This is a genomic window from Tamlana crocina (assembly GCF_012037625.1).
This window is the reverse complement of record NZ_JAAVJS010000006.1, coordinates 57,672-115,342: the sequence shown is the minus strand read 5'-3', so window position 1 is coordinate 115,342 and position 57,671 is coordinate 57,672. Positions and strand designations below refer to the sequence as shown.

At 38.7% G+C, this 57,671-nt stretch carries 54 protein-coding genes (2 of these 54 cut by a window edge); 28 read left to right on the top strand and 26 right to left on the bottom strand.

Features of this window, described 5'->3' with window-relative positions; all coding sequences use genetic code 11:
* Positions 1 to 411, bottom strand: the 5' portion of a protein-coding gene (locus HC176_RS05875; RefSeq protein WP_209309673.1) for an AAA family ATPase. Its footprint begins 321 nt before the window's first position; only the first 411 of its 732 coding nucleotides appear in the window; its start codon is at positions 409 to 411; its stop codon lies off the left edge, out of view.
* Between the two features lie 231 nt (positions 412 to 642).
* Entirely contained in the window at positions 643 to 1,230 is a 588-nt protein-coding gene (gene folE, locus HC176_RS05870; RefSeq protein WP_167917255.1) for a GTP cyclohydrolase I FolE, read from the bottom strand.
* Positions 1,231 to 1,351: 121 nt separating this feature from the next.
* Here folE and HC176_RS05865 point away from each other — a divergent pair, with 121 nt between their 5' ends.
* A complete protein-coding gene (locus HC176_RS05865) occupies positions 1,352 to 2,026 on the top strand; it encodes an ABC transporter ATP-binding protein (RefSeq protein ID WP_167917254.1) in 675 nt (224 codons plus the stop codon).
* Positions 2,027 to 2,086: 60 nt separating this feature from the next.
* On the opposite strand, the gene HC176_RS05860 is transcribed toward HC176_RS05865, so the two are convergent.
* A complete protein-coding gene (locus HC176_RS05860; RefSeq protein ID WP_167917253.1) occupies positions 2,087 to 2,896 on the bottom strand; it encodes a hypothetical protein in 810 nt (269 codons plus the stop codon).
* A 218-nt stretch (positions 2,897 to 3,114) separates the two neighbouring features.
* On the opposite strand from HC176_RS05860, the gene HC176_RS05855 reads away from it, so the two are divergent.
* From HC176_RS05855 to HC176_RS05845, 3 genes are all read left to right on the top strand, one after another.
* Positions 3,115 to 3,885 (top strand): TIGR02757 family protein, encoded by a 771-nt coding sequence (locus HC176_RS05855; protein ID WP_167917252.1) that lies wholly within the window; start codon positions 3,115 to 3,117, stop codon positions 3,883 to 3,885.
* 153 nt (positions 3,886 to 4,038) lie between these two features.
* Positions 4,039 to 5,478, top strand: coding sequence for a PhoX family protein (locus HC176_RS05850; protein WP_167917251.1), 1,440 nt, complete (start codon positions 4,039 to 4,041; stop codon positions 5,476 to 5,478).
* A 6-nt stretch (positions 5,479 to 5,484) separates the two neighbouring features.
* Positions 5,485 to 7,287 (top strand): cytochrome-c peroxidase, encoded by a 1,803-nt coding sequence (locus tag HC176_RS05845; protein WP_167917250.1) that lies wholly within the window; start codon positions 5,485 to 5,487, stop codon positions 7,285 to 7,287.
* A 175-nt stretch (positions 7,288 to 7,462) separates the two neighbouring features.
* Here the strand turns inward: HC176_RS05845 and HC176_RS05840 are convergent, their stop codons facing one another.
* Positions 7,463 to 9,355, bottom strand: a complete 1,893-nt coding sequence (locus tag HC176_RS05840; RefSeq protein ID WP_167917249.1) for a M61 family metallopeptidase — start codon at positions 9,353 to 9,355, stop codon at positions 7,463 to 7,465.
* A gap of 143 nt (positions 9,356 to 9,498) precedes the next feature.
* Here HC176_RS05840 and HC176_RS05835 point away from each other — a divergent pair, with 143 nt between their 5' ends.
* The 8 genes from HC176_RS05835 to HC176_RS05805 all read left to right on the top strand — a co-directional run bounded on the left by HC176_RS05835 (position 9,499) and on the right by HC176_RS05805 (position 16,957).
* Positions 9,499 to 10,506 (top strand): glycosyltransferase family 2 protein, encoded by a 1,008-nt coding sequence (locus HC176_RS05835; protein WP_167917248.1) that lies wholly within the window; start codon positions 9,499 to 9,501, stop codon positions 10,504 to 10,506.
* A gap of 215 nt (positions 10,507 to 10,721) precedes the next feature.
* On the top strand, positions 10,722 to 12,647 hold the full coding sequence (locus tag HC176_RS05830; protein ID WP_167917247.1) for a BatA domain-containing protein: 1,926 nt from the start codon (positions 10,722 to 10,724) through the stop codon (positions 12,645 to 12,647).
* Positions 12,644 to 13,900: a dihydroorotase gene (locus HC176_RS05825; protein WP_167917246.1), complete on the top strand. Its 1,257-nt coding sequence runs from the start codon at positions 12,644 to 12,646 to the stop codon at positions 13,898 to 13,900. Before HC176_RS05830 ends, HC176_RS05825 begins: the two co-directional genes overlap by 4 nt.
* Positions 13,901 to 13,905: 5 nt before the next feature.
* Entirely contained in the window at positions 13,906 to 14,244 is a 339-nt protein-coding gene (locus tag HC176_RS05820; RefSeq protein ID WP_167917245.1) for a hypothetical protein, read from the top strand.
* Between the two features lies 1 nt (position 14,245).
* Positions 14,246 to 14,902 (top strand): alpha/beta hydrolase, encoded by a 657-nt coding sequence (locus HC176_RS05815; RefSeq protein WP_167917244.1) that lies wholly within the window; start codon positions 14,246 to 14,248, stop codon positions 14,900 to 14,902.
* A gap of 358 nt (positions 14,903 to 15,260) precedes the next feature.
* Complete coding sequence (locus HC176_RS05810; RefSeq protein ID WP_167917243.1) at positions 15,261 to 15,614, top strand: hypothetical protein; 354 nt, start codon at positions 15,261 to 15,263, stop codon at positions 15,612 to 15,614.
* A 28-nt stretch (positions 15,615 to 15,642) separates the two neighbouring features.
* On the top strand, positions 15,643 to 15,768 hold the full coding sequence (locus HC176_RS20265) for a hypothetical protein (RefSeq protein WP_280818679.1): 126 nt from the start codon (positions 15,643 to 15,645) through the stop codon (positions 15,766 to 15,768).
* Positions 15,769 to 15,877: 109 nt separating this feature from the next.
* Entirely contained in the window at positions 15,878 to 16,957 is a 1,080-nt protein-coding gene (locus tag HC176_RS05805; protein WP_167917242.1) for a hypothetical protein, read from the top strand.
* Between the two features lie 161 nt (positions 16,958 to 17,118).
* Here HC176_RS05805 and HC176_RS05800 read toward each other — a convergent pair whose 3' ends face one another.
* From HC176_RS05800 to HC176_RS05740, 13 genes are all read right to left on the bottom strand, one after another.
* Entirely contained in the window at positions 17,119 to 17,823 is a 705-nt protein-coding gene (locus HC176_RS05800; RefSeq protein ID WP_167917241.1) for a response regulator transcription factor, read from the bottom strand.
* A gap of 3 nt (positions 17,824 to 17,826) precedes the next feature.
* The gene (locus tag HC176_RS05795; RefSeq protein ID WP_245234844.1) at positions 17,827 to 19,395 is read right to left on the bottom strand and encodes a sensor histidine kinase; all 1,569 of its coding nucleotides are present in this window, start codon (positions 19,393 to 19,395) and stop codon (positions 17,827 to 17,829) included.
* 70 nt (positions 19,396 to 19,465) lie between these two features.
* Complete coding sequence (gene coaE / locus HC176_RS05790) at positions 19,466 to 20,050, bottom strand: dephospho-CoA kinase (protein WP_167917311.1); 585 nt, start codon at positions 20,048 to 20,050, stop codon at positions 19,466 to 19,468.
* A complete protein-coding gene (locus tag HC176_RS05785; RefSeq protein WP_209309671.1) occupies positions 20,047 to 21,003 on the bottom strand; it encodes a CdaR family protein in 957 nt (318 codons plus the stop codon). The genes coaE and HC176_RS05785 overlap by 4 nt, the downstream gene beginning before the upstream one ends.
* A complete protein-coding gene (locus HC176_RS05780; RefSeq protein ID WP_167917240.1) occupies positions 21,000 to 22,007 on the bottom strand; it encodes a glycosyltransferase family 2 protein in 1,008 nt (335 codons plus the stop codon). The genes HC176_RS05785 and HC176_RS05780 overlap by 4 nt, the downstream gene beginning before the upstream one ends.
* A gap of 64 nt (positions 22,008 to 22,071) precedes the next feature.
* Positions 22,072 to 22,890, bottom strand: a complete 819-nt coding sequence (locus HC176_RS05775; RefSeq protein WP_167917239.1) for an enoyl-ACP reductase FabI — start codon at positions 22,888 to 22,890, stop codon at positions 22,072 to 22,074.
* A gap of 348 nt (positions 22,891 to 23,238) precedes the next feature.
* The gene (recN, locus tag HC176_RS05770) at positions 23,239 to 24,891 is read right to left on the bottom strand and encodes a DNA repair protein RecN (protein ID WP_167917238.1); all 1,653 of its coding nucleotides are present in this window, start codon (positions 24,889 to 24,891) and stop codon (positions 23,239 to 23,241) included.
* A 56-nt stretch (positions 24,892 to 24,947) separates the two neighbouring features.
* Positions 24,948 to 25,835, bottom strand: a complete 888-nt coding sequence (gene porD / locus HC176_RS05765; RefSeq protein WP_167917237.1) for a type IX secretion system protein PorD — start codon at positions 25,833 to 25,835, stop codon at positions 24,948 to 24,950.
* Entirely contained in the window at positions 25,828 to 27,039 is a 1,212-nt protein-coding gene (gene coaBC, locus HC176_RS05760) for a bifunctional phosphopantothenoylcysteine decarboxylase/phosphopantothenate--cysteine ligase CoaBC (protein WP_167917236.1), read from the bottom strand. Before coaBC ends, porD begins: the two co-directional genes overlap by 8 nt.
* Before the next feature lie 165 nt (positions 27,040 to 27,204).
* Positions 27,205 to 27,531, bottom strand: coding sequence for a DNA-directed RNA polymerase subunit omega (locus HC176_RS05755; RefSeq protein WP_167917235.1), 327 nt, complete (start codon positions 27,529 to 27,531; stop codon positions 27,205 to 27,207).
* Between the two features lie 11 nt (positions 27,532 to 27,542).
* Positions 27,543 to 28,373, bottom strand: coding sequence for an outer membrane protein assembly factor BamD (locus tag HC176_RS05750; protein WP_167917234.1), 831 nt, complete (start codon positions 28,371 to 28,373; stop codon positions 27,543 to 27,545).
* 163 nt (positions 28,374 to 28,536) lie between these two features.
* Complete coding sequence (gene dapA, locus HC176_RS05745) at positions 28,537 to 29,415, bottom strand: 4-hydroxy-tetrahydrodipicolinate synthase (RefSeq protein WP_167917233.1); 879 nt, start codon at positions 29,413 to 29,415, stop codon at positions 28,537 to 28,539.
* 6 nt (positions 29,416 to 29,421) lie between these two features.
* On the bottom strand, positions 29,422 to 29,940 hold the full coding sequence (locus HC176_RS05740; RefSeq protein ID WP_167917232.1) for a DUF6913 domain-containing protein: 519 nt from the start codon (positions 29,938 to 29,940) through the stop codon (positions 29,422 to 29,424).
* 81 nt (positions 29,941 to 30,021) lie between these two features.
* Between HC176_RS05740 and HC176_RS05735 the strand changes: the two genes are divergently transcribed.
* Positions 30,022 to 30,756, top strand: a complete 735-nt coding sequence (locus HC176_RS05735) for a 5'-nucleotidase C-terminal domain-containing protein (RefSeq protein ID WP_245234843.1) — start codon at positions 30,022 to 30,024, stop codon at positions 30,754 to 30,756.
* Positions 30,757 to 30,761: 5 nt separating this feature from the next.
* Positions 30,762 to 31,673 carry a bifunctional metallophosphatase/5'-nucleotidase gene (locus HC176_RS05730; protein ID WP_167917230.1) on the top strand — a complete coding sequence of 304 codons (912 nt, stop codon included), beginning with the start codon at positions 30,762 to 30,764 and terminating at the stop codon, positions 31,671 to 31,673.
* On the opposite strand, the gene HC176_RS05725 is transcribed toward HC176_RS05730, so the two are convergent.
* The 5 genes from HC176_RS05725 to HC176_RS05705 form a co-directional block, all read right to left on the bottom strand.
* Positions 31,670 to 32,272 (bottom strand): hypothetical protein, encoded by a 603-nt coding sequence (locus tag HC176_RS05725; protein WP_167917229.1) that lies wholly within the window; start codon positions 32,270 to 32,272, stop codon positions 31,670 to 31,672. The genes HC176_RS05730 and HC176_RS05725 overlap by 4 nt on opposite strands.
* 280 nt (positions 32,273 to 32,552) lie before the next feature.
* Positions 32,553 to 33,131 carry a hypothetical protein gene (locus HC176_RS05720; protein WP_167917228.1) on the bottom strand — a complete coding sequence of 193 codons (579 nt, stop codon included), beginning with the start codon at positions 33,129 to 33,131 and terminating at the stop codon, positions 32,553 to 32,555.
* 244 nt (positions 33,132 to 33,375) lie between these two features.
* Complete coding sequence (gene ligA, locus HC176_RS05715; protein WP_167917227.1) at positions 33,376 to 35,379, bottom strand: NAD-dependent DNA ligase LigA; 2,004 nt, start codon at positions 35,377 to 35,379, stop codon at positions 33,376 to 33,378.
* The gene (gene prmC / locus HC176_RS05710) at positions 35,372 to 36,226 is read right to left on the bottom strand and encodes a peptide chain release factor N(5)-glutamine methyltransferase (protein WP_167917226.1); all 855 of its coding nucleotides are present in this window, start codon (positions 36,224 to 36,226) and stop codon (positions 35,372 to 35,374) included. Before prmC ends, ligA begins: the two co-directional genes overlap by 8 nt.
* 4 nt (positions 36,227 to 36,230) lie before the next feature.
* Positions 36,231 to 36,722, bottom strand: a complete 492-nt coding sequence (locus tag HC176_RS05705) for a GNAT family N-acetyltransferase (RefSeq protein ID WP_167917225.1) — start codon at positions 36,720 to 36,722, stop codon at positions 36,231 to 36,233.
* Between the two features lie 48 nt (positions 36,723 to 36,770).
* Here HC176_RS05705 and HC176_RS05700 point away from each other — a divergent pair, with 48 nt between their 5' ends.
* Genes HC176_RS05700 through HC176_RS05685 form a run of 4 tightly spaced genes read left to right on the top strand, consistent with a single transcriptional unit; the run spans position 36,771 to position 39,435 of the window.
* On the top strand, positions 36,771 to 37,232 hold the full coding sequence (locus HC176_RS05700) for an LEA/WHy family protein (RefSeq protein ID WP_167917224.1): 462 nt from the start codon (positions 36,771 to 36,773) through the stop codon (positions 37,230 to 37,232).
* Positions 37,232 to 38,218: a bifunctional diaminohydroxyphosphoribosylaminopyrimidine deaminase/5-amino-6-(5-phosphoribosylamino)uracil reductase RibD gene (ribD, locus tag HC176_RS05695; RefSeq protein ID WP_167917223.1), complete on the top strand. Its 987-nt coding sequence runs from the start codon at positions 37,232 to 37,234 to the stop codon at positions 38,216 to 38,218. Before HC176_RS05700 ends, ribD begins: the two co-directional genes overlap by 1 nt.
* On the top strand, positions 38,211 to 38,822 hold the full coding sequence (locus HC176_RS05690) for an HAD family hydrolase (protein ID WP_167917222.1): 612 nt from the start codon (positions 38,211 to 38,213) through the stop codon (positions 38,820 to 38,822). The genes ribD and HC176_RS05690 overlap by 8 nt, the downstream gene beginning before the upstream one ends.
* A gap of 1 nt (position 38,823) precedes the next feature.
* Positions 38,824 to 39,435: an IMPACT family protein gene (locus HC176_RS05685; protein ID WP_167917309.1), complete on the top strand. Its 612-nt coding sequence runs from the start codon at positions 38,824 to 38,826 to the stop codon at positions 39,433 to 39,435.
* A gap of 98 nt (positions 39,436 to 39,533) precedes the next feature.
* Here HC176_RS05685 and HC176_RS05680 read toward each other — a convergent pair whose 3' ends face one another.
* The 3 genes from HC176_RS05680 to pflB all read right to left on the bottom strand — a co-directional run bounded on the left by HC176_RS05680 (position 39,534) and on the right by pflB (position 44,129).
* On the bottom strand, positions 39,534 to 41,036 hold the full coding sequence (locus HC176_RS05680) for a DUF3360 family protein (protein ID WP_167917221.1): 1,503 nt from the start codon (positions 41,034 to 41,036) through the stop codon (positions 39,534 to 39,536).
* Positions 41,037 to 41,071: 35 nt separating this feature from the next.
* Positions 41,072 to 41,830 (bottom strand): pyruvate formate-lyase-activating protein, encoded by a 759-nt coding sequence (gene pflA / locus HC176_RS05675; protein WP_209309670.1) that lies wholly within the window; start codon positions 41,828 to 41,830, stop codon positions 41,072 to 41,074.
* 73 nt (positions 41,831 to 41,903) lie between these two features.
* Positions 41,904 to 44,129, bottom strand: coding sequence for a formate C-acetyltransferase (gene pflB, locus HC176_RS05670; RefSeq protein ID WP_167917220.1), 2,226 nt, complete (start codon positions 44,127 to 44,129; stop codon positions 41,904 to 41,906).
* 383 nt (positions 44,130 to 44,512) lie between these two features.
* Between pflB and HC176_RS05665 the strand changes: the two genes are divergently transcribed.
* The 10 genes from HC176_RS05665 (at position 44,513) to HC176_RS05620 (ending at position 56,847) form a co-directional block, all read left to right on the top strand.
* Positions 44,513 to 46,282, top strand: coding sequence for an AMP-dependent synthetase/ligase (locus HC176_RS05665; RefSeq protein WP_167917219.1), 1,770 nt, complete (start codon positions 44,513 to 44,515; stop codon positions 46,280 to 46,282).
* 154 nt (positions 46,283 to 46,436) lie between these two features.
* A complete protein-coding gene (locus tag HC176_RS05660; protein ID WP_167917218.1) occupies positions 46,437 to 46,880 on the top strand; it encodes a MarR family winged helix-turn-helix transcriptional regulator in 444 nt (147 codons plus the stop codon).
* A 9-nt stretch (positions 46,881 to 46,889) separates the two neighbouring features.
* A complete protein-coding gene (locus HC176_RS05655) occupies positions 46,890 to 49,298 on the top strand; it encodes a 3-hydroxyacyl-CoA dehydrogenase/enoyl-CoA hydratase family protein (protein WP_167917217.1) in 2,409 nt (802 codons plus the stop codon).
* Between the two features lie 42 nt (positions 49,299 to 49,340).
* Entirely contained in the window at positions 49,341 to 49,697 is a 357-nt protein-coding gene (locus HC176_RS05650; RefSeq protein WP_167917216.1) for a four helix bundle protein, read from the top strand.
* A gap of 31 nt (positions 49,698 to 49,728) precedes the next feature.
* Positions 49,729 to 50,919 carry an acetyl-CoA C-acyltransferase gene (locus HC176_RS05645; protein ID WP_167917215.1) on the top strand — a complete coding sequence of 397 codons (1,191 nt, stop codon included), beginning with the start codon at positions 49,729 to 49,731 and terminating at the stop codon, positions 50,917 to 50,919.
* A 46-nt stretch (positions 50,920 to 50,965) separates the two neighbouring features.
* Entirely contained in the window at positions 50,966 to 51,331 is a 366-nt protein-coding gene (locus tag HC176_RS05640; protein WP_167917214.1) for a four helix bundle protein, read from the top strand.
* 48 nt (positions 51,332 to 51,379) lie between these two features.
* Positions 51,380 to 53,197 carry an acyl-CoA dehydrogenase family protein gene (locus tag HC176_RS05635; protein ID WP_167917213.1) on the top strand — a complete coding sequence of 606 codons (1,818 nt, stop codon included), beginning with the start codon at positions 51,380 to 51,382 and terminating at the stop codon, positions 53,195 to 53,197.
* Between the two features lie 92 nt (positions 53,198 to 53,289).
* Positions 53,290 to 54,624, top strand: a complete 1,335-nt coding sequence (locus tag HC176_RS05630) for a M28 family peptidase (RefSeq protein ID WP_167917212.1) — start codon at positions 53,290 to 53,292, stop codon at positions 54,622 to 54,624.
* Positions 54,625 to 54,634: 10 nt separating this feature from the next.
* Positions 54,635 to 56,272 carry a M1 family metallopeptidase gene (locus tag HC176_RS05625; protein WP_167917211.1) on the top strand — a complete coding sequence of 546 codons (1,638 nt, stop codon included), beginning with the start codon at positions 54,635 to 54,637 and terminating at the stop codon, positions 56,270 to 56,272.
* Positions 56,273 to 56,274: 2 nt separating this feature from the next.
* Positions 56,275 to 56,847 (top strand): YdeI/OmpD-associated family protein, encoded by a 573-nt coding sequence (locus tag HC176_RS05620; RefSeq protein WP_167917210.1) that lies wholly within the window; start codon positions 56,275 to 56,277, stop codon positions 56,845 to 56,847.
* Between the two features lie 9 nt (positions 56,848 to 56,856).
* Here HC176_RS05620 and HC176_RS05615 read toward each other — a convergent pair whose 3' ends face one another.
* On the bottom strand, positions 56,857 to 57,671 hold the 3' portion of the coding sequence (locus HC176_RS05615; RefSeq protein WP_167917209.1) for a glycosyltransferase. Its footprint extends 463 nt past the window's final position; 815 of the gene's 1,278 nt are visible here — the last part of the coding sequence; its start codon lies beyond the right edge, outside the window — the gene reads right to left on this strand; its stop codon occupies positions 56,857 to 56,859.

Below are 57,671 nucleotides of genomic sequence, written 5' to 3'. Positions count from 1 at the left end.
GAATAGAGACATAAACGACTCTCCGTGACTTTGTTCGTGAAGTGACTTTCCTCCATAATTGTTTTTCAAGAACACTTTATCGGCTATTTCATCAATATTAGTAGCGAGGTTATAAAACGATTCTGCCCTTAAAAAAAATTCACTATTGGGCCTATTTACACCTCTTGTGTAGCGAATATATTCAGATAAAACTGAATGTGTTTGTTTGGTTCTGAATCTGTGGTTTTTTGAGCCTCCTTCTGGGTTAAATCCATAAGCAGTTGCCAAAGATTCCAAAAGCGTAGATTTTCCCGTGCCATTTTCACCAATTAAAAAAGTGACGTTTTTGTGTAGTTCAATTTTCTCAAAAAACTTTACTATTTGTAAAGAGAACGGGTAGTTGTTAAAATCTTTTATTTCATCTTTTAACAATTCAAACGATATTAAAAATTGGCTTGACAAAACTTCTACTGGCTTGTGAATTTAATTAATGATTCTCCTTTTTCACATAGACTTCGACAGGCTCAGTCTGACAATGTTAAAAGATAGATATTTAGCAATCGAGATGTCATGCTGAGCTTGTCGAAGCATTGTGATAATACACTGTATTTTAAGGCTAATACATTTTTTTGGCATCTTTGCTTGTATTCAAATTTAACTTTACTACTTCCCAATAAGCTTTAAAAACTCATTACGGGTTTCAATTTTTTCAAACTGCCCTCGGAATCCGGAAGTGGTAGTTACCGAGTTTTGCTTTTGCACGCCCCGCATCATCATGCACATGTGCGACGCTTCAATCACCACGGCCACACCCTGTGGTTTTAATGTATCGTTTATGCAATCGAGAATCTGCTCGGTTAAGCGTTCCTGTACCTGTAACCTTCTGGCAAATACATCAACAATACGAGGCAGTTTGCTCAGCCCCACTATTTGTCCGTTTGGAATATAAGCTATATGAGCTTTTCCAAAGAAGGGCAAAATGTGGTGCTCGCAAAGCGAATACAATTCGATGTCTTTTACAATGACCATTTCGTTATACGATTCCGCAAACATAGCCCCTTTTAGAATTTCTACTGGGTCTTGATGGTAACCTTGGGTTAAAAACTGTATGGCCTTGGCGGCGCGTTCGGGCGTTTTTACTAAGCCTTCACGATTGGCATCCTCACCCAAATCCTTTATAATATTTTCGTATCTCGTTTTTACGTCGTCGGTAACCTTGATATTATATTCTTCAAAATGCTTGTACGGCATGCCTCGATAATTTTAATTTTCAACTAAATATAGCCCTTAAAACGCATACCGCAATAAAAAGCCATTTGAAATTGTACAGAACGCCATAAAATAGTAATTTCCCCACTAATATTTTCTACAAATGATCCAAGCGAAAAACATTCATAAATATTACGGTGATTTACAGGTTTTAAAAGGCGTTGACCTGCATATTGAAAAAGGGCAAGTAGTATCTATTGTTGGGGCTTCAGGTGCTGGAAAAACCACTTTGCTGCAAATTTTGGGTACGTTGGATAAGGCTTCGTCCAAAGCACCTTTTAATCTTGAAATCAATGGTACCGATGTGAGTTCACTTAAGGACAAAGCCTTGGCTAAATTTAGAAATGAACATATTGGGTTCATCTTTCAGTTTCATCAATTATTACCAGAGTTTACCGCGATTGAAAACGTATGCCTCCCCGCTTTTATAAAAGGTACCAACAAACTGGATGCTGAAAAACGCGCCAAAGAATTGTTGGATTTTTTAGGATTATCGCACCGCTATAATCACAAGCCCAACGAACTTTCGGGCGGCGAACAGCAACGTGTGGCCGTGGCACGGGCATTGATTAATAATCCCGATTTAATTTTTGCCGATGAACCTTCGGGAAATTTAGATAGTGAAAGTGCCGAAAACCTGCATAACTTGTTTTTTAAACTTCGGGATGAATTTGGGCAAACCTTTGTTATTGTAACCCATAACGAAGAACTTGCCGATATGGCCGATAGAAAACTCACTATGGTGGATGGCAAAATAATAAACGACCAACCAAGATAAACAAAAAAGCTCGCTGAATTCCCAACAAGCTTTTTCTAATTTATTTTAATCGTTCTTTAATTACTCACCAAAAGGAAAAGTTTGGCCAAAAATAGTAATGGTAGAATTGGTATAGTTAATTTTAATATCGTCGATATTACCAACGCTCACATCCAAAATACCAGATTCAATACCGCGAGGCAATAGTACAAAATGAAGTTCCTCTTCTACGGTTAAAGTATATTCCACACCTTTAGAGCTTACCCCAGATTGCGAACCATCTAAAGTATATTCGTCATCCCAAATATTGAAAGGCGTATCGGCACCGGCCACCCAAGTTCGGGTAGAATTTTCGGTGTAATTGATGCTTGCGCCTGTTAAAGTTGTGATTTTTCCGTTATTGATAACCACACTGTATTCTGGGTTTTCATCTTCATTTGTTCCTAAGTTCGTTACTACATGCGTACCCTCTACTTTAAAATCTTCGTGATAATAATTGCTGAACGTTGAAGTATGCACACTACCTTCTTCTCTGTACCAACCCGTAGATACTACAGTAATAATACCTTTTCGGGTAACACCATCTTTACACAAAACACCGTCGCCATAATCAATAGTTATGGTTTTAGGAAAAGTAGTGAAATCCATAGGGTCAACAGTAATTGTGGGGCCATCGGTTTCAGATTTACCTGTTTTAGCTTCGTTAGAGTTTTCGGCAGTTAACACAGCGTCACCACTGTTGTTTCCAACATCCTGAAACACCTTGTTTACAGTGGCATACTCAGTTAAAGCTTCGCGGGCTGCTACCGCATCAATACTATCTTTTGCTTTTTCTGTTTCTTCGCAAGCCATAAAAACCATGGCTAAAATAGGGACAATAAGTTTTCTCATAACATTAAAATTTAGTTCCTCAAATAACGTAATAAATGTTAATTTTAGTGTACTTCTTATTAATAATTACACATGAATATCGGGTTTTAGTGTATTTCATCGGAGTTTTTATGAGTTTTTCAGCAGAAGTATTGGCTTAACATTTTCAATTTCCATCGGTTAAAACACCTAAAAATTGTATTTTTGAACCTGATTTTTAACCCAAAACCACTCTTTTTTTGAGCTTAAATCCATCTGAATTAAAAGAATTTCTCGACGCCAAAGTCGAAACCTACAACAACCCTAATTTTATTGAAAGCGACCCCATTCAAATTCCGCATCAATTTTCAAAAAAAGAGGATATTGAAATTTCCGGATTCCTAACATCGACCATTGCCTGGGGCAACCGAAAAAGCATTATTAATAACGCACAGAAATTGATGGGTTTACTGGATAATGCCCCACACGATTTTGTGATGAACCACAAAGAAACCGATTTAGAAAAGTTACTGCCCTTTGTGCACCGAACGTTTAACGGTGCCGACTGCATTCAATTTATAGCTTCATTGAAACACATTTACACGAACCACAAAGGTTTGGAACAGGTATTTGCCCAACATGCTGAAACTGATTCGCTGCAGCCTGCCATTTCAAAATTCAAATCTGTATTTTTTGAAATTGAACATTTGGCACGAACACAAAAACACGTGAGCGACCCATTGAAAAATTCGGCTGCAAAACGCATTAACATGTTTTTACGATGGATGGTGCGCCCCAACAATACTGGTGTAGACTTTGGTATTTGGGAGAACCTTTCGCCCAGCCAGCTCTCCTGCCCTTTGGATGTCCATTCTGGTAATGTGGCCCGAAAACTGGGATTACTAAACCGAAAGCAAAACGACGCTAAAGCCCTATTGGAACTGGACACTGCATTAAGGCAACTCGACTCCAAAGACCCCGTAAAATACGATTTCGCGCTTTTCGGATTGGGAGTTTTTGAAAAGTTTTAATTAGATTCATTTTAAATATTAAGCTTAACTTTACATAAGTAACATTGCATTCACAAATTCTTCACTTAAAGCCAAACTTAAGCTAACATTTTTGAGGTGCCGAGCGCATAATTTTGGAAAAAAATAAATAGAACTAATCCAAAAACATCAAAAATGAAACATTCTATTCTTTACGGCATTTTAGCTTGCACTGTTTTAGCATCATGCGATACAAAAGATGGTACCATTAAAGGAGACAACAAAAAAATTGAGCTTGTTAACCACTCTAAAACCCCTAACCTTCTTGAATTGAAGTCTGGTTTTGAAAATGTTGAAATTACTACGTTGCTTTCTTCTGAAGATCAATTGGAAGACTCTCCAAACTTTGTTTACGGAAGTATGGCCGACGGTGCCGGGTTATTAAAAAACAGCGACGGCACTTACACCTTAATTAATAATATTGAAGCCGATTATTCGGTAGCCAGAATCACTTTAGATGAAACTTTCAAACCAGTAAGCGGCGAGTACATCTTAAATGCTGAAGCTTCAGCTCGTACCGCACAATGTTCTGGTTCGTTAATTACTCCAGAAGAACATGGTTTTGGTCCACTTTACCTTTCTGGTGGCGAGTGGGGCGGTGCTTCAAAAGCTGTATTTTCAATCGATCCATACAAAGATGCTGCCAATGCATCCATCGCGCAAACCTTGCCTGCTTTGGGCCAGTGGTCTACCGAAAATGCAGTTGCCATGCACCAAAATGCTTTCCCTGGGAAAACAGTCGTTTTAATTGGTGACGATACCAGTGATAACGAAACACCTTCCGGTCAATTGGCCATGTATGTGGGCAACAAAGGCGATTTAAACGGTGGAAAACTTTACGGTTTAAAAGTTATTACCGAAGGCATTAACTACGAAATGGACATGGAAGAAGGCGTAAGCTACGATGTTACTTTTGAAGAGTACAACGAAAGAACTTTAGATGAACTTGAGGCCGAATCAAGAGCCAAAGGCATCATGGGCTTTTCGAGAGTTGAGGACATTGACTGGAGACGCGGTTCGGCAAGCAACAACAGAGAGTTTTTCTTTGCTGTTACCGGTAGAAAAAAAGATGCACTTTTAGGAAAAGGCTCTTTCTACGGAAGAATCTACCACGTAGTACTTGATGAAAACAATCCGCTTAAAGGTACTATTGAGTGTGTTTTAGATGGTGATATTTTAGATGGAAAAGCAAAAGCTTTCCACAGTCCAGATAACATCGTGGTGACTGAAAACTACGTGTACATTCAAGAAGATCCAAACGGATACCCAGACACTCCAGAAAAAGACCACTACGCGCAATTGTACGAATACAATATCAAGTCTAAAAACCTTAAAACCGTTTTAGAGTGCAACCAAGATTATGCCGCTTCTTTGGGTTACGGAACTGCCAATAGAAACTGGGAAATTACTGGTATGATTGATATTTCTGAAACTATTGATGTAGACCGCACCTTTTTACTGATTACCCAAAACCACGGCTGGGAAAACCCATCGTTTACCGACCCTTTGGCCAACCCAACACCAGACAGAAACGAAGGCAGTATGCTTTATGTTATTAAAGGTTTAAAGAGATAATCATTTATGAATTTCAATACCAAAAAAGGGGCTTATGTTTTCATAGGCCTCTTTTCAATATTATTAAATGCTTGCTTAAACCAACAGCAAGATCATCAAACAAAAAACAATCCAACCCGAGTGTTGGAAAACACATTTTCTAACACCCTTTCGGCAGCCATAACTGCTATGGACAGTATAAAAACCGCCAAGGAAGCAGTATCTTTAGAAAAACATTACCTAAATGCTAGGCATCATTTTAAAATGGCCGAACCCGTTTTAGCATTTGTAGATTCTGAAAATTATAAATTTTTGAATCAGCCCAATATTTTAAAAATTGAAGAAGAAGATGCTACCGATATTAAAATAAAGCAACCCACCGGATTTCAGGTTTTGGAGGAAAACATCTTTACTGAAAATCCCGATTTTGAAAGCATAACACTGCACGCCAAAAAAACATCCGAAAGGCTGCAACTTATAAAGAAAAACCTGAATTTAAACTACATAAAGCCATACCATGTACTTTGGATGGTGAGAGACCAAATTATCCGAACTGCGCTTACAGGAATTACCGGCTTCGACTCGCCCGCATTAGAGCAATCGCTCACAGAAGCGCAAACCTCTTATGAGGCCGTAAAACAGTATTTAGAGGTGTATCAATCGGAATTTAATAATACTGAAATTTACAACCAATGGACCGAAGCGATTAAAAAGGCACAAACAGACTTAAATGCCGATTTCAATTCCTTTGATCGTTACAGCTTCATTAAAAACCATACCCACAAAAATTTAGAGCTTTGGAACGCAACGGTGGCCGATTGGCAAGTAGAATTTCCGTTTACCAAATCCATAAATAATAACGCCACTTCACTGTTTTCAAACAACACATTTAACCTCTACCACTTTTCGGTTTACAACGACAGTTTAACCGAAGAAAAAGTCAACCTGGGCAAAAAACTCTTTTTTGAAAAAGAACTTTCAGCTTCAAAAACCATAAACTGCGCCACCTGCCACATTCCCGAAAAAGGTTATACCGATGGCCTCGCCATTTCAAAAGGGGTAACACGCAACAGCCCTACCCTACTTTATGCCGGGCTGCAAAAAGGTTTCTTTTACGATAATAGAGCCGGAAGTTTAGAAGGGCAAATTGTTTCTGTAATCAATAATGAAAATGAATTCCACAGCGATTTGGAAACTTTTGAAAAAGCTTTAAAAAACAACACGGAATACACCGAAGCTTTTCAGTCCGTTTTTAAGGATTCCATTAAACAAGAGCACATTCGGCACGCTATTGCCAGTTTTATTAGAAGTTTAGCTCCTTTCGATTCCAAATTCGACAGAAATATCAACAACCTTGAAAATACGTTAACCGAATCTGAAATCAATGGGTTCAACCTTTTCAACGGAAAGGCCAAATGCGCCACATGCCATTTTGCACCACTATTTAATGGTACCGTGCCTACTACCTATAAAGAATCGGAAATGGAATTGATAGGGGTACCGGAAACTACCGATACCATTAACGCTAAAATTGACGACGATTTAGGTCGCTACGACTTGTTTCATACCGAAGAACGGAAACATTTCTTTAAAACACCAACCCTTAGGAATATTGCCCTTACGGCTCCCTACATGCACAACGGGGTTTACAATTCGTTGGATGAAGTGTTGCACTTTTACAATATTGGTGGTGCTGCCGGTTTGGGCATCGAGATGGAAAATCAAACCCTTCCTCCCGATCCATTAGACTTAACCGAAAAAGAAAAACAGTATATTATAGCGTTTTTAAATGCGCTTACCGATTCGCCAAGTTCAGAATTAGTGTATTAAAACCTTTAGCATATAATATAAAAAAGCTGCCTGAAAAAAGGAAATCTTTGTCATTTCGAGCGGAGTCGAGAAATCTCATCATATTGAAAATAAAATTTCTCATTTAAAAGATTCTTCGCTTCGCACTGAATAACAGTCTTTTCAGACAGCTTTTATCGTTTTAAAAAATTATAAACTACCCTTTCAACCACGCTTTTCGCAAAGCCTTTTGGGCTTCAGTTGCTTCAGGATTTTCAACAATCATTTCACCGCTGGTATAAGCTTTAGTGGTGGTTGTTTTAATAATTACTTCCTCGCCATTGCGTTCTAATCTCACTTCAATATCTCGGCCAGGTTTCCACATAAACACCTCTTGTAAAACTTGGTTGGCGTTTTGCATAGTCAACTCGGTGCCATCAATACTTTTTATCACATCGTTGGGCTGAACGCCCTGTGCTTTCCAAAAGCTATTTTCTAACACTTTTTCCGTAAAAAAGATAGTGCCTTTTTGTGCATCGCCACTAACAATAGGTGCACCATCCATTAAAATGTAGTTGGCTTCTACTTCACCCTCGCCAATTTCCAAGCCTACTTTTTCAAAAAACACATTGTAATCTATTGGAATATCGCCAACAACATGGGTATTTAAAAACTCACCAACCGAAGGATAGGTCATCTCGGTAATTTCGGCAATTAAATTGTCGTCTTCAAAAGGCTTGTTTTTGCCGTATTTATTAGACAGTTCTTTCATTAATGACAAAATACCCCGTTGCCCGTTGCTTTCCTCTCTCATTAAAATATCAATGCACATGCCTATCAACGCCCCTTTTTGGTAAACATTCAGATATTGATCTTTGTAAGGTGCTTTCAATACATTTTCACTCATGATAGTGAAACTCATCGCATCATTCATTCTTCTAGATGCTTGTATTTTTTCATAAATATCGCCATAGAATTTTTTCTCATCCACCAAACCTTGGTCAATTTGAAACAAGGTTGAAAAGTATTCCGTTACACCTTCGTACATCCAAAGGTGTTTTGAAAAAGTAGGATTGTTATAATCAAAATAATGTACATCTTCTGAATGCACACTCAAAGGCGTTACAATGTGAAAAAACTCGTGAGACACCACGTCAATCATGGCATCAGCCAACGCTTGTTCATCCATCGATTCTGGTAAAACCACAACGGTTGAAGTATGGTGCTCCAAAGCGCCGAAACCTTTTGGGGAGTCGTCTTCGCCGTCTGATAAATACAAATAAATATCATAACGCGGCGTCGAGTTAATCTCTCCCAAATAGGCTTTTTGAGCCTGCATCATTTTAAAAATGGTTTCTTTCATTGATGCTGCCGAGTGCTTTTCGTTTGGCGAATACACACTCAATACAATTTTGATATCGCCCACTTGAAATTCTTCAACATCTAAATTACCGTACATCATGGGGTTGTCGGTAATATCAAAATAACGCGGTGCCAAATAGGTTGTTGTTACATATTTGCCGTCTTCACTTTTTGTAGAATTGACATTTTGTAAGGCCGAAGTACGAGCAAAATCGGCATCAGCAGTCACATTCAATTTGTATTGATTGCTTTTCAAGGAATCGAAATACCCCACAAAACCGTGCAGATTCAACACGTAGTTTTTAGGCTCGATATTGGTTCCTGCTGGCGAAAACGGCTGTTCTTTACCAATACCGCCTTCTTCCTCTATATCGTAAGTATCGTTTACCAAATAGGTGATTTTATCCAGCTTTTTGGCATTTTCAATCACCCAAGAATTGGTATCCAATTGGTTCACCTCCATTTCGTTTCCGGAGTAATCGTAAGCTTTGAAGGCTTCCACATATCTTCCAAAATCGCTCACAGAATAGGTACCCTGAATAACGCGCGGCAAATGGTAAGTAACCGTTTTCTCGGTAAAACGTCCCGGGTCGATGGTTACGGGGGCTCTATCATCATTAACTTTCGACAAATCTATGGTCGCTTCAATAGGCGTACTTATGGCCAAATCGTTTGCTGTTTTGTTGACAGATCCACAACTGGCCAATAATACTCCGGCCATTACTGCCAAAATCCATTTTGAATTCATTTATGAATAGTTTTAAAAGTTTATAAATTGACGCGCAAAATACCATTATGTAACGGCCTCCTTTCTTAAGGTTTTGTTAAATTCGCAGCATCTCAACCCCATCGGGGACTATAATATAGATCATTAATTTTTAAAAACAGAACATGGAATCGCCCTTAGTCAGCATTTTAGTGCCATTTAAAAATACCGAACGTTTTTTGCCCGAATGCATCCAGTCTGTCATTGCTCAAAACTATAAAAATTGGGAAATGGTCATGATTGATGACGGCTCAACAGATGGCAGTTATGATACCGTTTACGCTTTCGCGGAAAAAGAGGCCACAATACACGTTTTTAAAAATTCAGGAAGCGGTATTATTGATGCCCTTCAGTTGGCACTATCAAAAAGTAAAGGTGAACTTATCACCCGAATGGATAGCGACGATATTATGATGCCTAATAAGATTGAAGTATTGGCCAACAATCTTTTAACCCACGGAAAAAAACATGTTGCCGTTGGATTGGTAAAATACTTTGCAGAAGGTGGCGTAAAACCGGGCTATAAAAGCTACGAAAACTGGCTGAACAAGCTAACGAAAACGGGAAGTAACTATGATGAAATTTATAAAGAGTGCGTTATTCCCTCACCGTGTTGGATGCTACACCGCGACGATTTACTGGCCTGCGATGCGTTTAATCCGCACATTTACCCCGAAGATTACGACCTCACGTTTCGGTTATACAAAAGTGGCTACACATGCATCCCATGTAACGAGATTTTGCACCAATGGCGCGACTACAGCACGCGTACCTCACGAACGCACGTGCACTATGCCCAAAACCACTTTACATTGTTAAAAATCAATCATTTTTTGGATATCGATTTCAACCCCAATAAAACGTTGGTGATTTGGGGTGCTGGCACCAAAGGCAAAATTATTGCCCAAACACTTGTAGAGCGTAAAATTGATTTTGAATGGATTTGCGACAACCCAAAAAAAATCGGCAAGGACATTTACGGCAAAACCATGCAACCTTTTGAAACGCTTTCAAAAATCAAAAATCCGCAAAGCATCATTACTGTGGCCAACAAATCAGCTCAAAAGGAAATACGCGCTTATTTAAAAAACTTAGATTTAATGCCCGTAGAGGATTATGTTTTTTTTTGTTAGAAAACTACTCAACGCTTAAAACCTATTAATCTGTGAATATTTTGAACGAATACACCAATAGTTTTATAAAATTTACAAACAAAATGAGATGCTGAATCGAGTTCAGCATGATGGAAAACAAGGTTTTCTAACTAAAAACATACAATCGAATAAGATTTTAGCACCGCATACAAACAATCAGAAAAAATATGTAGTTTTGACTAATAATAAATGCCATGCAGTTTAAACACCCCGAAATTCTTTACGCCTTATTTTTACTGCTCATTCCCATTATTGTCCATCTTTTTCAGCTTCGTAAATTCCAAAAGGTCGATTTTACCAACGTGGCGTTTTTAAAGGAAGCGACGCTGCAAACACGAAAAAGTTCGCAAATAAAAAAATGGCTCATTCTATTTACCCGCATGTTGCTTTTAGCTGCTTTAGTATTTGCTTTTGCACAACCTTTCACCTCAAAAAATGATGTGTTTAAAACGGAAAAAGAAACGGTGATTTATTTGGACAATTCCTTTAGTATGCAAGCCAAAGGCAATAAAGGCGAACTGTTTAAGCGTGCCGTTCAGGATTTGATTGCCAATGTTCCCGAAAATGAAAACATCTCCATAATTACCAACAGCAACAGCTTTAAAAACACCAACATTAAAGCCTTAAAAAACGACATGCTGCAATGGGATTATGCTTCGAGCAACCTAAGTACCGAGGCCGCTCTTTTGAAAAGCCAAAGTGCTTTCAGTAAAAAAAACGGCACTTTAAAACATTTAATTTTTATATCTGATTTTCAAGAAATCAACGGCAACTTCGACATTCCATCCGATTCGCTTACCCAAATCCATTTTGTGAAATTGGCACCCGTAAACACCAACAATATTTCGATTGACAGTGCCTACATTTCGAAAAACACCGCCAACACCATTGAACTCAACGTCATTTTAAAAAACAATGGTGCCGCCGTTGAAAATTTACCGGTATCGCTGTTTAACAACGATAACCTTATTGGCAAAACTTCAGTAGCCATCGGAGACATCGTCAAAACCACATTTTCCATTCCAACAAACGAAGTGATAAACGGCAAAATCAGCATTAACGATGTGCATTTACAATTTGACAATAATTTGTATTTCAATATCAACAAAGCATCAAAAATAAATGTTTTGGCGGTGAATGATGCAGACGATTCCTTTTTAAAACGCATTTACACCGATGATGAATTCAACTATATTTCAACTGCTCCCAACCAATTAAATTATAACCTCATTGACGAGCAGCACCTCATTGTTTTAAATGAATTGAATGACATTCCCGTATCGTTATCGGCCGCCCTAAAACAGTTTACCGAGCAAGAGGGCATCGTTATCATCATCCCGTCCAAAGATATTAATGTGGCATCCTACAATCAATTTTTAGGGCATTGGGACAACACATTTTCCGAATTAAACCCATCCGAAAAACGAGTAACCACCATCAATTACGGTCACCCACTATTCAGCAATGGGGTGTTTGAAAAGCAGGTTAAAAACTTTCAATACCCGAAAGTCAATAGCTTTTATAATCTCGTTTCAAACAGCATGGCTTCTGTGCTGCAGTTTGAAGATGGCAAACCGTTTTTAGGCCAAAACAACAATGTTTATGTGTTTACTTCGGCCATCAACACTAAAAATTCAAACTTTCAAAATTCACCGCTCATCGTTCCCACGCTATACAATATGGGCAAGCAAAGTTTAAAAATTCCCGAACTGTATTACACTATTGGAAAGGAAAACACTTTTGATGTGGAAACCCAAATGCAGCAAGATGCCGTTTTGAATTTAGAACATAACGGTACGAGCATCATCCCGAAGCAGCAATATTTCAACAACAAAGTCGTCGTCAACACTTCTGAAACTCCAGATATTTCGGGCATTTACACCATTAAAAACAAAGAAGAAACCATAAAAAACGTCAGTTACAATTACAACAGGAACGAAAGTCAATTAAGCTATATCGAGCTTTCTACTGCAGAAGATGTAACCATTAGCGATTCCATTCCCGAAATTTTTGATGCCTTAAAAAGTGACTCAAAAATTAATGCGCTATGGAAATGGTTTGTTATTTTTGCACTAGCGCTACTGCTTGTAGAAATGCTCATCTTAAAATTCTTTAAATGAACATACTTATAAAATCGGCCACCATCCTTGATTCGAAAAGTGAATTTCACAACACGACCCAGGATATTTTAATTGAAAACGGCACGATTACCCAAATAGCCCCAAGTATAAAAAACACTAAAAATTTTCAGGAAATCGATGCTGAAAACCTGCACGTTTCGAAAGGTTGGTTTGATAGCAGCGTGTGTTTTGGCGAACCCGGATACGAGGAACGCGAAACCATACAAAACGGATTGAAAACTGCAGCAGCTTCTGGGTTTACCTCCGTGGCCGTTAATGCAAACAGCAACCCGGTGATTGACTCGAATTCCGATATTACTTTTTTAAAATCGAAAGCCCAAAACCATGCGGTAAGCCTGTTGCCGATTGGTGCCTTAACCGTTAAAAGCGAGGGCGAGGATTTAGCCGAACTGTACGATATGAACACAGCTGGATCGGTGGCTTTTTACGATTATAAAAAACCGATTGCCAACCCCAACCTGATGAAAATCGCATTGCAATATGCGAGTAATTTTGATGGTTTGGTGTGCTCCTTTCCGCAGGAAAACAAAATTGTTGGCAAGGGTGTGGTAAACGAACATATTAGCAGTACTAGATTGGGACTTAAAGGGATTCCCGCTTTAGCAGAAGAACTACAAATTGCCCGCGACTTATTTTTATTGGAATATACCGGCGGGAAACTACATATCCCCACCATTTCAACGGCTGGAGCCGTGCAGTTAATTCGCGAAGCCAAAAAGAAAAAACTGGATGTAACCTGTAGCGTGGCCATCCATAATCTATACTTTACGGATGATGTGTTGGGCGATTTCAACACCCATTTTAAAGTATTGCCGCCATTGCGCACACAAACCGATGTGGATGCTTTAATTGAAGGCTTAAAAGACGGCACCATCGATATGGTCACCAGCGACCACAACCCCATCGATGTCGAACAAAAGAAAGTGGAATTTGACCATGCTGAATATGGCACAATCGGACTGGAAAGTGCATTTGGGGCACTTCAAAATGTATTCACTTTAAAGAAAACCATCGAACTGCTCACTAAAGGAAAAAGCCGATTCGGTTTGGAATCCACGAGCATTAACGTAGGAAATATGGCCGATTTAACGCTATTCAACCCGAATACTAAATTCACTTTCAGTAAAAACAATATCGTTTCAAAATCTAAAAATGCCATTTTTGAAAACGAAACCCTAAAAGGAAAGGTTTACGGCATTGTAGCCAACAACCAAGTGGTTTTAAATCCATAAACAACATGACCGAACAAGATATTGACCGCGGGCGCAGCAACGCCATCATCAGCTATATTACCATTATTGGGGTGATAATCGCTTACTTTTTAAACAACGAAGAAAAAAACAAAAGTGCCTTTGCCAGTTTCCATATTCGGCAATCCTTAGGATTATGGCTCACGTTTTGGGCCTTAGGCTACCCTGTAGGCAGCTTTGACAGTTGGATGGTTACTTCGGCATTTTACCTCTTTTTTGCCGTACTTTTTATTTACGGGTTTTCGGGAGCCATTTCACGAAAAACCACCGAAGTTCCTTTAGTCGGGGCATTTTATCAAAAATTATTTGCAAACTTAGGCGCTTAACATGGAAAACACCGCATTGTCTTTAGAACATATTATTCGAAAATCGACTTTAACCGAAAATGCACCGTTGCTGATTATGATGCACGGTTACGGCAGCGACGAAAACGATTTATTTTCGTTTGCACAGGAATTGCCCGAAGAATTGTTCATCATTTCGGTAAAAGCGCCCTACCCCATGCAACCTTTCGGTAATGCGTGGTACGCCATTAATTTTGACGCCGAAAAAGGCAAATGGAACGATAACGAACAGGCCAAAGAATCGCGCGATTTAATTGCCCAGTTTATTGATGAAGCCGTTGACGCTTACCCCGTAAACAAAGCCAACGTAAACCTTTTGGGCTTTAGCCAAGGTAGCATATTGAGTTATGCCGTGGCATTGACTTACCCAGAAAAAGTAAAAAACATCGTGGCGTTAAGTGGCTATGTAAACCACGACATACTCCCTGAAGATTTACAAAATCCCGATTATTCCCATTTGGATTTTTACTGCTCGCATGGCAGTGTGGATCAAGTGATTCCGGTAGATTGGGCGAGGCAAACCCCAACTTTTCTAAAAAGTTTGAACATCAAACACCAATATTCGGAGTTTCCGGTTGGGCATGGTGTAGCACCACAGAATTTTTACGAATTTAAGGCATGGTTGGCAGCTCGGATTTAATTGGTATCTTTTGGTTTCAATCTGTTAGATAAATTTAGAACCGTTTGTCAGGCTGAACCTTTCGACTTTAGTTTATCTTGAGCGAAGCCGAAAGGCTTAACCTGACACGACCGATTCTATTTAACGTGATTTCGGTTTATAAACAACTAAAAATCATTAACCTACGTCAGTTCGAGTGTTTTGTGTGGAATGTAATGGAACAAAAAATGTATCGAGAACCAAATAAAAGACTTCTCGATACAATTTTCCTCCGTTTTACTACGGAAAATCACTCGAAGTGACGAAATATAAAACATAACTTATATCGAACTCACGTTATTTATTACAGCCAATCAATAAAATCGAACTCATGCCGAATATGAAAATAAAAGCTGTTTTTCTTGTTTTCATCCTCTCCATCGCTCCTGTTTTCGCTCAAAACAAAACCGAGCTACAAGCCATTAACAACCAAGTTTGGAGCAACTTCACCAAAGCTTTTGAAACTCTGGACGCCGAACTTTTTGCAAACATACACAGCGACAGCTTAATTCGTGTGGGTGGCGATAACCAAGTTATCCGTCGTAAAACGGAATACATGAACGGCTATAAAACCCGTTGGCAAAACAAGGCCCTTAAACGTACTATTTCCTTTCGGTTTTTGGAACGGATTGCCGATAACCAATCCGCTTCAGAGCGCGGTATTTACAAATTGACCATAGACCCCCCCCCCTAAAGCTGTTAGTTATTATGGTAAATTCCATGTGATTTTAAGAAAGGAACAAGGCGAATGGAAATTGTTGGTGGATTATGATTCTTCGGAAAACCAAACTATTGACGAAAACTCATTTAACGCTGCTTTTGCTATTGATGATTTTGGGAAGTTTTAATAGTTTGTTTTGTAAATAATTTCGACTATATTCGTTTTTTTGTGCTGAACTTGTTTCAGTGTTAAAACGACGCATATCATTAAAGTTGTAAATTATTTATCGAACAAACATGAAACTAAAAATTCTACTTTTATTTCTATTAATCTCTATTCAAAATCATTCTCAAATTTTTGTTGGCACAAGGCATATTGGGAAATCAAGTAAATTTGAAAAAGGTGGTGCATTAGAAAGATTTAAAAATACAGAAACAATATTTGTACTATCAAATATTTATGAAAAAGAAGTCTACGAGCAAATAATTGATAACTCATGGAATATCACTCCATATAAAGTAGTAAAATTTGAAGATTTTAATTTAGAGGATTATTTAAATGATAAGTACTCAATTGCAGAAATTTCAGGAACAGTAGTTGTAAAAGACATGAAATATGGTGGAACAACCTCCAAATTATTTACTTATGTTGATTTTAAACTATACGACTCTAAATCTATTTTCGAAGAAAAGAATAAATTATCTTCAGAAAAATGGACAAAGAGAAAAGAAAAAATTTTAGCTCAAAACTTTTCAATAATAGCAGGTTTTTACCTGTATCAAAAGGATGATTTTATTCATATCGCAGAACCTTCCAACAAGGCTTTTGATGCATTTACTACCAAAATCGGAATTTTGGATACACCAGAATATATGAACTCAGTTATAGGTGCAATGTATTCTAAAAATGTCTTTCTGAACTACAAACCTGGTTTTTTAAAAAATTATTTACAAAAAATCAACAACTTACTTTTAAAAGGAGAATTATATTGGATGGACGAAAATGATTTCTTACCAGAATTGAAAAAGTTGGCTTCACACAAACTATATGTACCTTCATACATGACTATCAAATACAATGGATGGACCAGGGGAGACAAAGAGAAAAATGACAAGAACATTGAAGACATTTTTGCAAAATATGATTACAAATACGAAATCATTTCTGATGAAGAGTTAAATAATAAAATAATGAAGAATGAAGAACTTTATTATTTGAGATATGTTAGAATGAATACTGAACGATTTTTACAAGTAGTAAATGCTAAAACTGGTGATATAGTTTATAGAAACTATATATCCGGCCTTTCATATAATATTAAATCCAAACATATTAAGGAACTCAATGATAAAATAAAAAAAGTATCAAAAAATTAAAAACCATCTATAACAAAGCAATAAATAATTGCTTGGTCTATTCTAACTAAGCTTAATTCCCAAGCTAGCGCTCGTTTAAAATGAGCGCCTTTAATAATAGTAAAACCCATAAAAAAATCCAGCCTTAAAGCTGGATTTTTCAATATTCAAAATAATAGGTTTTATTCGTTAACTACTAATCTAAAACCTTCTCCGTGAATGTTCAAGATTTCCACTTTGGGGTCTGGTTTTAGGTATTTACGCAATTTGGCAATGTACACGTCCATACTACGCGAGGTAAAATAGTTATCGTCGCGCCATATTTTGGTGAGTGCCAATTCGCGGGGCATTAAGTCGTTTTCGTGCAATGCCAACAACCGCAACAATTCGTTTTCCTTTGGCGATAATTTCACGGGCTCGCCGCCGTTAAAACGTAAGAATCGTAGTTTGGAATTTAAATCGAACTTTCCAATTTTAAACTCGAACTGCTTACTATCTGAGATGGTTTCAGTGGCCTTACGTTGAATAATGGCCTTTATTTTCATGAGCAGCACTTCGCTGTCAAATGGTTTATTTAAATAATCGTCCGCCCCCACTTTATAGCCTTTTAACACGTCTTCCTTCATGGTTTTGGCGGTTAAAAATATGATGGGTACATCGCTGTTTTTTTCACGAATTTCCTTGGCCAGGGTAAAGCCATCTTTGTAAGGCATCATCACATCGAGAATGCACAAATCGAAATCGTCTTTTTTAAACTTTTCAAAGCCTTCCATTCCGTTTTTGGCATGGGTAACTTCGTAATCGTTCATCATTAAATAATCTTTAAGTACGGTTCCGAAATTGGGGTCGTCCTCAACTAATAATATTCTTTTTTTAAGCTCTTCCATAGTTTACGATATTAACGGAAGCTTGATTATAAAGGTGCTTCCTTTGTCTTTTTCACTTTCTACTGATACGTGACCTTGATGGTCCTCAACAATCCGTTTAACATAGGCCAAACCTAAGCCGTGGCCTTTTACGTTGTGGATGTTTCCGGTGTGCTCTCTATAAAATTTTTCGAACACCCGTTTGGCAGCCGCTTTGCTCATACCGCTACCGTGGTCTTTTACCTTTAACAGAATATTGTTTCCAACATTTTCGGTATAGACCTCTATTTTTGGGGCGTCTGGAGAATACTTAATGGCATTGTCCAGCATGTTTACTATCACATTGGTAAAGTGGGTTTCGTTGGCCAAGACCGAAGACTGCTCGGCATCCAAAAATGTTTTTATGTAGCCTTGGCGGTCTTCAACAATAAGTTCTACGTGGGTTAAGGCATCTTCAACCAAATCGTGTAAATCTACACGGTCTTTACTAATGTTCAGTTCGTTTTTTTCTAGTTTAGATATGCGCAACACATTTTCAACCTGGGCATGCATACGCTTATTTTCCTCCTTAATCATGGAAAGGTAGCGCATCACTTTGTCTTTATCTTCAATGACTTTTGGGTTTCGGATGGCATCCAAAGCCAAATTGATGGTCGCAATTGGCGTTTTAAACTCGTGCGTCATGTTATTGATAAAATCGGTTTTTATTTCCGAAATTTTTCGCTGTTTCACCAACTGCATCAGGGCGCTTCCGTAAGCCAAAATAATTACCGATGTAAACACCACCGACAATAATACCATGCCAATTACGGTGGATAAAATGAACTTTCTGTCATCTGGGAAATTCAACAGCAATCGGTAAAGACTACGGTTGTTTTCATCGTAAAATATAGGTACACCAAAGGTGGAATTGGCTTCGTATTCAAAATTTTCGCTTCTTACTTTGGTAGCCAAATCGTTACCGTAAATGGCAAATTCGAAATCGATGTTAATACCGTATTTTTTTAACCTTTCGGAAAGCAATGCCCGAACTTCACTTTCTGAAACCCGTTTGTGTACAGGCTTTCTTTTAAACACTTCCTTAAAGTTCTTTTTAAAGGTGAGTTTTTGGGCTTCATCAATAGTTCCACTTCTGATAATTTTTGAAATGGGACTCTTTAAATCCCTATCGGTCGATTCCAAATCCTTATAAATTTCGGTACTGGAATTGCCAATAATGTTAGTGATGTCGAGGCTATCTAAACCAATGTCAAAGAGCGACGAAGACAGTTTATAGTTCTCTTCTAAAACGTTACTTCTATAGATGAGTGTTTCTTTGGTGCTGTTGTTTTTTCGGTAAATTAATAGCTGCGAAACGGCATCTTCATCCGCCTTCTTTTCCTTATCCAAGCTTAAATATTCTGAAAAGTACTTCTCGAATTCGTTCTCTTCGATGGTGTTCGATACGTTGTTGAGTACCGTAACCACATTCGACTTAAAACGCTCTTTTTCGTTTTGTACCGAATCGTTGATATAATAAGCTTGAATGGAAATAATACCAATAAGCGAGAGGCTCATAAGTATTATCAACAGGACAAATAATTTTTTGCTCATCGTTCAAAATTAACATTTTAACATTTAGCAAATAGGGCTTTTAACCTAACGTTAACAAAAATGTTAAAATTTAAGATTTTTTAAGAATTTCTTGGTGAATTTGCAAAACCTGGGCTTTGGTATCGCTTAAATTAACATTATTGATAACAAAGTGCGAACGTTTGGCTTTTTCTTCGTCGCTCCACTGGTTTTTCATTATGGCTTCAATTTTTTCCTTTGACGTGTTGTCGCGTTGAAGCAAACGTTTAATTCGCACCGCTTTTGGAGCCACCACTGTGATGATAAGATCGCAGGCTTGGTCACCACCATTTTCAAATAGAATAGCCACTTCCTTAATCACGTAAGGTGCGTTCTGTTTAAAAATCCATTTGTTGAAATGCTTGGCCACACGCGGATGCACAATGGCGTTCATTTTTTCTAAAAAGGACTTATCGTTAAAAATAATATTAGCGATAAATGGCCGATTGAGTTCGCCGTCAACATAAGCATCCTTACCAAACAAATGGGTGAGTTCGCGCTGGATAACCGGTGAGCGATTCATGAGTTTTTTTGCTTCCTCATCAGCAATATATACGGGAATTCCCAATTTTTCGAACTCTTTTGCTACCGTTGTTTTTCCGCTGCCAATACCTCCTGTAAGCCCTACTATCATTATTTTGTAATTATGAATTCTACATGTTGCTGATTCACCTTGGCGCTCTTAACCGCTTCTGGCCAAACCGTTAATTCCGGTATTAAAAATGACTGATTCTCGGTAGCTTTAGCATAGTCGCAAAGCACTTTAAAATCCTTTTCGGTAACCGAAGCAAACTTACTTAAGCTCACATAGTACGACACGCTAACTGTTTTCGGAAAATACTTTAATACCACTCCCGCCGGAACATTCGCTATGGTTACGGGTACTTTTAAAGTGCCTTCGGTAAACTTTTCAACCTGCGCTTTTAAGATGACTTGTTTCTCTGAAAACTGTAAATCGCCTGGATCCGGTAATTTTAATTTTACCTTTTGGTTTACGTTTGAACGTACATCGGTTAAACTCAACTTTTCGGTTTCCAAAGCCTCAATTTTTGAAACTACAATATTGGGCCCCACTACCGTTACCGAATCGGGCTCTGCTTGCATTTCACCCGAAATATCATAGCCCAAATTATAGCTAATATCAGCATTGATTTTTACGGGCACTTTTTTTATCAAATTTACCCCGTAACGGAACCTTAAAGTGTCGGGGCTCATGCTCAACAACTCTACCTGTTTATCAAACTGTGTGTTATTTAAAAACGCCTTGCTTTTACTCCACTCGAAAACCGCTCCTTTTTTATACACATCTTGGCTAAAGTCTATTTGGATTTTAGGACGTGAAAATGCATACTTCAGCCATCTGAAACCATGGGTTTTTAGGGTGATATTGATTTTTGAAGAATCGTTTAAAATAATGTACTCCTGTGGCACATTTACTTTTTCAATACCCAACGCGAGCGTTTTGGTGTATGATTTTGAAAGCTTGGAAAATATTAAAATAATAAAAGCAAACAGGAAGAACAGCAAAAATACATTGATGCGTTTGTTCTTTATGGAAGAGACTATGTTGCTTTTTATTTTTTTTATCATTTCTGTTTAAAGAATAATTTAGGAAAACGGGTTTCAGGATCCTTTTTTAACACTGAAACCGCCCAAGTGGATTTTAAAAATCCGTAACCATACCCCAAAAACTGCACCAAAATAGCAGCCACAGACAATATGGCGACCACTAGGTTACTCGCACTTAATAAGGCCAAAATAAATGCCAAAACAAAATATAATAGGTACAATTTAAATAACCAGTCGATTTGAAATGCGAGAAACAAAACCGAAACCAATAGTCCCAAACTAAATAGCAACGGAAACCAATACGTCAGCTTTTTTGTGGACGGATGCCAACTGTTCAAAATCGGCCGCACCAGCCCAAATTTATGTACCTGTTTGTAAAAGGTGCTCCAAGAAATTCGGCGTTTATGGTACACAAAAGCCTCGGGAATCAGTTTGGTTTTAAAACCTAAATTCCAAAGCCTAATGGAAAGATCGGGGTCTTCACCCGGGTGGATGCGCCCAAACCCGTTTGAAGCTTCGAATGCCTTTTTGGAGAGTCCCATATTGAAACTTCTCGGTTGGAATTTATCCACACTATTTTTCCTACCGCGAATACCACCTGTTGTAATAAACGAGGTCATTGAAAAATTGATGGCCTTTTGCAAATTGGTAAAGGACGGGTGCGCCGCATCTGGTCCGCCAAAGCAATCCACGTAATCGGTTTGCAGGCTTTTTTTGACTTCGTTTAAATACTGCTTGGGCAAAATGCAATCGGAATCCAAAATGATAAAATAATTGCCTTTGGCATGCTTCATACCAAAATTTCTGGAATCGCCCGGCCCCGAGTTTTCCTTAAAGAAATAGGAAATATTCAGTGTTTCGGAAAACCTATCAACTACGGATTTTGAAGACTTTTCAGAACCATCCTCTACAATAACAATTTCGTAACCCGTACTGTCCTCTAAAGCTTCAAAACTTTGCAACAGCTCTTGGATTTCGTCAGGGCGATTGTATACCGGTATTATGAATGAAAATTGTAATTGCATAGCACAAATGTAACAAAAAAAGCCACCCTAAAAAGGTGGCTTTTTCTATAACGTTCAAATTGAATTATTCCTCCTCGCCCATAAAGGTGCTCATTACGGCATCACTAACACCCATGTTACTGAAACCACCGTCGTTATAAAGGTTTTGCAGGGTTACACGCTTGGTTAAATCACTAAATAATGATACCGTATAATTGGCGCAATCCATAGCTGTGGCGTTGCCCAGTGGCGACATTTTATCGGCGTAAGCAATAAAGCCATCAAAGCCTTTTACACCGCTACCCGCTGTTGTTGGGGTTGGCGATTGCGAAATGGTATTAACACGTACTTTTTTGTCTCTTCCGAAGAAATATCCAAAACTACGGGCAATACTTTCCAAATACGCTTTATTATCGGCCATATCGTTATAATCTGGGAACACACGTTGGGCGGCCATGTAAGTTAGGGCTACAATACTTCCCCACTCATTCATTGCATCTTTTTTGTACAAAGTCTGCATCAACTTATGGAACGACATTGCCGAAACATCGGTACCTTTTTGCGTCCAATCGTAATTTTGGTCGGTGTAGTGTTTTCCTTTTCTAACGTTGATAGACATCCCGATAGAGTGTAAAACAAAATCGATTTTACCACCTAAAATTTCCATTGATTTTTCAATCAAGTTTTCTAAATCTTCCACGGAAGTGGCATCGGCAGGAATAATTTGCGAACCTGTTTTTTCGGCCAATTCGTTAATTTGTCCCATGCGCATCGCCACTGGAGCGTTGGTCAATACAAACTCACCGCCTTCTTCATGTACGCGCTCGGCTGTTTTCCAAGCTATGGAATTTGAATCTAAAGCTCCGAAAATAATTCCCTTTTTTCCTTTTAGTAAATTATACATATATCGTGTTTTATACGTTGATTAGTCTTTATTTTATGAGAGGGTAAAGATAGTATTTAATTTTATGTTTTTGCAACCTGTTAATGAAGTGCTTTATTTTTTTGGACACGAATTTCCCTAATTTACACGAAAAGTTAATTTGAATGTTTGCCATTATATTTAAAATTGTTCGCCACGCTGTACTGAAAACTATCGAGATTGTTTCAGCCCCCCATCATAAAATGTTGTTTATAAATGCTGAAACAACGCTTCGACTCCGCTCAGCGTGACATTTTTTTAAGGCAAACAAGATGTTACGACTAAAAACGGGTAATCAAAAAAATTGGTGAGAATTCGTGCAATTCCTGTCTAATTCAACAGTTCTTTAGCATGTGCAATGGCCGAAGACGACATCTCTTTTCCGCCCAGCATTTGTGCTATTTCCACAATGCGTTCGTCGTGGTTCAACTTTATTAAATTAGTCTGGGTTACTTCGTTTACATCTTCTTTAAACACTTTAAAATGCGAATGCCCTTTAGCGGCAATTTGCGGTAAATGGGTAATGGAGAACACCTGCATGGTTTTACTCATTTCGAGCATAATATCTCCCATTTTATTGGAAATCTCGCCAGAAACCCCCGTATCAATTTCATCGAACATGATAGTGGGCAGCTGGATGTATTTCGCTAAAACCGATTTTATAGCCAGCATAATACGTGATAATTCACCACCCGAAGCCGCTTTTTTAAGCTCGTTGAAATGACCGCCTTTATTGGCCGAGAACAAAAAGGACAATTCGTCCTTTCCATTGGCTAAAAACGTGTTGCCTAAAACAGTTTCAATTTTAAATTGGGCGTTGGGCATCCCCAAACTTGCCAAAATGGTTTCCAACTGCTTTTTTAACGACGGAATAACCTCGGTACGTTTTTTATGTAAAGCATCTGCAATAGTGTTTAACTCATTGGCTTTTGCCGCTATTTCTGCTTCTTTTTTCTGGATGTTGCCATCGAGATTTTCGGTAACCGATACTTTATCTTCCAAGTCGTTTTTAATCGCAATCAATTCCGACACATCGGCAGCAGCATGCTTCTGCATTAAATTGTGGAGCGTTTTCAACTTCGCATCCACGACTTCCAAACGTTGTGGATCGGCATCCAACTCTTCCTGAAGATTATTGACTTCGCCAAACAAGTCGTCCATTTCAATTAAACTACTGTTAGCTCGGTTGTACAGGTCTTCATATTTTGAAGAGAACCCAGATAGCTTTTGGAAAGCATTTTTTAAAGTGGTTAACGAAGACAGCACCCCTATTTCCTCATCACTCAACAACTGATAGGCTTCTCCCAATTTTTCCTTGATGCCTTCAATGTTATTTAAGGTTTCGTACTCCTCTTCCAACTGCTCCAATTCGCCATCAACCAATTGGGCTTCTACCAATTCGTTGAGCAAAAACACATTATAATCGTGCTCTTTTATAGCTTCTGCTTTCGAGGCTACCAATTCGTCAAGTTCCTTTTTTAGATTTTTATAATCTTTAAAAGTTTCTTTGTACTCGCTTAATTTTTTTTCGTTTTTCGCCAAAGCATCAATAACCTGAAATTGGAATTCGTTACTCGTCAATTCCAAGGTTTGGTGTTGCGAATGGATGTCGATTAAGCGTTCTCCCAAAAGTTGAAGACTGCTTAAATTTACGGGCGAATCGTTAACGAAAGCTCTCGACTTTCCGGAAGGTAAAATTTCGCGACGTATTATGGTTTGTTCGTCGTAATCGAAATCCTGCTCCTTAAAAAGCGTTTTTAAATGGTAATTTGAAATATTAAAAACAGCCTCGATGATACACTTTTCTGAGGCATTCTTCAAACTACTCAAATCGGCACGTTTCCCTAAAATTAAGGACAAACCACCTAACAAAATAGATTTTCCTGCGCCGGTTTCCCCGGTTATAATTGAAAACCCGTCGTTAAAATCGATTTGTAAATTATCGATTAGTGCGTAATTTTTTATGGATAAAGCGGTTAGCATATTTTAGTATTCAGTTTTCAGTACTACGTTAGCAGTCTTACTTCACAGTCTCGATCTCAAAATTTGATATTTTGCCATTTGCTGTTATGCATTGGCGCTACTTTTTGAAGCGTTTCTTTAACTTTTGCAATATTTACGTTGGGGCCATCGGTAAAAATCTGCTCAATTTCATCGGCCTTGGCATCGAAAAAGGTTCGCAACAAAAAGGAATTTGGGCGACGGCTGTTCATGGCCTGGAAACTTAGCAACGACGATGCGATTTCGTCCTTTCCTTGTTTAACGTTATCGCTCATTACATCTAAACCTTTACGGTGATAAGTGTACAGCACATCGCGATATTCTTTAAAAGTAGGCGACAATACGTTATCGATTAAAGCGAAACGGCTTTGTAGCCCGTCCTCTACTTTCCACCCTTTAAAATTGCCCTGTTGCGAATAGTTGGTGATAATTTGTGCTTGCTTGTAATATTCGTCGCCACCGTTCTGCTCGAAGGTATCGGCATCTAAAGCTAAAATCATATAAATATGATAGGCTAAAACCGATACTAAATTCGACTCGAATTGCGACGGATTATAAATTAAATTCTGATATTCTAAATACCGAAATGTAAAATCCTTGTCGTTGAAATTATAGACCGGCGTACTGAACGACGAACCGTAAACCGGACGCGATGATTGCACTTGAAGTGTGCCTTGAAAGGTTTCGCCACTGTAATTGCTGATGTTAATAACCATGCTGCAATTGATGCGCTCTTGTGGTTTAAAGGTTTTATTGGTCCACTTTCGGTTGTTTACAAACTCTGTGAGTTCTTTCTCTAAAGTTTTAAAAATGGGGAAGTTTTCGTTGCCCGTTTGTTCGGCATTCACGACTAAATTGCAATTCAATTCTTGTGAAAATCCGTTTACGGAAAAACAAAATATCAATAAAAACAATATGTTACGCATCAATTTCAGATATAATTTTATTCATTAAATCGGCCGCCACTTCAGCTTTAGATTTTAACTCGAACTCGGTAATTTGGTCATTATGGTCAATAAACGTGACCTTATTCGTATCGCTTTTAAATCCGGCTCCCTTATCGTTCAACGAATTTAAAACAATTAAGTTTAAATTTTTCTTTTTTAGTTTTCCTTTTGCGTTTTCCAATTCATTATGGGTTTCCAGGGCAAAACCGACTAAATATTGCTGCTTTTTAACTTCGCCTAGCGACGCCAAAATATCCTTGGTTTTGGTCAACTCTAAAGTTAACGTATCGGCCTTCTTTTTTATTTTCTGTTGGGCAACTTCTTTTGGGGTAAAATCGGCCACAGCTGCAGAAAGGATAGCCACGTCAACCCTTTCAAAATATTGATGAACGGCCTCGTACATGTCTTGGGCGCTGGTTACTGGAATCACTTCTATTAAGCTGTGCGAAACTTTTTGGTGCGTGGGCCCCGAAATCAAAATTACTTCGGTACCAAGGTTGGCAGCCGCTTTGGCAATTTCAAAACCCATTTTGCCACTGGAATGGTTACCAATAAAGCGCACAGGGTCGATGGCTTCGTATGTTGGCCCGGCCGTAATCAACACCTTTTTTCCGCGTAGAGGCAATTTTTTTAAAATATCGTTTTCAATAAAACTAACGATAGTTTCGGGTTCTGCCATTCGGCCCTCACCTACCAATCCGCTGGCCAGTTCGCCACTTTCGGCAGGAATCATAATGTTTCCGTAGCTTTTTAAAGTTTCCAAGGAATGCCGTGTACTTTCATGTTTGTACATATCTAAATCCATCGCCGGAGCAAAATACACCGGACATTTAGCCGATAGATACGTTGCCATCAATAAATTATCGCAAACGCCATTGGCCATCTTTGAAAGCGTGTTTGCAGTAGCCGGAGCGATAATAAACAAATCTGCCCACAAACCCAAATCGACATGGTTGTTCCATACGGCATTTTCATCTTCTTCATTGGTAAAAGACGAATGTACTGGATGCTTTGATAACGTGGAAAGCGTGAGCGGTGTAATAAACTCTTTAGCAGATGGGGTCATTACCACCTTTGCATGTGCTCCAGATTTTACAAACAGCCTAACCAACCAAGCTGTTTTATAGGCCGCAATGCCACCGGTAACTCCCAATAGTATGTTTTTTCCGCTTAAAATGCTCATGAAACTAAAATCCTAGATTCCCGTTTTCACGGGAATGACAATTTCAACTGATACCCCGACGCAGAACGTCTAGGAATTCCTTATCAACAATAACCAAACAAACTCCAAAGCCATTTTTAAAAACGGTTTTGGAGTTTGCTAAATGGTGATTAAATTTAGAAATAATTATTTAGAATCTTCTTCTGTATTTCTAAAATAAATTTTATCGGTAAGCCATTCCTGTACGGCTAATGCGTGCGGCTTTGGTAACTTTTCGTAAAATTTAGAAACCTCAATTTGCTCTTTGTTCTCAAACACTTCCTCTAAGCTGTCGTTGTACGTAGCAAACTCTTCCAGTTTATCAATAAGCTCTTTTTTGATTTCTGTATTGATCTGTTCTGCACGTCTTGCAATGATAGAAATAGACTCGTAGATGTTCTCTGTAGGCTCATCTATTTGATTTCTGTCGTACGTTACCGTATTTACCGGAGCATTGATTTTTTTTAAATCCATTGTTGTTATATTTAACTTTTTGCGCTGTAACTCTTTAATTCTTCGGCAATATCTGCCTGCATTTTATTCACTTGTTCTATATGTTTGGATGTACTGTAAGTTTCCTTAAATGCCTCCGAAAATTCTTTAGCCTCTTCCAATCTGTTTTTTTTCAACATCACGATACCGTCTTGAATAGTACGTTTCATTTCTACACTGTTCATCGCTAATTTATAGGCTGAATCCAGCCTGTAAAACAAAGCCTCTTCGCGTAATCTTGACCCAGGAAATTCAAAAATAAAATTGCTGAACGACTTTACGGAAGCCGGATAATCTGAAATGGTGTTATATTGTTTGGCAATTTCGAATGCCTTTTTCTCCAGTTTAAAATCTAACTCATGAACCAATTTACTAGCTTCGGAAACATATTCGGAATCTGGATACACATTTATGAAATCCTGAAGCTTTTCAATGGCCTCCCTGGTTTCGGTTTGGTCCTTCGAATACACCGGAGACAACATGTAGTAACTTTTGGCACTTAAAAACGAGGCTTCTTCCAGTTTTTCGCTATTGGGGTAACTGGTGGCAAAACGTTCAAATTGGTATCCCGACACGTAATAGTCCTTCATTTTATAAAATGAATTGGCGTATAGGTACATCAATTTTTCGGCCTGCGGTTTCCCTCTGTAGTTTGGTACTATTTGGGCAAACAATCGATTAGCCTTAGAGTAGTGGCCTTCGTTATAAAGCTCTTCCCCCATTTTAAACTTGGTGGCAATATCTTCAGACTTTAAGGCCTTTTGGTATTCGCTACACCCTGTTAAAACGGCAGCTAGCATGAGTATGTAAAAAAATCTATTCATTTATTTTTATTACAGCTTGCAAAATTAAGCTATTATTATGGATTTTAAAAATATAATTTCTTCGCTAAAATAATGGCTTAAAGGCTGTAAAAGGAAGGTTTAAGTTATATTTAACAACAAAGTTTCCTTTCTGTAATTTGCAATTTGAATTTTGAAACGCTAATTAAAACTGTTTTACAAAATCGGCAATTTTAGCTTTCAATCCATTTGAAGCTGGCACCAATGGCAACCTAACGGCGTCTTTACAAAGTCCTAAAGCTTCAAAAACACCTTTAATTCCGGCTGGATTGTTTTCTTCGAAAATATAGCCAATAACATCGATCAATTTGAAGTGTAACTTAAATGCTTCCTTGGCTTCGCCTTTTAACCCTAAGCGGATCATTTCTGAAAATTCCTTCGGGAAACCTTGACCAATTACTGAAATCACCCCTGCTCCACCGGCCAAAACGACACCTAAGGATAAATCGTCATCGCCCGAAATAATTAAAAAATCCTCAGGTTTGTTTTTAATCAACTCGTAGTACTGCGAAATACTATTACCAGCTTCTTTAACTCCAATAATATTATTAAAATCCTTGGCCAATCTTACGGTGGTTTCCGCTTCCATATTTTTAGCGGTTCTACCAGGCACATTGTACAAAATAATATCGATTGGTGACGCTTCAGAAATCGCTTTAAAATGTTGGTAAATCCCTTCTTGGGTTGGCTTTGTGTAATATGGTGTAACCGATAATATGGCATCGACACCACTAAAATCGGTTGATTGTATTTCTTCAATAACTGTTGCCGTATTGTTACCGCCAACTCCTAAAACAATTGGCACGCGGCCATTGCCGGCTTTTATAACGGTTTGTAAAACTGCTTTCTTTTCTTCTTTAGTTAGGGTTGCCGTTTCGCCTGTAGTTCCACAAACCACAAGGTACTCCACGCCATTGTCTATATTAAAATTAACAATATTGGACAAAGCGCTATGGTCTACACTCAAATCGGTATTAAAAGGTGTTACCAATGCCACTCCCGTTCCTAAAAACTTACTACTCATTATTCCTTATATTTTATTTAAAATGGTTAGGTACTTATGTACTTCCTTTTTAAAGGAGTTGAATTCCTTTAAAGGATTTTTTATTATTAAATCGTTTAAACGTTCATCGGTCTGCAAAATACCGATTTTAAACTTCGCTTTCGATAGGGCCGTTATCAACTTCAATTCCAAAACTCCATCTTCATAATAGCTTACCAGTGCATCAAATTCGGTGTTTAAAAATTCTTGAAGCTCGCTATTTTTTACAGTGCCTTTCCAACCAAAGTCCTTTGGATTGTAACAGGCGTCCCATGTATTTACGTTGTCTTTTTCGCTCTCTGAAAAGGCTATAATCTTCAGTCTATTCGGCTTAACATCAATGTTATCGGCCAATTTTCTAAACTGCTCAAAGTTATTTACCTCGTCGATGTTAAAGATAATTCCTAAACTTACAATCTTGCTATCGTTAACATTGGCATGCCTTTCCGATAACAATTTGTTTAAGTACTTTTTGTTAGATTTCTCCTTAAAACCCTTTAAAAACATTTATCTTTATCCTTTCCGTAAAGGTAGCAAAAGTACATTCATTTATTTGATTTACATATGAGGATTACACATTTATTTATTTTGTTAAATTTTTTAATTTTTTGTGGATGCAAACCATCTAAACGACACCTCATAAAAATTGAAGGCAAACAAATAGCCATTACCGATTCGTTAACCTCAAATCCAGAAATTGAAGCCTTTGTGAAGCCTTATCGCGATAACATTGAAAAGGATTTGGATAGTGTCTTAGCCTTTTCGGCCGATACTTACACCAAAAATGATGGCGACTTTAACACGGCTTTGGGCAATTTTATGGCCGATGCCGTTTACGAAGAAGCCAACCCCATATTCAATAAACGGACGGGGATAGATATTGATATGGTGCTATTGAACCACGGCGGCATACGCTCTATTTTACCAAAAGGCAAGGTTACCAAACGTACCGCTTTTCAGCTTATGCCTTTTGAAAATAGCATTGTTATTGTGGCGCTAAAAGGAAAGCAAGCCAATAAACTAGTAGAATATTTAAGTCGTGCAAAAAGGGCCCACCCGGTTTCGAAACTACAACTTATTTTAGACCAAGATTTCAACATTTCTAAAGCTAAAATCAACAATAAAAACATTGTGGAGGGCCATACGTATTACGTGGCTACCAACGACTATTTATACAACGGTGGAGATGGCATGAGCTTTTTTAAACCCAACGACAGCGTTTATGTTTTAAACTATAAAATAAGGAACGCATTAATAGACCATTTTAAACGAAAAGACACGATTGCCCCATTGCGGGACAATAGATTTATTCAGGAAAATTAACGGAAATGAAACGCAGGACATTTATACAACAAGCCACTGCCGGAACGGCATTGGCTACCATTGGCGGTTTGGGACTTCAATCCTTTACTTCTCTAGAAAGCGTAGAGAAAATAACCATACTGCACACCAACGATGTGCATAGCCATATTGATGCCTTTGGCCCTGAAGATGGCCGAAACGCCAACAAAGGCGGTGTGGCTCGACGCGCCAGTTTAATTGATGGCATTAGGAAAGACAACCCCAACACGCTTTTACTCGATGCTGGCGATATCTTTCAAGGCACCCCGTATTTTAATTACTACGGTGGCGAATTGGAGTTTAAATTGATGAGCAAGTTAAAATACGACGCAGCCACCATTGGCAACCACGATTTCGACAATGGCATTGAGGGTTTGTATGCTCAATTGCCACATGCCAAGTTTCAGTTTATTTCGGCTAATTACGATTTTTCGAATACCATTATGGACACACACACCAAACCCTATAAAGTGTTCAAAAAAGGAAATATAAAAATTGGTGTTTTCGGACTTGGCATTGAATTGGAAGGCTTAGTTGATCCTGCGATGTTTAAAGAAACTAAATATCTGGATCCTATCGAAACATCGCAAGAAATGACCCGTATTTTAAAAACCGAAAATCAATGCGATTTAATTATTTGCCTATCTCACTTGGGATATCATTATAAATACGACAAAATTAGCGACTTAAAATTAGCCGAAGCAACCCGAAACATTGACCTTATTATTGGGGGGCACACACACACCTTTCTTTCAAAACCAACGGTGGTAAAAAATATAGACGGAAAAAATATGCTGGTGAACCAAGTGGGCTGCTATGGCATCAACCTTGGGAAAATCGATTTTTATTTTGACAACGTAAAAAACAAATCGGCCAACGGCACCTCCATTATTGTTTAAGTGAATACAATTTCAGAATAAAACACTTCGCAATCTTCAATCGGTTTCTGGGGTTTTATTTTATTTTCAGTCCATAGGAATTTGAATATAAAGTAAAGTCCACTTACATAAAATATGCTGCTCAGCAATTCAAAAATGAAATCGTACAAATAAAATGTTGATACGTAATTTACCGCCAAAGCAAACCCAAAACACAAAATAGCCACCAAAAAACGAATGGCCGAATGACTTTGGGTATTCAAATACATACCAAAAGATAAAACGCCCAAAACCAATAAACTCAGCGCTTGAAAAACAAACACATAAAACTCAACATCATTCAAAACAAGAGCTCTAAATACACGGCTAATTTCAAGCAGAAAACACAAACCTATCATAAACATGGCCAACAAATAAACCACCAGCCATGTATTTCTATTTTCCAATTGCATTTTAAATTGAGGTACCAAATTAAAAATCAAACTCACTAAGGCCAGCAAATACAACATGTTTGAAATACCAACATAATTAGCTTCAAAAAAAATGACTAAAAAAGCATTTCCTAAAAAAGTAAACAATAGAAAAGAAATAATGGGCAGCCCCAGTTGTTTTCTCTTCAAAAAATAAAATCCAAAAAACAATGGAATGGAAGAAATCAAAACCAACCTTAAAACGAGAAGGTTTTTAGTAAAATAAGTACTGCCAATTACTAGCACCATCAACAAAAATAGTGTAACAAGCAAGTTGCCGGAAAGAATCTGACACCATCTTTTCATAATCAAAACATAAGTAGGTTGCTACAAATGTACAGATTAAAACCGGGTTAATCGAACAAAAAAGCATTTTATCGATTAAAACCGAAATAAAAAAAACCACTTATCGATAAACTATGAAGCAAAACTAATTTTCAATTACCTTGAAATGTTTGTGCTGATTACCAATATTTTTGAATTTTGATTGTTGGTAGTAGAAATAAAAAGCTATTAAAGTGAATGTAGTTGATAAAAAATTCAATATGCTCATCTCTTTAACATAAATATGAGCGACCACCATTACTTCTGAGAACACAATAAACAAAGAACCTAAAAACAGGTAAAGCGCTTTTCTATTGTCTCTATATAAGTAATTAAGCAAAGATACTGGGAGCAATAGCACTAATATAATATTATAAATTAACTCAAAATAATAATCGCTTTTATACATCAAACCATCACCAATAATACCCTGCAAAACATAAACTAAATAAATACTAAGTGCGATAAGCACCACAATATGGATTTTAAAATGTCTTATCACATGGTTTGGGTTAATTGATTTACTAATCTTTATAATGAGACACAAATACGACAGTAGGTATAACAAGTTGCAGAAGTAATATTCAAAATCATATAAGCTTTGGGATTCATCATGAGGCAGATTGCTGGTTAAAAGCCCCAACAACTCTGAAAGTGAGTACAAAACAAGAAATAATAAGAACATTTTATTCTTTTTATTCACAAAAAACAAATATATTAAAGTTACAGAAGGCACTATTAAGGAATGAAGATAAAATGCAATGTCTACATACCCACTAAATTCAAAAATAATGAATAGCATATAGCATATTAATACAAAACCCATAAAGACTTTTGACTTAGACATGAGAGACGTTTTTATCTGGCACGCAAATATATACAAATAATTTGTTTTTAAACGAAAAAAACACGCTTTTTATCGATTTTTTTTAATTTTTATCAATTTTTTGTAAGAATTCATATTCGTTAACCATTTCAATATTGAGTGCTTTTGCTTTATCTTTTTTGCTCGGCCCCATATTATCTCCAGCAACAATGTAACTGGTTTTTGAGGAAATGGAACTGCTTACCTTGCCTCCGTTATCTTCAATCAGCTTTTTCAATTCATTCCTGGAAATAGATTCGAAAACCCCAGAAACTACAATCGTTTGCCCCTTTAAAACATTCGTTTTTCCTTCCAACTCCTCGGCCGAAATTTCCAATTCAACCCCAAACCGCTTGAGCCTTTCAATTATTTTTATGTTTTCTTCAGAAGAAAAGAACGTCTGCACACTTTCAGCAATTTTAATGCCAATTTCATCGATATTAACCAATTCGTCTTGCGTAGCTTCAACAATGGCATCGATACTTTTATAGTGCTTGGCCAACTTTTTGGCTACCGTCTCTCCAACATAGCGTATACCCAAGGCATACAAAACACGTTCAAAAGGTATTTTTTTCGATTCTTCAATACCATTTACGATGTTTTCGGCACTTTTTTCAGCCATCCGCTCCAAAGGAATGATCTGTTCTGCAGTCAGTTCATACAAATCGGAATAATTTGCAATCAACCCCGCATTGACCAAAAGCGCAACGGTTTCGCCTCCCAAACCTTCAATATCCATGGCTTTTCTGGAAATGTAATGCTGAATCCTGCCAATAATTTGTGGTTTACAGCCATTGTAGTTAGGGCAATAATGCTGAGCCTCACCTTCCTGCCTAATTAACTCTGAGCCACATTCGGGGCAGTGTTCAATATATTTTGTGGGTTGTGAATCGGAGGAACGCTTCAACAAGTCGACACCCAAAATTTTAGGAATAATCTCGCCGCCCTTTTCAACGTAAACTTCATCGCCCACCCTGATGTCCAGTTTTTCAATTTGGTCAGCATTGTGCAAAGACGCCCGTTTTACTGTAGTACCAGCCAACTCAACAGGCTCTAAATTGGCGACTGGTGTAATGGCTCCCGTTCTCCCTACTTGATAAGTAATACTATTTAATCGCGTAGATACTTGCTCTGCCTTGAATTTATAAGCCATGGCCCAACGTGGTGCTTTAGCAGTGTACCCCAACTCATCTTGGTGGTGCAAACTGTTTACTTTTACCACCACTCCATCGGTTTCGTATGGCAAATTGTGCCGATGACTATCCCAATACTCAATAAACTCCAAAACCTCGTCAATTGATTTTGCTAACTTTGCCGCATCGGGCACCTTAAAGCCCCATCTTCTAGCTTTCTCTAAACCTTCAAACTGGGTTTTAATACCCAAATTGTTTCCGGTTAGATTATAAAGCAAACATTCCAACGGTCGTTTGGCCACTTCTGCACTGTCCTGCAATTTCAAACTACCTGATGCTGTATTTCTTGGATTTCTATAAGGCTCTTCGCCATTTTTGATGCGTTCCTCATTCATTTTATTGAAGCCTTCAAATGGCAGTACAATTTCACCCCGAATATCGAATTTATTAGGAAAATCTTCCTTTAATTGCAAGGGGACCGATTTAATGGTTTTTACATTGGCCGTAACATTATCCCCCTGAAAACCATCGCCTCGGGTTACTGCTTTTACCAGCTTGCCGTTTTCATAGGTTAAACTAATGGAGGCGCCATCATATTTTAGTTCGCAAGTATATTGAATATCGCCATCAACCAATTTCTTTATACGCTTTTCCCAATCTTGCAAATCTTCTTTTGAATAGGAATTATCCAAAGAATACATGCGGTTTTCATGCACAATGGTCTCGAAGTTTTTCGTCACCTCACCACCCACACGTTGCGTGGGCGAATTCGCATCGAAAAACTCAGGGTGAGCTTCCTCCAGTTTCTGAAGTTCCTTCAGCTTCACATCAAACTCGAAATCTGATATGGTAGCATTATCCAGTACATAATAGTTGTAATTATGCTCTCTTAATTCGTTTCTTAAGGCTTCAATGCGCTGTTTTATATCATCCATTGGTTTTTTCGGCTTTTATCATCCTATCTTTTTTAAAGATATCCTGTTTCAATTCTATGTTTTCAAAATTCTTGTTTCTCAATAAATCAATCATCGCATTACCTAAAAATTCATTGATTTCAAAAAACAACAATCCGTTATCTTTTAAATTATTTATGGCAAAATTGGTTATGGCTTTGTAAAATAACAGTGGTTCATCATCTTTTACAAAAAGTGCCAAATGCGGTTCGTTATCCAAAACGTTCGGTTTCATAAACTGTTTTTCCTTTTCGCGAACATACGGCGGATTCGAAACAATAATATCAAACTTTATCTCTTCACTTAATCTTTTCAAGGTTAAAATATTGGCCTCCTCAAAATAGACGTTAACCCCGTTCAATTGGGCGTTTTTTTTAGCCATGCTGAGTGCCTCAGGGCTAACATCTATAGCAAAAACCTTGGCTTGCGGCAAGTGTTTGGCCAACGAAATGGCAATACAACCGCTACCCGTGCCCACATCCAAAATATCAATTACCGTGTTGGGTTTTGCTTTTCTTAACACCCACTCTACCAGTTCTTCTGTTTCTGGCCGTGGAATAAGCACCCCATCATCCACCTTAAAGGTCATCCCAAAAAATTCGGTTTCACCTGTAATGTATTGGAGCGGCCTTTCTTTTTTTAGTTCGCCTAAGGCTTTTAAGATTTTATTGGAATTGGTGAGCGCTAAATCGGGGTTTGTGGCCAACTGAATACGCTTTAACCCGTAATAGGTTTCGGCCAAAATATTGAAGAAACTATCAATTTCTTCGGCAGGGTACACCATACCCAACTCCTCCTGAAATTTATGTTTTATGGCCTTTAACTTCATTTAATCATAACGTTTTTGTCATCCACACGCCGCAGGAATAGTGCCCCGTATTGCCCAAAGCACTTTTTAAATGTTTGAAACCGTAACTCTCGTAAATATGGATGGCGGCTTTTAACTGCGGAGCCGACTCTATATAACAGGTTTTATACCCCATTTTTTTTGCAACCTCTATACACTTTTCGAAAAGGATTTTCCCGTAGCCCTTACCTCTAACTTTGGGCGAAAAATACATTTTCTGGATTTCACACACGTCTTTTTCGTGGTCTCTTAATGGCTTTATTCCGCCGCCGCCCAACACCTCGCCTTCAGCTTCAACCACATAGTAAACTTCGTTTTCTTTTTGGTAAGCCTCAAACATTTGTGAGGTTTCGGGATCGGTATACGCCGTACCTTCCAACGGAATTTTAAACTCATGGAAACAAGCCCTTATAACCTGCTCGATTTCCTGGTTATCATCAGGTTCAATTTCTCGAATAACTATAGTATCTTTACCCATTATTACGGCACTCGTTTTAAAGAGTGAAGATACACTAAATCCTAAAAAATGGCCGTTAAAAAACTGATAATCTTATTAACAATAGGCGTTCTGCAACTCGCCTGTACCGTTACCGAAAAACCACAATTTATTGGTGTAGAACATATTGAAATCATTGAGTCAACGCCTAAATTTATAACCTTTGCGGCGCAAGCCCGTTTTTTAAACCCGAATGATATTGGCGGTGAATTACAAACCGACGAAATAAAGGTTTATATAAACAACAATGAAATGGCCAGCGTTTCCACCGAGAATTTTGAAGTCCCAGCAAAAAAGGAATTCAGTATCCCATTGAAAACGCATGTCCCCACCAATAGTATATTCAGCAATAAAAATCTTGGCGGATTAATTGGAAGTCTATTTAGCAAACAGGTGAAAGTGCAGTACAAAGGAGACATTAAGTATAAGGTTTTTGGGTTTTCGCACACCTACACCGTTGATGTTACCGAAAACGTAAAAATTAAATATTAATGGACCAAACACACGAAACCTACATAAAACGCTGTATTGAAATTGCCAAAAACGGACTGGGCAACACCCGCCCCAACCCCATGGTAGGCAGCGTTATAGTACACAACAACAGTATTATTGGCGAAGGTTTTACCAGTGCTTACGGTGGCAACCATGCCGAAGTGAACGCCATTAATTCGGTAAAAAACAAAGATTTATTAAAAGAGGCCACCATTTACGTTACCCTGGAGCCTTGTTCGCACTACGGAAAAACGCCGCCGTGCAGCGACTTAATCATCAAAAACGAAATCCCGAATGTGGTTATTGGCTGTATTGACGACAACGAGCAAGTGGCGGGAAAAGGCATTGCCAAGCTGAAGCAAGCCGGATGCCAAGTAACCGTTGGCGTTTTGGAACAGGCTTGCAAAACGCACCACAAGCGTTTTTTTACCTTTCATAATAAAAAACGGCCGTACATTATTTTGAAATGGGCCGAAAGCAGCGACGGCTTTATAGCCCCATTAACCAAAGATGAGCAAAAACCGGTTTGGATCACCAATGTATTTTCGCGTCAATTGGTACACAAATGGCGCGCCGAAGAACAGGCTATTTTAGTTGGTGCTAATACCGTTTTGCAGGATAACCCCAGCTTAACAGTCCGCGATTGGACGGGGCAAAATCCTATTCGAATAGTTTTGGATAAAACGGAGTCTCTCCCTCAAAAACTGAGCGTTTTTAACGAAGAAGCTGAAACCATTTTACTAAAAGAAACTTCCGCTAAATCTATTTGCGAAGCTCTTTTTAAAGCCAATATCAATTCGGTAATTATTGAAGGTGGAACCAAAACACTTCAAAAGTTTATTGACGAAAATGTTTGGGACGAGGCACGTGTATTCATAGGAAACAACACTTTTGGCGACGGTACAAAAACGCCATTTTTTTCGGGCACACTAATTTCAGAGGAAAACATATTAAACGATACCTTAAAAATATACCATAATGATTAAAGCACTTGTTTTCGATTTTGGAAACGTTTTTATCAATTTAGACATTGAAGGCGCACAGAAATTGGCCTTGGAAAAATTTAGCATGGAAAACCTTTCGGAAGACATTTTAGCTTTCAACAGCCTTTACGAACAAGGATTGATGAGCACCGAAGAATTTCTAGCGTCTTACCAAGAAAATTTTCCTCAATATTCAAATGAAGATTTGAAATATATTTGGAATTTTATGCTGAAAGATTTTCCGAAGCACCGACTCGATTTCATCAAAAAACTTAAAGATGACGGCCAATTTCAACTTATTTTATTGAGCAACACCAACGATTTACACATCAGTTGGATAAAGGAAAACGTTTCATTTTTTAATGAATTTAAAGATTGTTTTGATGCGTTTTACCTATCGCACGAAATTAATCTTGTGAAACCCAATCCCAATATTTTTGAGTTTGTTTTAAAAGAAAACCAGCTTGAGCCCAACCAATGCTTGTTTATTGACGATAACCAAAGTAACATTGAAAGTGCGAATAATTTAGGTTTTAACACTTGGCACATCAACCCTAAAACCGACGATGTTACCACCCTATTCGAAACCCAAAAGCATTTGTTTTAATTTGGAAGAAAACGACACGTATAAAACCATAAAAACTGCGCCCGAACCCGTTCTGTTTAAAGATAAAAACAGTAAATTTTTCGGGTATGCCTTTCCCGTTTTAAACGAAGACGACATAAAAGCCCACTTGGAGGCTGTAAAAAAAGAACACCATTCGGCTCGTCATTGGTGCTATGCTTACCAATTGGGCACCGAAACTATTTCCTATCGTGCCAACGACGACGGCGAACCAAGCAACTCGGCCGGAATGCCCATTTACGGGCAGATACAATCGTTTGGGGTTACCAACGTTTTAATTGTTGTGGTTCGGTATTTTGGTGGGGTAAAATTAGGTGTTGGCGGACTTATAAATGCGTACCGCACCACGGCACAATTGGCCTTGGATGCTTCCAACGTGGTAACCAAAACCATCAATATTCAATATGCCATTTCATTTGGGTACAAAAATATGAATACCGTAATGCGGGTTATTAAAGAACACCAACTTAAAATCGTAGACCAAACCATGGAGCTGGATTGCGAAATTATTATTTCCGTTAGAAAGAAAATTTCCCAAAATATATTTGATATTTTCAACCACTTGTTTGAAGTTGAGATAAATTCCATAGACTAGAATAATAACAAGAAAAAAGCCCCATACCGAACACTTCGATTGAGGCTTGTCAAACTAAAACAGCTTTATGAAAAACTCAAATAAAAAACTTTAAAATGCTACAAAAAGGCCTGTATTCCATAGCTTCCCCTAAACATTCCCACGGTTAAAATTGCCGATATACATATTAGCAAAATACTTAAAGGTATCACCAATTTATCCACTACAGAAAGCTTAGCTGCCCTTTCTTTATCTCCTATCAATCCGTTGTTATCTAAAAACATGGCTAATGCCCACGCCAAAACAGGATTGGAAATCATAGCCGTAAAAACACATATCCCTGCTGCTTGTGCACAAGCGCTTTTTTTCACCATTTGAATGCCCGCTTCAATCATGGGCAAAAATACCCCCACAAGAAGCGCTATACATCTAACAGGTGGCCAAACAGCAACATCCATTGGACTTCCCAAAACAGCAACCGCCAAAACCATCAACCCCAAAAAAATAGCACCTCCAGGAATGGGGCGTTTAGCTATCGCCGCCGGAATCATGTATGTTCCCCATGAAGATGTAATATTACCTCCACCAACGGCCGTCCCCACCATTTGCCGCAGTGAACACATAGTCATGGTATCATCTACATCCATTAAAACCTTATCTGTGTGTTTTGGATAATTCATTTCCTGAAAAATGCGATGCCCCAAAAAATCTGGGGACCACATGGCAACCGCCAAAATTGCAAAAGGCAAAGACGCTATAAAATGCTGTGTATTTGGCAAACCGAGCATCCAGCCTTCTTCTGTGCTACCCCACCAATGTACTGGGTTTAAATTAGGCAAGCCCATTTCGGTTGTAAACTGAAGGTCGAAACCAGCGCCACCCAGCAAAGCTATACCCAAAGCTGTTATGGCACATGCTGGAATAGCCAACCAACGTTTATCAATTCTTGCTAAAAAACTATACACTACCACCGTAACGCCCAAAATTATTAGTCCCAAAAATCCCATTGACCCCAAAGCAACTTCCGAAGACTCTAAACCCATTCCCCAACTTTGCACAGCCGTTATTTGACTAAGTGCACCGGTAAATCCTAAAAAAATAAGCAATCCACCCGCTACACCCTTACTCGTTAAATTAACCAATCGAGACCCTCCTTTAAAAACACTAAGCAAAAGCCCTAACACCCCAATAAGGATTGCTAATGCCAAAGGGTGCGCACCCGCCACGGCAATACTTGCAATAAGAGGAATCATAGGGCCATGGTTACCTGCCAAGTTAGCCCGGGGATTAAGAAAACCTGATGCTAAAACCACAAATAGAATAGCGGGTATAAGCATTTCTACACGAGACACTTCAATGGCAAATTCTTTACCCAGTGTAATGTGGTCCCAAGCTTCGCTTAGCCCATTAGCCCAAGCCATCATTACTGAAGAATACATGGCTATAATACCTAGTGTACCAGCAAGTGCCGGAACCAAATCTTCCCACTCAAACCTAAAATCTCTTCCAGGCAGATTCAACCTGAACCTTCTGGGTTTCATGATTTGCAATTCGTGGTTTAAATAATCTGATCTATTTTTAAAGGCTGAAGCCGGTTTATGAAGTTCTTTGTAGGTTTTCATTGATTCATTTTTTGGTTGCAGAAGTAATAACGGACTTAATTTACTTTCACTTCCCTGAAATAGTTTTTTAAGATTTCTGCCGCAGCATCAATTTCCTCTTTGGTGTTCTCTCTGGCATCTTTTAATTCGTAATTCCATCCAAGGGTTTCCCATTTATGGATGCCCAATTTATGGTAAGGCTGAATCTCAATCTTTTCAATGGTTTTATAGTCTTTAAAGCGGTCGCCCAACTGATGAAGCAACTCGGGTTTATTGGTTATCCCAGGAATGAGCACGTAGCGCAACCACATTTTTTTTCCTGAAGCTTCTCTGTGCTTGGCAAACTCAAAACTGGTTTCTTTGTTTTTCTGCCCTACCAAAAATTGATAGCCCTGCTCTGTAACGTGTTTAATATCGAGCATCACCAAATCGGCGTAATTATCCAATAAATCTTCAGTAAAATGGTTTAAAATCCTGCCATTGGTATCGATATTGGTATGGATACCTTCCGCCTTTAAGCGTTTAAAAAAAGTCAGTAGCGCTTTGGATTGCAGCAGCGGCTCACCACCAGATACGGTTACCCCGCCTCTTTTACCGAAATAAGATTTCAAATTGATAGCCTTTTGCACCAATTCATCAATATGCATTTCTTTTCCTCCGCATTTATCGATGGTATCGGGATTGTGGCAATACAGGCATTTTAGATTGCAACCTTGCATAAACACCACCATTCTTATTCCCGGACCATCGTGCGTGCCAAAGGACTCTATCGAGTGAATTCTTAATATGTTTTCTTTTGATTTGATAATGTTCAACTTTAAAAAATGCGCCTGAAAAACAAATCACCACAATTTGTTTTTCAGACACATGAAAAACACTAAATATAAACTAGATGGATTCGTGAAACGATCTTGTTATAACTTCCATTTGCTGTTCTCTGGTAAGCCTCACAAAGTTTACGGCATAGCCAGACACACGAATGGTTAACTGCGGATATTGCTCGGGACGCTCCATGGCATCGAGCAAGGTTTCCTTATCCAACACATTTACGTTGACATGCTGGGCTTTTCTTGAAAAATAACCATCTAAAATAGTTGCTAAATTCTCTATGCGCTCCTCACTATCGGCTCCTAAGGATTTAGGCACAATAGAGAAGGTGTTTGAAATACCATCTTGAGAATCTTCATAATTAATTTTTGCAACTGAGTTTAAAGATGCAATGGCTCCGTGCGAATCCCTTCCATGCATAGGGTTGGCTCCAGGCGCAAATGGAACGCCTTTTTCCCTACCATCTGGAGTAGCTCCAGTTTTTTTTCCGTACACCACATTGGACGTAATAGTTAATACAGACAAGGTTGGATCTGCATCTTTATAAACTGGTAGTTTTTTAAGTTCTTTATTAAAATCCGCTACTGCCTTTGCAGCTAAAGCATCCACACGGTCGTTGTCGTTACCATAGCACGGGAATTCACCTTCTATTTTGAAATCGACCGTTAAGCCTTCTTCATTCCTTATCGGTTTTACTTTGGCATATTTAATCGCGGACAACGAATCTGCTACAATTGACAATCCTGCTATCCCGTAAGCAATATTAATACTTGGGTTGGTATCTATTAATGCCATTTGAGCTTTTTCATAATAGTATTTGTCGTGCATGTAATGGATAATGTTCATAGAATCGTTGTACACACGAGCAACCTCTTTCATGGCGATTTTAAAATTGGCCATTACCTTATCGAAGTCTAAATATTCGCAATCACAAGGCTCAATACCATCAACCATTTGGGTGCCCGTAATTTCACATCGTCCACCATTAATGGCAAGCAATAAGGTTTTAGCCAAATTAGTTCGGGCTCCAAAAAACTGGATGGATTTACCAAGGGCTTGATAAGATACACAACACGCAATACCGTAATCATCACAACCTCTAATGGTGCGCATTAACTCATCGTTCTCAAACTGTATGGATGAAGTATCAATGGCTACTTTGGCACAGTATTTTTTAAAGTTTTTTGGTAAGTTCTTAGACCAAAGCACCGTCATATTGGGTTCGGGTGAAGCGCCAAGATTGTAAAGTGTATTTAAGAAACGGAAAGAAGTTTTGGTTACTTTGGTTCGACCGTCTTCGAACATACCGCCAATAGCTTCTGTTACCCAAGTTGGGTCGCCAGCAAAAATTTCATCGTAAGCTCCCATTCTAAGGTGGCGCACCATACGCAATTTCATTACAAACTGGTCGATATACTCTTGAGCTTCGGTTTCGGTTATTAAGCCATCCTCCAAATCATTTTCAATATAAATATCTAAGAATGTTGACACGTTTCCTAAAGACATAGCTGCTCCATCTTGTTCTTTTACCGCTGCTAAGTATGCCATATAAGTCCACTGTACTGCTTCTTTGGAATTTTCCGCCGGACGACGTAAATCCAAGTCATATTTGGCTCCGAGCTCAATCATTTCTTTTAATGCCGCGATTTGATCTGACACCTCTTCGCGCAAACGAATAACCGCATCGGTCATGGGGCCGCTAATGTTAGCCAAATCAGTTTTTTTTGAGGCAATTAAAAAGTCAATTCCATAAAGCGCTATACGACGGTAATCGCCAATAATTCTGCCTCGGGCGTAATTATCGGGAAGCCCAGTTAGGAAGCCAAGGGAACGGAATTTTTTAATCTCATCATTATAAGCTGAAAAAACACCGTCGTTATGCGTTTTTACGTATTTTGAAAAAAGTTCGGTTAAATTATCATTAGGTTTTACACCTTGTTCTGCCAAAGCTTTTTGCACGACTTTAAATCCGCCGAAAGGCTTCATGGTTCGTTTTAACAGCTCATCGGTCTGCAATCCAACAATTACTTCATTTTCTTTATCGATATATCCAGCATCAAAAGCACTAATGGTAGAAATTATATTCGTATCCAATGCGCGCACGCCATTATTTTGACGTTCTTCTTTTGTTGCCGCTTTACATATATCCCATAATCTTTGGGTTTTCACACTAGGGCCAACTAAAAAATCATCGGTTCCATGGTAAGGCTCTACATTTTTTACAACAAAATCCCTTACATCAATTTTATCAATCCAAGTTCCTGGTTCAAATTGCTTTACTTCCATCTTTAAATTTGTTTAATACTTTTAACAATCAGTAATAATTTTGATGTAAAATTAACCAGCAATACGCTTAAAAAAGATGACAAATATCAGTAAACCAGAAATCTGGACAACCGGATCAATTTTTTGATTTACGAAAACGTTTTAAAACCAAAAACCGGCACAAATAACTATTTAAATATTTAACACTAAAAAAACAAAAACCACGCACCCCCTCAACAAGCACAGAATAATTCTTTAAAATACTGACGTTTATTTGATTTTATTATAAAATCAAATACCATTAACCTACAATATCATAATCTGATCCACTTTTTTTGATTAATGCCCTATTTGAAAATCACATTTAATTTCATACTTTGCATTATCACTTGAGCTAAACAAGCATGAAAGACGTTACCAGACTTTTTGATTTTCCGTATTACCAACTGGAAAACCACCCCATAGAAGCCGCGATGGTTACTAAATACAACGGCGAGTGGGTAAAAACTTCTACCCAAGAGTATATAGATAAAGCCAATGCCATTAGTCGAGCACTGCTAAAACTAGGCATCAATAAAGACGACAAAATTGCCGTTATTTCAACAACTAACCGCACCGAATGGAATATTATGGATATTGGCGTACTGCAATTGGGCGCACAAAACATTCCTATTTACCCAACTATAAGTGCCGAAGATTACGAATACATATTAAACCATAGCGAATCTATTTATTGTTTTGTTTCAGACGAAGAGGTTTTTGAAAAAGTCAATAAAATAAAAGCCAAAACAAAACTAAAAGCGGTTTATTCTTTCGATCAAATTGAAGGTTGCCCGAACTATTCAGAGCTATTCGAACTCGGTAAAGATAAGAGCAACCAAAGTGAAGTTGAAGATAGAAAAGCCAATGTAAAACCTAGCGACTTAGCTACTATAATATATACCTCTGGCACCACAGGAAAACCCAAAGGGGTTATGCTTTCGCACAATAATATTGTATCGAACGTTCTCGGCGCCCGAAAGCGATTTCCGTTAACCTATGGAGACAGGGCACTGAGCTTCTTGCCTATATGCCATATTTTTGAGCGCGTGTTCACCTATTTATACCAATATGTAAGCATTGAAACCTATTTTGCCGAGGCCATCGATAAAATTGGAGACAACGCCAAAGAAATAAAGCCGCACACCATGACGGTTGTGCCCAGGCTCATTGAAAAGGTATACGATAAAATTATGGCTAAAGGCACAGATTTAACGGGTATAAAAAAACAACTATTCTTTTGGGCCGTTGAAGTAGGCGCCAACTACAAACCCTACAACCAAAATGGTTTTTGGTACGGATTAAAATTAGATATTGCCAGAAAACTCATTTTTAGTAAATGGCAAGAGGCCCTTGGCGGAAACATTGTTTTCTTGGCCTCCGGAAGTGCCGCTCTCCAACCCCGTTTGGGCAAAATATTTGGTGCCGCAGACATGCCCATAATGGAATGTTATGGATTAACCGAAACGTCGCCAGGCGTATCGGCCAGCGATAAAAGAAACGGAAACTGGAAAATTGGTCACGTTGGAAAAGTGATTGATGGCGTGGAAGTTAAAATCGCCGAAGATGGAGAGATTTTAGTAAAAGGCCCCAACGTGATGATGGGCTACTACAAAGACCCCGAAAAAACAGCCAGTGTGATGACGGGCGACTATTTCCACACTGGAGATAAAGGTGAAATTGATACCGATGGCTTCCTAAAAATTACGGGACGGAAAAAGGAAATGTTCAAAACCTCCGGCGGAAAATACATTATCCCTACACTACTTGAAAACGAATTGAAACAGTCGCGTTTTATTGAACAAATTATGGTTATCGGTGAAGGCGAAAAAATGCCAGCTGCGTTAATCCAACCCAATTTTGAATTTATACAAGAATGGATCCAACAAAAAGGGCTTGATATTGGAAAATCTGAAACAGAAATTTCCAGTTCCATAGTGGTACAGGAAAGAATTCAAAAAGAAATTGACCAATGCAACGCAAAATTTGGCAAATGGGAACAAATTAAAAAGTTCGAACTGACCCCAGAAATATGGTCGATTGAAAGCGGACACCTTACGCCTACCATGAAAATGAAACGCGATGTCATCAAAAGGAAATACAACAAACTGATTGAAAAAATTTACCGCTCATAGTCCAAACCAGAGCTAAAAAAACCCAACATCAATCGCTATAAATTTTAACTAAAATATTATGCGTGCATAATATTTTTTTTTATCTTTGGAGGAGAACAAACATAAACCAAAACTGCACAAGCTGCAACTCCAAACATAATAATTAAATTAATAGATGAAAGATAAGACCATCGACTATGTGTTGCGAACCACATGGCTAAGTGTTCAAAAGATGTACAACGAAGAAGCCGCAAAATTTGAAAGCACGATGGCTACAGGCTTTACATTATTAAGCATAGATCCCGAAAAAGGCACCCCCTCAACAGCTTTAGGACCTAAAATGGGCATGGAAGCCACCAGTTTATCTAGAATTTTAAAAACCATGGAAAAAAGGGGCCTTATTGAGCGGCACCCAAATCCAGAAGATGGTCGTGGTGTAATTATAAGTCTCACTGAATTTGGTCGCGAAAAGCGGGCGCAATCGCGGGAAAAAGTATTAACCTTTAACGAAGTGATTCGAGCTAATATTTCCGAGGAAAAAATCAACCATTTTTATGAGGTGGCCGAGGTCATTAACGAAATGGTATGCAATAAAAAAATATACAACCAAAACGATTAGTCATTCAAAATGAATAAAAGACGGATAAATAAAATAGCCATCATCGGCTCAGGAATTATGGGCAGCGGTATTGCCTGCCATTTTGCCAACATTGGTGTAGATGTGCTTTTATTAGACATTATTCCCAGAGAACTGAACGAAAAGGAAAAGGCAAAAGGCCTCACCCTCGAAGACAAAGTGGTACGAAACCGATTGGTTAACGATGCTTTGGCAACCGCTTTAAAATCGAAACCCTCCCCTATTTATCATGAAAAATTTGCCTCTAGGATAACTACGGGAAACTTAGAGGACGATATCGCTAAAGTGGCCCACGTGGATTGGATTATGGAAGTGGTGGTTGAACGGCTAGACATAAAGAAACAGGTGTTCGAAAAACTCGAAAAACACAGAACCCCCGGAACGCTAATTACCAGTAATACCTCTGGTATTCCAATCAAATTTATGAGCGAAGGCCGTACCGAAGATTTTCAAAAACATTTTTGTGGTACCCACTTTTTTAATCCGGCGCGGTACTTAAAACTTTTTGAAATTATCCCAGGACCAAAAACAGACCCGGCCATATTAGAATTTTTAAACGGTTATGGCGAACAGTTTTTGGGCAAAACTTCGGTTGTTGCCAAAGATACACCGGCTTTTATTGGCAACCGAATAGGTATTTTCAGCATCATGAGTTTGTTCCATACCGTAAAAGATATGGGGCTAACCGTTGAAGAGGTCGATAAGCTTACCGGCCCAGTTATTGGCAGGCCCAAATCGGCCACCTTCCGTACCGTCGATGTGGTTGGGCTCGATACTTTGGTTCACGTCGCCAATGGTATTGCCGAAAATTGCAAAGATGACGAACGTTTAGAACTGTTCAAACTCCCCGATTTCATTAATACCATGATGGAAAACAAATGGTACGGTAGCAAAACCGGACAAGGTTTTTACAAAAAAGTTAAGGGTGACGACGGTAAAAGTGAAATTCTATCACTCGACCTCGATTCTATGGAGTATAGAGCTTCAAAAAAAGCAAAATTCGCGACTTTAGAGCTTACCAAATCGGTTGATAAAGTCATTGATCGATTTGAAATTTTAGTGTCTGGAAAAGACAAAGCAGGCGAGTTTTACCGAAAAACGTTTGCCGCATTGTTTGCTTATGTCTCGCACAGAATTCCCGAAATTTCAGATGAGCTTTATAAAATTGATGATGCTATGAAAGCTGGATTTGGTTGGGAACACGGCCCCTTCCAAATCTGGGATGCCATTGGTGTAGAGAAAGGCATCGAACTCATAAAAGCTGAAAACCTTCAAGTTGCCGACTGGGTTAACGAGATGATTTCCTCTGGAAACAACTCATTCTACACCGTAAAAGAGGGCGCTACTTATTTTTACGATATTCCTTCGAAATCACAAGAAAAAGTTCCCGGGCAAGACGCCTTCATTATTTTGGATAACATCAGGAAGTCAAAAGAAGTGTTCAAAAATGCCGATGTGGTTATTGAAGACTTAGGCGATGGCATTCTCAACTGTGAATTCCAGAGCAAAATGAACACTATTGGCGGCGATGTGTTAGCCGGATTGAATAAAGCAGTCGATATCGCCGAAAAAGACTTCGAAGGATTGGTTATTGGAAATCAAGGAGCCAACTTTTCCGTAGGTGCCAACATTGGTATGATTTTCATGATGGCCGTAGAACAGGAATACGACGAGCTTAACGGCGCCATAAAATATTTTCAGGACACCATGATGCGCATGCGCTATTCGGCCATTCCAACGGTTTCTGCGCCTCACGGCATGTCGCTAGGCGGTGCTTGCGAACTCTCCATGCATGCCGATAAAGTGGTGGCTGCCGCCGAAACTTATATGGGCTTGGTAGAATTTGGCGTTGGTGTCATTCCTGGTGGTGGCGGATCAAAAGAAATGGCTCTGCGTGCTTCAGACACCTTCAGAAAAGGTGATGTGGAACTGAATGTGCTTCAAGAATATTTCCTAACTATTGGCATGGCAAAAGTATCGACTTCGGCCTACGAAGCCTTCGATTTAGGCATTCTTCAAAAAGGAAAAGATATTGTGGTAGTCAACAAAGACCGACAAATAGCCGCAGCAAAAGCCCATGCCAAACTAATGGCAGAAGCTGGCTACACCAAACCCGTAAAACGAACCGATGTAAAAGTTTTAGGAAAACAGGCGTTGGGCATGTTTTTAGTGGGGACTGATTCTATGGAAGCTGCTCATTACATTAGCGAGCACGATCAAAAAATTGCCAATAAATTGGCCTATGTAATGGCAGGTGGAGATTTATCTGAGCCTACTTTGGTAAGCGAACAATATTTACTAGATCTAGAACGCGAAGCTTTTTTGAGTTTGTGCACCGAACGTAAAACTTTAGAGCGCATACAGCACATGCTCAAAACTGGAAAACCGTTGCGCAATTAACGTATAAAGTAAGCAGTATTCAGTATTAAGAACAATAAAACTATGCACAGATTTGAAGATTTGAAAATATGGCAAAAAGCAATGGATATTACGGAAAGTTGCTATAAAGCAACAGAAAACTTTCCTATTGAAGAAAAATATGGTCTTACTTCTCAATTAAGGAGAAGTGCAATTTCAATTCCTTCAAATATTGCTGAAGGTGCTGGAAGAAATACAAATGGTGAATTTAAACAGTTTCTAGGCATTGCAAACGGTTCTTCATTTGAGCTATTGACTCAATTATACCTATCGAAAAGGTTAAACCTTATCACTGAAAATAATGTTCGCCCAATAATCAACGAGGTGATTGAAGTTACTAAAATGAACTATTCCCTTCAAAAATCAATCCAAAAGTCTTAATACTCTTTACTGAAATCTTAATTCAGAATTTATGAAACAAGCATATATAGTTAAAGCATACCGAACCGCCGTTGGTAAAGCCCCAAAGGGCGTGTTCCGATTTAAACGTACAGACGAATTGGCGGCTGAAACCATCCAACATATGATGAAACAGTTGCCCGATTTCGATAAAACCCGAATTGACGATGTTATTGTGGGCAATGCCATGCCCGAAGGTTCGCAAGGACTTAACATGGCCCGATTCATTTCGCTCATTGGTTTAAATAGCGTGGAAGTTCCTGGTGTAACTATTAATCGATTTTGTGCTTCGGGAATTGAAACGATTGGCATTGCTGCGGCAAAAATCCAGTCTGGAATGGCCGATTGCATCATCGCCGGTGGTGCCGAAAGCATGAGCGCTGTACCTATGACCGGATTTAAACCCGAATTGAACTACAACACCGTTAAAGCCGGTCACCCCGACTACTATTGGGGCATGGGAAATACGGCCGAGGCTGTTGCTAATCAATTTAAAGTATCTCGCGAAGACCAAGATGAATTCGCTTTCAATTCGCATCAAAAAGCGATAAAAGCTCAAGCCGAAGATCGTTTTCAAAATCAAATTGTTCCTATTGAAGTCGAAGAAACCTATATCGATTCCCACGGAAAAAAAGCCACGAAATCATACACAGTTACCAAAGATGAAGGCCCTCGAAAAGATACGAGTTTAGAAGTTTTGGCTAAACTGAGACCCGTTTTCGCTCAAGACGGAAGTGTTACCGCGGGTAATTCCTCTCAAATGAGTGACGGTGCAGCATTCGTCATGCTTATGAGTGAAGATATGGTAAAGGAACTCAACTTAGAACCTATTGCCCGATTGGTAAACTATGCTGCTGCCGGTGTTGAACCACGGATTATGGGTATTGGTCCCGTAAAAGCCATTCCGAAAGCCTTAAAGCTGGCAGGACTAAAACAAGACGATTTAGAATTAATTGAACTCAACGAAGCCTTTGCTTCGCAATCTATTGCCGTAATTCGGGAGTTAAACCTCAACCCAGATATAGTAAACGTTAACGGTGGAGCCATTGCCTTAGGACATCCTCTGGGGTGCACGGGCGCTAAACTTTCGGTGCAATTATTTGACGAAATGCGCAAACGCAATATGAAAAACAAATATGGTGCCGTAACCATGTGCGTAGGAACCGGACAAGGCGCCTGTGGGATTTTTGAATTTCTTTCATAAGAACAAAGAGTAAAGATAAAAGACTAAAGAGTAGAAGCGGTTTTAAATGGGAGCAAAAAAAAGGCATAATTATAAAAACCTTAAAATTTGGCAACTCAGCCTGAATATCGCTAATAGCATTTCAGATTTATTAATTGAATTCCCAAAACATGAGCGATACGATTTATCATCACAACTGAGCCGATGCTCTGTTTCAATGCCGAGTAACATCGCTGAGGGTTCCGCAAAAAGTGATAAATCTTTCAGTAACTACTTGGATATTTCACTCGGTTCTTCATTTGAACTTGGTACTCAACTACTCATCGCACATCATAGACAATATATAAATAACGAAACATTAACAGAACTAGAAGAAAAAATAGAAGAGTTTCAAAGAATGACAATGGGCTTCCAAAATAGACTCATTGATTAAGTCCATTTTCTATTCTCTCTTTTCTCTTCTCTAAAAACCATTAATAAAATGAGCACAGAAGTTAACGAAAAAGATATTTTACGTGGAGGTCAGTTTTTGGTAAAAGAAACCAATTGCGAGGACATCTTCACTCCTGAAGATTTCAACGAAGACCAATTAATGATGAAGGAAGCGGTAACCGAATTTGTAGACCGCGAAGTTTGGGCAAAAAAAGGCCAGTTTGAAAAGAAAGATTATGCCTTGACCGAATCCTGCATGCAAAAAGCCGGAGAGCTTGGCTTTTTAAGTATTGCCGTACCCGAAGAGTACGGTGGCATGGGCATGGGGTTTGTTGATACCGTTTTGGTTTGCGATTTTATTTCGGGAGCTACGGGATCATTCAGCACGGCCTTTGGTGCCCATACCGGAATTGGAACCATGCCCATAACGCTTTACGGAAATGAGGAACAAAAGCAAAAATACGTACCCAAATTAGCCACAGGCGAATGGTTTGGCGCTTACTGTCTTACCGAACCTAGCGCTGGAAGTGATGCCAATTCAGGAAAAACCAAAGCGGTACTTTCTGAAGATGGCACCCACTACAAAATCACGGGTCAGAAAATGTGGATTTCCAATGCTGGTTTTTGTAGCTTAATGATTGTTTTTGCACGCATTGAGGACGATAAAAACATCACCGGATTTATTGTGGAATATGACCCTGAAAACCCTAACGGGATTACCATGGGCGAGGAAGAACATAAATTGGGGATTCGTGCTTCTTCCACAAGACAAGTGTTTTTTAACGACACCGTTGTACCTGTTGAAAACATGCTTTCCACCCGTGGCAACGGTTTTAAAATTGCTATGAACGCCCTTAATGTGGGCCGTATAAAATTAGCTGCTGCCTGTTTGGATGCCCAAAGGCGCACCATTACCGAATCGGTAAAATATGCCAACGATCGCATTCAGTTTAAAGTGCCTATTTCCAGCTTCGGAGCTATACGTCAGAAAATTGCAGAAATGGCCACCAATTGTTGGGTTGGTGAAGCAGCGACTTACCGGGCCTCAAAAAACATCGAAGACCGCATTACCATCAGAAAAAATAACGGTAAAGACACCCACCAAGAAGCCGAACTTAAAGGTGTTGAAGAATATGCCATTGAATGCTCCATTCTTAAAGTAGCTGTTTCAGAATTTATTCAGCGTTGTACCGATGAAGGCATCCAGATTTTTGGAGGAATGGGCTTTTCGGAAGAAACCCCCATTGAATCCGCTTGGCGCGATGCGCGTATCTCAAGAATTTATGAAGGTACTAACGAAATTAACCGTATGCTTTCCATAGGTATGCTGATTAAAAAAGCCATGAAAGGTCACGTTGATTTACTAACACCAGCACAGGAAGTTGCCGAAGAATTGGTGGGTATCCCTTCATTTGAACCTCAAGATTTTTCAGAGTTATTTTCAGAAGAAAAAAGCATTGTAAAAAACCTTAAAAAACTATTTTTAATGGTTGCCGGTGCAGCACTCAAAAAATATGGTGAAGCCATAGAAAAACAACAACAGTTGATGCTGGCAGCTTCTGATATTTTGATTCAAATTTACTTAGCCGAATCTGCGATTTTAAGAGCTGAAAAGATGGCCAAAAAAGAAGGCGAAGAGAACGTCAAGGAACAAATAGCCATGGCTAAGCTCAACCTATTCCATGCTATCGATGTGATTGAAACCGCTGGCAAACATTCTATCATTTCATTTTCCAAAGGCGATGAACAACGTATGATGCTCATGGGGCTTAAACGCTACATTAAATATGTAAACATGCCTAACATTATCGAACTAAGACACATTATCGCCGATAAAGTTATAAAAGAAAACAAATACTGCTATTAAGCAGACGTAAGTGACTAACTCAATATTTAAATGCGCCCAAATATTATTTGAGGCGCATTTATTTTTAGTTATTTTTAGATAAATTTTAAAATATGAAACGTTTAGTTTTTTCCTTACTATTCTGTTTTGGCGTATTGGCAAACGCCCAAAACACGCAACAAATTTACAACATCATCGATTCTGTTTCTGCAGAACGCATTGAGAACGACATACAAACTTTGGTGAATTTTGGCACTAGAAACACATTTAGCGATACACTATCCAACACCAGGGGTATTGGCGCTGCACGCCGTTGGATAAAAAAAGAATTTGAAACCATATCGAATAATTGCGCAGACTGCTTAGATGTATTTTACCAAAAAGATTTCGTTACCCAAAAAGGCAACTCTCGCGTGCCCCACGACGCTTGGGTAGTTAATGTTGTTGCCATTCAAAAAGGTATAAAATACCCTAACCGTTACATTATCATGAGTGGAGATATAGATTCTCGCGCCAGTGACACTATGGATTTTACGACCAATGCTCCCGGAGCTAACGATAATGCTTCGGGAATGGCAGGAACCATCGAGGCCGCTCGGGTGCTCTCTAAATATAAATTCGAAAGCAGTATCGTTTATGTAGGGCTATCTGGCGAAGAGCAAGGTCTATTTGGCGGCCAAGGTTTAGCTCAGTATGCTAAAGAAAATGGCTGGGACATTATTGGTGTATTTAATAACGACATGATTGGAAACATTAAAGGGATTGATGGCGTTATTGACAATAGAACCTTTAGAATTTTCTCTGAACCCGTCCCTCCCACTGAAACAGAACGCGAGCGCACCATGCGAAGGTTTTATGGTGGCGAAGTAGATGGAGTTTCCCGTCAGTTGGCCCGTTATGTGCATAAAAATGTAAAAACCTATATGCCAGAAATGAACCCCAAAATGATATATCGTTTAGATAGATTTGGTCGAGGCGGTCACCATCGCCCCTTTAACGATTTAGGCTTTGCCGGTATAAGAATCATGGAAGCCCATGAAAATTATACCCAACAACATCAAGATATTCGGGAAGAAAATGGGATTAAATATGGCGATGTCATTGAACACGTTAACTTTGATTATGCAAAAAAATTAACAGCTGTAAATGCTATCAACATGGCCAGCTTAGCCTCCGCCCCTCCCTCGCCAAAAAATGTAAGTATTGGAGGTATTGTAGAACCTTCTGTGAAACTCAAATGGGATAAAGTTACCGGAGCTAAAGGCTATAAAATCTATTGGCGCGATACCACTTCCCCCACCTGGGAGCACAGTCGTTACGTGGGCGATATTTCAGAATTTACACTGAACGGTATTATCATTGATAATTACTATTTTGGTGTGGCTTCAGTTGGAGAAAACGGATTCGAGAGCGTAGTTGTTTTTCCAAATCAAATATTTAGAGACTAATAATAAATCAATGAAAAAACTAATTTACATTTTAGCCTTTGTTTCATTCAACATGGGTCTTTCACAAGCTTTATTATCCAAAAAGAGCAACTTCACAAGGCAAGACACTCTTAGAGGTAGCATTACCCCAGAGCGCGAATGGTGGGATTTAACCTATTATCACCTCGATATTAAGGTCGCCCCAGACAATAAGTTCCTCTCAGGAAAAAACATAGTTCAGTACCAAGTTTTGAAAAACCACTCGGTTATGCAAATCGATTTGCAAGCACCAATGAAATTGCTAAAAGCCACACAAAACGGTACCGTTTTACAAATAGAACAGGATGGTAATGCCCATTTTATAACACTTGCCGAAACTCAAGAAATCGGAGATATTAAAAGCATAGAATTGTTTTATGAAGGGCATCCAAAAGAAGCGGTAAACGCTCCTTGGGATGGGGGTATTTCATGGAAAAAAGACAAAAACGGTGAGCATTTTATCGCATCTTCCTGCCAAGGTCTGGGGGCTAGCGTATGGTGGCCATGCAAAGACCATATGTACGATGAGGTAGACAGCATGCAAATAAGCGTGAACGTGCCATCGCATTTAATGAATGTTTCAAACGGCAGATTGAGAAGTATTGAGCAATACGGCGATACCAAAACCTATCGCTGGTTTGTAAGCAACCCCATTAACAATTATGGTGTAAATATCAACATTGCCAATTATGCTCATTTTTCTGATGTTTACGATGGCATGGCGGGAAACCTCGATATGGATTATTACGTGTTAAAATACAATTTAGAAAAAGCCAAAGAGCAATTTAAAGATGCCCCAAAAATGATGGAAGCCTTCGAGCATTGGTTTGGGCAGTACCCCTTTTATAAAGATGGCTATAAATTGGTAGAAGTACCTTATTTGGGCATGGAGCACCAAAGCAGCGTCACCTATGGTAACCAATACAAAAATGGCTATTTGGGCCGCGATTTATCAGGCTCAGGATGGGGTTTAAAATTCGATTTTATAATTATTCATGAATCAGGCCACGAATGGTTTGCCAACAATATTACCAATAAGGATATTGCCGACATGTGGATCCACGAAAGCTTCACCGCTTACTCCGAAAACTTATTTCTTGATTATTACTACGGAAAACAAGCTGCTTCAGAATATGTTATCGGAACTCGAAAAAACATTAAAAACGACCGCCCAATAATAGGGTATTATGATGTTAATCGCGAAGGTTCTGGCGATATGTACTATAAAGGTTCCAACATGCTACATACACTACGGCAGTTGATTGAAGACGACGAAAAATGGCGAAGTATCCTGAGGAAAATGAATGTTCAGTTTTATCACCAAACGGTAACCACACAACAAATTGAAAACTTCCTTTCTGCTGAGACAGGTATCGATTTAACCGAATTTTTCAATCAATATTTAAGAACCATAAAAGTGCCAACTCTAGAGTACTCCATCGAAAAGAACAATCTTAAATTCCGTTGGAATAATGTGGTTGAAAATTTCGATATGCCCATTCAAATTTCAATTAACGGTAAAAAACAATGGTTGTTTCCAAAACAAGAATGGAACACGTTAACTGTTGAAGATAAAATTGAGTCGTTTAAGGTTGACCCTGATTTTTACGTAGAAAGTAAAGCCATTTAGTTTTGACAAAACTTCCCGAATTATATTTTGAAACCGACACCGAGTGGCGGCTATGGCTACACGAAAACCACGTATCGAGCAAAGGCGTTTACCTGATATTTTACAAAGTTGACCACGAAAAAGAAAGCATGCGCTGGGAGGAAGCCGTAAAAGTAGCCCTTTGCTACGGTTGGATAGATTCTACGGTAAAAAGTTTAGGCAATGGTAAACGGCGCCAATATTTTACCCCACGTAACTCAAAAAGTGTTTGGAGTGCGTTGAACAAAAAATATATTGAAGAACTAATTGCCCAAGATTTAATGCACGACAGCGGACTAAAAACCGTTGAAACAGCTAAACTAAACGGTAGCTGGAGCGCTTTGGACGATGTTGAAAATGGAATTATCCCTGAAGACCTTCAAATAGCATTCGATAACAATAAAGTGGCTTTTGGCAATTATAAAAACTTTGCGCCTTCTTACAGAAAAAGCTACCTGTACTGGCTCCACCAAGCCAAACGGGATGAAACACGAAAAAAACGCATAAACGAAATTATTCGGTTATGCGCTAGTAACATAAAATCCAGAAATTGGTAGGAAGGAGAATTAAAAAATATTGGATTCCATGGTACGCTGATTGATAGAATTTTCGAATACTTTTATCATACGCTTTGCAATACCTGTCCAGCCAAAATTTCGGCGGGCAAACCTCGCCCCTTCAACCGATAATTCATTTCTCATTTTGGGATATAATAAAGGCATTGACAACATGGTTCCGAATTCTATTGGCCTGTGCGGATCGGCAAACAAAGCCTGATTTCCAAAATCAATCAAATCGTATAAACCACCGTGTACGGTTACCACACTTGGTGTACCGCAGGCCATAGCTTCAATGGCTACCATACCAAAAGGTTCATACCTCGATGGCATGGCAAATATATTGGCCGAGCGGTATACATTGGCTAAATCTTCATCGGCGATATAACTTTTCCAAGCAATTCTGTCGGCTACTCCCAGTTCGTTGGCCAATTTTTTCAAACCGGCTACTCCCTTGTCGTCCTGTTTAGAATTATCGCCTCCAATAGCGGCAACCAATCGTGCTTCTGGACACAATTCAAAAACGGTGGGCAAAGCCTGCAAAAGTAAGTCGTACCCTTTGTTGTGTGCCATTCTTCCCAGGGCTAAAATATCGGTGGGATGGATATCATACTTCGCTCGTATTTTATCATTCTCTTTTGAGGGCACGGGATAGAATCTGTTTTCGTCTATTCCCGGTGGAATCATCCCACAATTTCGAGGCAATACATCATATTGCTGGGTAAGCAAATCTACCTGAGGCAGTGTAGTTGCAATAACGTAATTACACATTTGATAGACAAAATATTCCTTTCTAATGCGTTCCTTAAAACGGTACTTCTGTT

Bases quoted from the DNA above. Each gene is read 5' to 3' on its own strand.
- HC176_RS05655 (WP_167917217.1), top strand. From the start codon at position 46,890: ATGAATAAAAGACGGATAAATAAAATAGCCATCATCGGCTCAGGAATT.
- HC176_RS05800 (WP_167917241.1), bottom strand. From the start codon at position 17,823: ATGGAAGAGCTTAAAAAAAGAATATTATTAGTTGAGGACGACCCCAAT.
- HC176_RS05820 (WP_167917245.1), top strand. From the start codon at position 13,906: ATGACCGAACAAGATATTGACCGCGGGCGCAGCAACGCCATCATCAGC.
- HC176_RS05865 (WP_167917254.1), top strand. From the start codon at position 1,352: ATGATCCAAGCGAAAAACATTCATAAATATTACGGTGATTTACAGGTT.
- HC176_RS05795 (WP_245234844.1), bottom strand. From the start codon at position 19,395: ATGAGCAAAAAATTATTTGTCCTGTTGATAATACTTATGAGCCTCTCG.
- coaBC (WP_167917236.1), bottom strand. From the start codon at position 27,039: ATGAGCATTTTAAGCGGAAAAAACATACTATTGGGAGTTACCGGTGGC.
- HC176_RS05730 (WP_167917230.1), top strand. From the start codon at position 30,762: ATGAAACGCAGGACATTTATACAACAAGCCACTGCCGGAACGGCATTG.
- HC176_RS05840 (WP_167917249.1), bottom strand. From the start codon at position 9,355: ATGAATTCAAAATGGATTTTGGCAGTAATGGCCGGAGTATTATTGGCC.
- prmC (WP_167917226.1), bottom strand. From the start codon at position 36,226: ATGAAGTTAAAGGCCATAAAACATAAATTTCAGGAGGAGTTGGGTATG.
- HC176_RS05740 (WP_167917232.1), bottom strand. From the start codon at position 29,940: ATGTTTTTAAAGGGTTTTAAGGAGAAATCTAACAAAAAGTACTTAAAC.
- HC176_RS05645 (WP_167917215.1), top strand. From the start codon at position 49,729: ATGAAACAAGCATATATAGTTAAAGCATACCGAACCGCCGTTGGTAAA.
- HC176_RS05805 (WP_167917242.1), top strand. From the start codon at position 15,878: ATGAAACTAAAAATTCTACTTTTATTTCTATTAATCTCTATTCAAAAT.
- HC176_RS05680 (WP_167917221.1), bottom strand. From the start codon at position 41,036: ATGAAAACCTACAAAGAACTTCATAAACCGGCTTCAGCCTTTAAAAAT.
- dapA (WP_167917233.1), bottom strand. From the start codon at position 29,415: ATGAGTAGTAAGTTTTTAGGAACGGGAGTGGCATTGGTAACACCTTTT.
- HC176_RS05860 (WP_167917253.1), bottom strand. From the start codon at position 2,896: ATGAGAAAACTTATTGTCCCTATTTTAGCCATGGTTTTTATGGCTTGC.
- HC176_RS05625 (WP_167917211.1), top strand. From the start codon at position 54,635: ATGAAAAAACTAATTTACATTTTAGCCTTTGTTTCATTCAACATGGGT.
- HC176_RS05850 (WP_167917251.1), top strand. From the start codon at position 4,039: ATGAAACATTCTATTCTTTACGGCATTTTAGCTTGCACTGTTTTAGCA.
- HC176_RS05720 (WP_167917228.1), bottom strand. From the start codon at position 33,131: ATGTTCTTATTATTTCTTGTTTTGTACTCACTTTCAGAGTTGTTGGGG.
- recN (WP_167917238.1), bottom strand. From the start codon at position 24,891: ATGCTAACCGCTTTATCCATAAAAAATTACGCACTAATCGATAATTTA.
- HC176_RS05700 (WP_167917224.1), top strand. From the start codon at position 36,771: ATGGCCGTTAAAAAACTGATAATCTTATTAACAATAGGCGTTCTGCAA.
- HC176_RS05785 (WP_209309671.1), bottom strand. From the start codon at position 21,003: ATGATAAAAAAAATAAAAAGCAACATAGTCTCTTCCATAAAGAACAAA.
- HC176_RS05830 (WP_167917247.1), top strand. From the start codon at position 10,722: ATGCAGTTTAAACACCCCGAAATTCTTTACGCCTTATTTTTACTGCTC.
- HC176_RS05705 (WP_167917225.1), bottom strand. From the start codon at position 36,722: ATGGGTAAAGATACTATAGTTATTCGAGAAATTGAACCTGATGATAAC.
- porD (WP_167917237.1), bottom strand. From the start codon at position 25,835: ATGCGTAACATATTGTTTTTATTGATATTTTGTTTTTCCGTAAACGGA.
- HC176_RS05635 (WP_167917213.1), top strand. From the start codon at position 51,380: ATGAGCACAGAAGTTAACGAAAAAGATATTTTACGTGGAGGTCAGTTT.
- HC176_RS05640 (WP_167917214.1), top strand. From the start codon at position 50,966: ATGGGAGCAAAAAAAAGGCATAATTATAAAAACCTTAAAATTTGGCAA.
- HC176_RS05660 (WP_167917218.1), top strand. From the start codon at position 46,437: ATGAAAGATAAGACCATCGACTATGTGTTGCGAACCACATGGCTAAGT.
- ligA (WP_167917227.1), bottom strand. From the start codon at position 35,379: ATGGATGATATAAAACAGCGCATTGAAGCCTTAAGAAACGAATTAAGA.
- HC176_RS05835 (WP_167917248.1), top strand. From the start codon at position 9,499: ATGGAATCGCCCTTAGTCAGCATTTTAGTGCCATTTAAAAATACCGAA.
- HC176_RS05750 (WP_167917234.1), bottom strand. From the start codon at position 28,373: ATGAATAGATTTTTTTACATACTCATGCTAGCTGCCGTTTTAACAGGG.
- HC176_RS05845 (WP_167917250.1), top strand. From the start codon at position 5,485: ATGAATTTCAATACCAAAAAAGGGGCTTATGTTTTCATAGGCCTCTTT.
- HC176_RS05780 (WP_167917240.1), bottom strand. From the start codon at position 22,007: ATGCAATTACAATTTTCATTCATAATACCGGTATACAATCGCCCTGAC.
- HC176_RS05630 (WP_167917212.1), top strand. From the start codon at position 53,290: ATGAAACGTTTAGTTTTTTCCTTACTATTCTGTTTTGGCGTATTGGCA.
- ribD (WP_167917223.1), top strand. From the start codon at position 37,232: ATGGACCAAACACACGAAACCTACATAAAACGCTGTATTGAAATTGCC.
- HC176_RS05665 (WP_167917219.1), top strand. From the start codon at position 44,513: ATGAAAGACGTTACCAGACTTTTTGATTTTCCGTATTACCAACTGGAA.
- pflB (WP_167917220.1), bottom strand. From the start codon at position 44,129: ATGGAAGTAAAGCAATTTGAACCAGGAACTTGGATTGATAAAATTGAT.
- HC176_RS05775 (WP_167917239.1), bottom strand. From the start codon at position 22,890: ATGTATAATTTACTAAAAGGAAAAAAGGGAATTATTTTCGGAGCTTTA.
- HC176_RS05810 (WP_167917243.1), top strand. From the start codon at position 15,261: ATGAAAATAAAAGCTGTTTTTCTTGTTTTCATCCTCTCCATCGCTCCT.
- HC176_RS05815 (WP_167917244.1), top strand. From the start codon at position 14,246: ATGGAAAACACCGCATTGTCTTTAGAACATATTATTCGAAAATCGACT.
- HC176_RS05690 (WP_167917222.1), top strand. From the start codon at position 38,211: ATGATTAAAGCACTTGTTTTCGATTTTGGAAACGTTTTTATCAATTTA.
- HC176_RS05825 (WP_167917246.1), top strand. From the start codon at position 12,644: ATGAACATACTTATAAAATCGGCCACCATCCTTGATTCGAAAAGTGAA.
- HC176_RS05650 (WP_167917216.1), top strand. From the start codon at position 49,341: ATGCACAGATTTGAAGATTTGAAAATATGGCAAAAAGCAATGGATATT.
- folE (WP_167917255.1), bottom strand. From the start codon at position 1,230: ATGCCGTACAAGCATTTTGAAGAATATAATATCAAGGTTACCGACGAC.
- HC176_RS05755 (WP_167917235.1), bottom strand. From the start codon at position 27,531: ATGGATTTAAAAAAAATCAATGCTCCGGTAAATACGGTAACGTACGAC.